Raw genomic sequence first — 47,246 nt, 5'->3', positions numbered from 1 at the left:
CCCGGCCCGAACCGGACCTGCGTTGCTCGCGCCCGCAAATGGGCGATGGGCCGGGAAAGGCAACGGTAGAAACGCCGGCGGGCGCGGACAACCGTGCCATATCATTAAACTTAGGAGGTACGGCCCGCGCCCGCTTCCCGACCTTTCACCCTTGAAAGGTCTGTTCTTTGAAATGGCCAGACGGCATTTGCCGGGCGTGGCAATGAATAAGTGCGACCTCAAGCCNGCGTGGCAATGAATAAGTGCGACCTCAAGCCGGCGTCTGGCCATACCGGGGTCCCCGCCAGCGACGAGCGCAGCGAGCGAGCTTAAGGGCGGGGCAAAAGACAATCAGGGCCGCAAGGCAGCGTGGCAACGGTGAAGTGCGCGAGCAATTAGCCCTCCCCTTGCGGGGAGGGTCACAATTAGTCGTTCAGCTTGCCAGCCGGTTCAGGCCCTCGTCCTGCGCATAGGCATGGCCGAAGCGGTTGGCGAGGAAGGTTTCCAGCGCAATCTCCTCCTGACGCACAAAGCCCTTTGCCGGCAAGGTTCCATCCGCCAGCATGTCGAGTACGGCGCAGATGCCGGAAGCGGTGGTGATCTGGATGGCGCTGCGCACATTGCTGCCGACACGGCGGCTGTAAACCTTGTTGGCGTAGGTTTCCTGCATCAGTCGGCCGTTCCTGCGGCCGGACACGGTGACGAAGATAATCACCACATCCTGCATCGTGACGGGAAGGGCGCTTTCGAAAATGTCCTTCAGCACGTCGCGGCGATGGCGCAGGCCGAGATCGTTGAGCAGCGCCTTCATGATCGCGGCATGGCCGGGATAGCGGATGGTGCGGTAGTTCAGCGTGCGTACCTTGCCCTTGAGCGTCTCGCACAGCGTGCCCAACCCGCCGGAGGTGTTGAAGGCCTCATAGGTGACGCCGTCGAGGGAAAACTCCTCGCGTTCCTCCAGCGGCGGCACTTCGATCAGTTCGCCCTCGACGATGGCTTCGCAGGGTTCGCAATATTCGTTGATGACGCCGTCGGTGCTCCAGGTGAGATTGTAGTTGAGCGCGTTGGACGGGTATTGCGGCAGCGCGCCGACGCGCATGCGCACGCTGTCCAGCTCATCGAAACGGCTGGCCAGATCGGCGGCGACGATGGAAATGAAGCCCGGCGCCAGACCGCATTGCGGAATGAAGGCGGTCTTGGCGCCCTTCGCCAGTTCCTTGACGCGGCGCGTGGAGGCCACGTCCTCGGTGAGATCGAGATAATGCACGCCGGCCGCCGCAGCCGCTTCGGCGATGCGGGTGGTGAGGTGGAAGGGGGCGGCGCTGAGCACCGCGAACTTGCCGGCAAGCGCTTCTTCCAGCTTTCCTTCGGCGGTGATGTCGAGTTCGAGCGCGGCAACGCCTGCCGGCAGGTCGAGCGCGGCGAACTGGCCGGCGGCGCGGTCGACCAGGGTGACGCGATAATCGCCGGTCTCGGCCAGCATGGCGGCGATGGTCGAGCCGATCTTCCCGGCGCCGACGACAACGATGTCTTTCATGATGGCGATCTCCTGTTGCCTGCTTCCTGTCTTGAAGATGGCATCTTGCCTGACGAAAGGAAGGATGCGATTGATCGGATCGACGTCGCTTTTTCGGCATTATGACGAAGGGAATCGTTGAAATGTTAAGTTCCGGCGATCAGGCGCTGATAGCCCTGCTGCATGAGAACGCGCGCGCCTCGACCGCCGAACTGGCGCGACGGCTCGGCGTTTCGCGCACCACGGTGCAAAGCCGCATCGAGCGGCTGGAGGCGCGCGGCGTAATCGCCGGCTATGGGGTGCGGCTATCGCGCGATTACGAGCAGGGGCTGGTGCGCGCGCATGTGCTTTTGACCGTGACGCCCAAGCGCGCCGACCGCGTGGTGCGCGATTTGCGGGCGCTGGCGCAGGTGCGCACATTGCATTCGGTAAGCGGCAGCTTCGACATGATCGTGATCGTCGAATCGCCGTCCATCGGCGATCTCGATACGCTGATCGACCGCATCGGCGCCATGGAAGGCGTGGAACGCACGCTGTCCTCGATCATTTTATCGACGCGCATCGAGAGGTGAAAAAGCCGTTTTCAACCCGATAAAGCAAAAACCCCGCCATGCGGCGGGGTTTTCGATGGGTAAGGCTGCCGAAAGCCGTTCTTGAGAATCAGAACGGCGAATCGGGGAAATAGAATTCCTTGGCGTTTTCCTTGGTGACGAGCGTGGCGTCGAGGATGAACGAGCCGCGCACCGGAACCTGGTCGTAGAAATTGGCGGCGGTCAGTTCCATCGCCGTGCCGATCATCGCCGGCGGATAGAGCACGTCGACCGGGATCATCTTGTCGCCGTCCATGACCTTCTTGATCATGTCCTTCGAGCCGGCACCGGCGATGACATACTGGATGTCGGTGCGCTTGGCCTGCTCGATGGCCTGCAGCACGCCGACCGCCATGTCGTCATCCTGGCACCAGACGACGTCGATCTTCGGATATTTGGTCAGGTAGTCCTGCATGACCTTGAAGGCGTCGTCGCGGTTCCAGTTGCCGAACTGCTTTTCCAGCACCTTGACGTTGGAGCCTTCGATCGCCTTGTCGAAGCCGTCCTGGCGCTGCTGGTCGATCGGGATCGGCAGGCCGCGGATGACCACGACCTGGGCGTCCGGCGTGTTGTCCTTGATGTACTGGCCGGCGACCGCGCCGAGCGCGGTGTTGTTGCCGGCGACATAAAGGTCGCGCACCGAATTGTCGTTGTTGGAGGGCGCCCGGTCGACGAGCGTGACGAACGCGCCCTTGTTCTTCACTTCCTTGATGGCGTTGACCAACGGGTCGGGGTCGGAGGGCAGGATGACCAGAGCGTCGATGCCCTGCACCGCCAGATCCTGCACGGCGTTGGCCTGCGAGGCCGCGTCCGGCGAGGTCTTGACGATGACGTTGAGGCCCGGATGCTCTTCCATCATCAGCTTGGCGACGCGCTCGGCGTGGTAGACGACACCGGCCGTCCAGCCATGGTCGGCGGCGGGGATGGAGACGCCGATCGTCACCTTCTTGTCTTCGGCGTGCGAGACGCTCATCAAGGCCGCCATGGCGACGGCAGCCAGGCCCAGTATTCGTTTGCGCATGTTCTTCTCCCTTGGTGAACAGACAGGGGGCTGGTGAATGAAGGCCGGGTGCCCCGCTGCCCGGCCTCGTTGCTATCTGCGCGCCAGCGATCGCTGGACGAGCATGGCAATGATGATGATGGCTCCCTGGATGGCGCCGAGCAGGTACTCGCTGACGAAGTTCGACAAAAGCATGATGTTGCCGACGATCTCGAGGATGAAAGCGCCGCAGATGGTGCCCCAGATCCAGCCCACGCCGCCGCGCAGCGCCGTGCCGCCGACAACGACGGCGGTGATGGCCTGCAATTCCCACATCAGGCCGGTGGTGGCGGAGGTGGAACCCAGACGCGGAATATAGAGCAGGCAGGCAACCGCCACGCACAGACCCTGGATGACATAGGTGATGGTGCGTACGCGGTCGACCGGAATGCCGGAATAGCGCGCGACATCCTCATTGGAGCCGACAGCCAGAACATGGCGGCCATAGCGCGTGCGGTAAAGCACGAAGGCGCCGATGGCGGCGATCACGAAGATGACGATGATCGGCACGGGCACGCCGAGCACCGTGCCGAAATAGGCCGGCCGGTAAAGCGTCTGGATTTCCGACGAGCGCAGCGTGATGGCGCCGCCCTGTGACAGCCAGGTGGTCAGGCCGCGGAAGATGCCCATCGTGCCCAGCGTGGCGATGAACGGTTCGATCCTGCCCATGGTGGTGATCAGGCCGTTCGCCAGCCCGCAGGCCGCGCCGATCAGCAGGGCGAGTGCAACGCCGGCGGCAAGCATCATGGCAGGTGAGGCGATGACGCCGCTGTTCATGAACATGATGGTCAAGCTGGCGACGAAGGCGACCATGGAGCCGACCGAAAGATCGAGCCCGCCCGACGAGATCACGAAGGTGGCGCCGACCGCGATGATGGCGATGAAGGCGCTGCGCGTGATGACGTTGAGCAGATTGTCGATCGACAGGAAGTTCGAATTGGCGAAGGCGCCCAGGACCAGAAGCAGCGCCAGCGCCACGAAGGGGGCGACGGCGGTCAGGTCGATATTGCGCCAGGAGCGGCGCGCGCGGGGTTTGTCTGCTGCGAGGTCGGTCATGGTCTCTCCGCTATGCGGCCTCTTGCGTCTTGACGCCTGTGGCGAGCACGACGATCTTGTCTTCGCTCATCTCGTCGCCGGTCACTTCGCCGACGATACTGCCGGACCGCATGACCAGGATGCGGTCGCAGATGCCGATCAGTTCCGGCATTTCCGACGATACGACAATGACCGAGCGGCCTTCGCCGGCCAGTTTGACGATGAATTTGTAAATCTGTTCCTTGGTGCCGATGTCGATGCCGCGAGTCGGTTCGTCGATGATGACAATGCCGGGATCGAGCATCATCATCTTGGCAAGCAGGAGTTTCTGCTGGTTGCCGCCGGAAAGCTGGCCGGCAAGCAGGTCCTTGCGGCCGGTGCGGATGTCGAATTCACCGATGGCCTTGTCGAGCGCGGCCGCTTCCCTGTCCCGGTCGATTTGCAGGCCGCGCACAAAACGGCCGAGCGCGGCGAGCGTCAGATTGGTGCCAAGGTCCTTGGCGAGCAGCAGGCCCTTTCCCTTGCGGTCTTCGCTCAGATAGACGATGCCGGCCTTCAAACTGGCATCGACATTGGGAAAACGCACCGGCTCGCCGTTCAGGCGGATCGTGCCGCGGCCGGGCCGCAGGCCGACAATGCCTTCCATGAGTTCCGTGCGGCCAGCGCCGACAAGCCCGGCAAAGCCCAGGATTTCGCCCTTGCCGAGCTTGAAGGATGCATTTCGGGCATAGAAGGGCACGGAAAAATCCTCGACCTCGAGAATGGTTTCGCGGTCAGCCGGGGCCTGGTGATCGGGATAGAGCTTGGCGACGTCGCGGCCGACCATCAGCTTGGCCATATCGAGGGGCTGCAAGTCCGCGGCCTGCCGTGTGGCGACGAGCTTGCCGTCGCGCAGCACCGTCACCCGGTCGGCGATCTCCTTCACCTCCTGAAGACGGTGCGAGATGTAAAGCACCGCAGCGCCCTTGGCGCGGATGTCGGCAATGACCTTGAGCAGCGCCTCCGTCTCTATGGGGGTGAGCGAAGCCGTGGGCTCGTCGAAGATGACGACCCGGTGCGGAACCAGCAGCACGCGGGCGATCTGGACAAGCTGGCGCCGGGCGATGGAAAGGCGGCCGACCACCGCCTTCGGGTCTATGTCGGCGCCAAGATCGCGCACGGCCTTGCGGGCGCCTTCGTTCATGGCGCGATCGTCGACCGTCAGTCCATTGCCGATCTCGCGCCCGAGATAGACGTTTTGCGCGACGGTAAGGTCGGGCGCCAGCAATATTTCCTGATGCACGAGCACGATGCCGCGCTGTTCGGCATCGACCGGACCGGTGAGCGCAACCGTCTCGCCATCGATACGCAATTCGCCCCGGCTCGGCTGCAGATGGCCGGCGAGCAGTTTCATCAGCGTCGATTTGCCGGCGCCGTTTTCTCCGATGATGGCGTGCACCTCGCCGGCCCTGACATCGAAGCCGATATCCTTCAGCACCTCGACCGGGCCGAAGGATTTCGACAGCCCGACCGTTTCGAGCAACGGCGCGTCGGATGCGGTCGGGGCAGGGGTGGCGGGATTGCTCATCTGAGCCTGGTCCAGACGTTGCCGCCCTTCGACGAGGCCACGGCGGCCTCGATAAAGCGCATGCCTTCCAGCCCGTCCTCGACGGTGGGATAGATCACGTCGGCGTCGGGTGCCGCACCGGAGCGCGCCGCGCGGATGGCGCGTGCCGCCTCGGCATAGATGGTGGCGAAACCCTCCAGATAGCCTTCGGGATGGCCGGCCGGGACACGGCTGACGCGTGCTGCCTGCGGCCCGGCGCCGGCACCGGCGCGGGTCAGCAACTGCCTGGGCTCGCCGAAGCGGGTGAACCAGAGATAGTTCGGATCGGCCTGCGTCCATTCCAGTCCGCCCTTGGTGCCGTAGACGCGCAGCTTCAGACCGTTCTCATTGCCGACCGCCACCTGGCTCGCCCACAGCATGCCGCGGGCGCCGCCATGATAGCGCAGCAGGATCTGAACGTCGTCGTCGAGAAGCCGGCCGGGCACGAAGGTGGTGAGTTGCGCCAGCAACGCCTCCGTCTCCAGCCCGGAGACGAAAGCGGCGAGATTATAGGCGTGGGTGCCGATATCGCCGATCGAGCCGCCGGCGCCGGAACGTTTGGGATCGGTGCGCCATTCGGCCTGCTTGGAGCCGGAAAGCTCGGCGCGCTCGGTCAGCCAGTCCTGCGGATATTCCACCTGCACGACGCGAATGTCGCCGAGTTCACCGGCGGCGACCATGGCGCGCGCCTGCCGGATCATCGGATAGCCGGTATAATTGTGCGTGAGCACGAAGACCTTGCCGGTCTTTTTCACCAGATCGACCAGCCCCTCGGCTTCCGCCACGGTGGTGGTCATCGGCTTGTCGCAAATGACATGAATGCCGGCCTCGAGAAAGGCGCGTGCAGCCGGTGCATGCACATTGTTGGGCGTGACGATGGAAACGGCTTCGATGCCGTCGGGCCGTGCGGATTCCGCCTTGGCCATCTCTTCATAAGAGCCATAGGAGCGGTCGGGCGCGATGCCGATCTCCGCTGCCGAAGCCTTGGCGCGGGCCGGGTCGGACGACAGCGCGCCCGCCACCAGCGCAAACTGGTCGTCGAGGCGTGCGGCAATGCGATGCACCGCGCCGATGAATGCGCCCTGGCCGCCGCCGACCATGCCGAGCCGGATGCGGTCGCTCTGTGCCTCCTGCCTGCTTCCTTCGATGCCCATGGCATTCTCCCCCTTGTTCTTCAGGCCAGGCCGAGCATTCTGCGGTTGGCTTCTTCATCCGTGCCGGCATCGGCAAAGTCATCGAAAGCGTGCTCGGTCACGCGGATGATGTGGTGCTTGATGAATTCCGCCCCTTCGCGCGCTCCGTCTTCGGGATGCTTGAGCGCGCATTCCCATTCCAGCACCGCCCAGCTATCGAAATCATAGGCGGTGAGCTTGGAAAAGATACCGCCGAAATCGACCTGGCCATCGCCCAGCGAACGAAACCGCGCGGCGCGGTTAACCCAGCTCTGGAAGCCGCTATAGACGCCCTGCCGGCCGGTCGGGTTGAACTCGGCGTCCTTGACGTGGAACGCCTTGATGCGCTCGTGATAGATGTCGATGTAGTCGAGATAGTCGAGCTGCTGCAAAAGCAGATGCGAGGGATCGTAGAGCAGATTGGCGCGGCTGTGGTTCTTCACCCGTTCGAGGAACATCTCGTAGGTGACGCCGTCATGCAGATCTTCGCCCGGATGGATCTCGTAGCAGATATCGACGCCATGCTCGTCGGCATGGTCGAGCAGCGGCGTCCAGCGTCTGGCAAGCTCGTCGAAGGCGGTCTCCACCAGGCCCGCCGGCCGCTGCGGCCACGGATAGATATAGGGCCAGGCAAGGGCGCCCGAGAAGGTGGCGTGCGCGTTCAGGCCGAGATGCTTCGAGGCCTTGATGGCGCGCCGGACCTGATCGATCGCCCATTCGGTGCGCGCCGCCGGATTGCCGCGCACTTCCGGTGCGGCAAAGCCGTCAAAGGCGGTATCGTAGGCGGGATGCACGGCGACGAGCTGGCCCTGCAAATGGGTCGAAAGCTCGGTGATCTCAAGCCCGTGGCTGGCGGCAACGCCCTTGATCTCGTCGCAATAGGTTTTCGAGTCGGACGCTTTCTTCAGGTCGAACAGACGGCCATCCCATGTCGGAATCTGCACGCCCTTGTAGCCCAGCGAGGCCGCCCATTCGCAGATCGCGTCGAAGGAATTGAAAGGCGCCGCATCACCGGCGAACTGCGCCAGAAAAATGGCCGGACCCTTGATCGTTTTCATTCGTTCCTCCCTGCATATGCACTTTCAACCGGCACGGAATTCAAGCCGCTCCGTCGATCACGGCTTGGCAAGCCGGAATGTAATCGATTACAACAGCCATTGTCTACAGCGAAGCACCAGCGTTTGCCCGCGTTGCGAGAATCGCGCACAAGGGCGAAAACCCAGTCGGTAAATGTATGGACGACCGCTTTCCAGAGGCCAGGGCCGCAGGCAATCCCAACATCGGCGATGTGGCGCGCGCCGCCGGTGTTTCCACGGCCACGGTCAGCCGCGCGCTTTCGCAACCCGACCTGGTTTCGGCCAAGGCCCGCGATGCCGTGCTGAAGGCCGTGGCCGAGACCGGCTACAAGATGAATCTTGCCGCCCGCAACCTGCGCCTTCGCCAGACCGGCGGCATTGTCGTTCTGGTGCCGCACCTCTCCAACCCGTTCTTCTCGGCGATCCTTTCGGGCATCGCCGGGATCGCCTCGCAAGCGGGGCTGAACATGCTGGTCGCCGATACGCGCGAGGCGGCCGGCGCCGACCGCCGGATCGCCGGCTATCTTCATAACAACAGCGCCGACGGGCTGATCGTGCTCGACGGCAACCTTCCGGACAATTTCGACGGTGGCGGCCGAAATCGGCCTCCGGTGGTGTTTGCCTGCGAGTGGGTGGAGGGGCACGACCAGCTTTCCGTCACCGTCGACAATCGCCATGGCGCGGTGCTGGCGGTCAATCATTTGATCGGGCTTGGCCATCGCCGGATCGGCCACGTCATGGGTCCGCCCGACAACATCCTGACGCAAAGGCGTCTTGCCGGCGCGCGAGACGCCATGGCGGCCGCTGGGCTTAATGCCGATCCGCGCTGGTTTTTCAATGCCAACTTCACGCTGGCCTCGGGCATTGCCGCCGCGCGTAGCTGGCTGGCGCTCGACGAGCGGCCATCGGGCATTTTCTGTTCGAGCGACGCCATGGCCTGCGGTTTCATGTCGGAGTTGAACCGCCACGGTGTGCGGGTGCCCGACGACGTGTCCGTCGTCGGCTTCGACGACATCGACATTGCCGAGCATTTCATCCCGGCGCTCACCACGATCCGCCAGCCGCGCCACAGGATCGGCGAGACGGCGGCCGAAATGCTGTTGGCGCTGATGCGCGGCGACGCCACGAAAAGCGCCGCGCGCGACGGCGGCGAAAAAAGCACCGTCCTGCCGGTGGAACTGATCGTGCGCGGCAGCACCGCCGCGCCCCCGATCGCCTGATGTCCCCCACACGGCCCGCATTCGCCTCTCCCGGCCTCAGACGTAGCGATTGACGATGTTTTCCAGATATTCCTGACGGCCTGAACGCGGTTGCGGATCGAGACCATGCGATTCCACATGGCGGGCGATCTCTTCCAGCGTGGCGCCGCCGGTAAGCGCGTTCTGCGCGTCCTTGCCATTCCAGCCGGCATAACGTTCTTTCAGCGGTCCGGACAGCGCCTTGTCTTCGACCATCCTCGCAGCCGCCTTCAGCCCGCGTGCGCAGCAATCCATCGCTCCGATATGGGCAATCAGCAGATCCTGCGGATCGAGTGACTGACGGCGCAGCTTGGCGTCGAAATTGGTGCCGCCGGTGGTGAAGCCGCCTGCCTGCAACACCTGATAATAGGCCAGCGCCATTTCCGGCACATTGTTGGGGAACTGGTCGGTATCCCATCCCGACTGGTAGTCGTTACGGTTCATGTCGATCGAGCCGAATATGCCGAGCGCATCGGCCAGCGCCAGTTCATGCTCGAAGGAATGGCCAGCAAGGATGGCATGGCCCTGCTCGATATTGACCTTCACTTCCTTTTCCAGTCCGAATTGCTTGAGGAAACCGTAGACGGTGGCGACATCGTAATCGTACTGGTGCTTGGTCGGCTCCTGCGGCTTCGGCTCGATCAGGATCGTACCCTTGAAGCCGATGCGATGCTTGTAGTCCACCACCATGGACAGGAAGCGCCGGGCCTGCTCGCGCTCGCGCCTGAGGTCGGTGTTGAGCAGTGTCTCGTAACCCTCGCGACCGCCCCACAGCACGTAATTCTCACCGCCGAGACGCATGGTCACGTCCATGCACTTCTTCACCGTGGCGGCGGCATAATAGAAAACATCCGGATCGGGGTTGGTGGCCGCCCCCGCCATGTAGCGGCGGTGCGAGAACAGATTGGCGGTGCCCCACAGGAGCCTGACGCCGGTTTCCGCCTGCTTTTTCTCGAAAATGCCGGCGATCTCGTCCAGCCGTGCGGCGCTTTCAGCGAAACTTTTGCCTTCCGGCCGCACATCGGCATCGTGGAAGCAGTAGAAAGGCACGTCGAGCGCCGAAAACATCTCGAAGGCGACATCGGCCTTGAGCCTGGCCAGTTCCATCGTGTCGGTGCCGCCCGCCTTGGGGAACCACGGCCGCTCGAACGTCTGGCCGCCGAACGGGTCGCCGCCGGGCCATGCGAAGGAATGCCAGTAGGCGACGGCAAAGCGCAGATGATCCTCCAGTCGCTTGCCGGCGACCATTTCGTCCTTGTTGTAATGGCGGTAGGCGAGCGGATTGGTCGAATCCGCGCCCTCATATTTTATTTTGCCGATGTCGCCGAAGAAACCTGTGCTCATCATTCGAAATCCGTCATTGCTTCCACATTGATAGATGTACGTACCTCAAAACAGGGCGCCGTGCATCATGGTAAATTGTCCCGGAGGTAAATCTCGATACGAATCCGCTCCTGCCCGCCGATAAGGGGCGTGCCGTCGATACGGGCCTTGAGCCACCTGATGGCGCTGCGCGCCTCGTGACCGGCATCCTGGTTGATGACCGCATCGAAAATGCCTTCATGCAGGGCCTTGCGGGCGTGATCGGTCAATTCATGCGCGACAACCGCCAGATCGCGATAGTCGGGCCGGCCGGACAACACGTCGATGACGCCACGGTTGCCGGCGCCCATATTGTAAACGCCGATAACGCCGCTTTCACGGGCGAGGCACCCGGCCAGCATGTCGCGCGTCATGTCCGCGTCGTCACGCCCTTCGAGGACCGGCAGGCATTCAAGCGCCGGAAACTCCGAGCGGATCACCTGGTCGAAACCCATGCGCCGTTCGACATGGTCGCGCACCAGCATGGACCCCGCGATGAGGGCGATCCTGCCGGACCGGCCGCCGACGAAGCGCCCGAGCAGGCTGGCGGCGGTGCGGCCCGCCGCGACATTATCGATGCCGACATAGTGGTCCCGCCGGGAACCCGGCATGTCGGAAACCAGCGTCACCACGGGAATGCCGGCGTCGGTCAGGCGCCCGAGGGCGTCGCGCACCAGGGCGGATTCGGTCGCGACCAGGGCGAGGCCCGAAACGGCGTCGAGATCAAGGTTGTCGATGGCCGAGGCAAGAGCGTCGGCATCGAATGCGGGGACCTGCACGATGCGGATATCGATGCGCTGCAAGGCGGAAGGCTGGCGCAATTGTTCAAGCTGCTGCTCGAGGCCGCGCATGAAACTGTTCGGCCCTTCGGGAATGATGAAGACAAGGCGGTAGGTGCGCTGCTTGGCGAGGTTGGCGGCGGAAATGTCGCGCACATAACCCAGCCTGGCGACGGCGGCCTCGACCCGCTCCACCGTGGCGCGCTTTACGCCCGCGCGCTTGTTCAGGACCCGGTCGACGGTCGCCAGGCTGACCCCGGCCGCGCTGGCAATATCGTGAACTGTCGGACGCAAACCATTCCTCCCGCTAGAGCATCGGACCGAAAAGTGGAATCCGGTTTTCGGGTTGTTCCCATGCTCCATCAAAGTGTTAGAGCGTCCTTTGTGCGTTCAATTGAACGCACGGCGCTCTAGTGTTCCGAATCCGAAATTCGCATCATTTCCGGGAGACGCCTTACGAATTTCGGATTCGAAAGGAACACTAGCAAGCTATTTCAACTTATGAGGTACGTAAAGCAGAATACCGGCATGTGAGCTCGGTTCGTGCTTGTCCTCGCGCGGATTTCCGCCGGCGGCCGGGCCTCGGCAGCAAAAGCGGCGACGGTCGGAACCGGGAAATTCGCGACGTGATTTTGCCGGTCGCGCGCTGTCTTTCGCCAAAAGGTCTTGATCGGGAATCCGGTAAAGTCCATATTGGCGATGCGTCTCTCCCCGCTTGAGATGATCGCGTTTTTTCGATGCCGGCCTTTTCGAGGTGTTCCGCATCGGTTTTATATCGGCCGGTGTTCGTTTCTCGAAGCTGCTGCCGTTCCATTGTTTGGAGAAGAAGATGTCTACTGCAACGCCCTTTGCGCTGCCCGAGGCAGTGTTGAACGCAATCTCGCAAGGAACAAACCTTATTCGGGCCTATCGGGAATATCTCGGCTATTCGATCGATCATATCGCGATCACGAGCGGTCTGACCGTTGAGGAAGTCGAATGTGTCGAAGCCGGGCACCGCTTCGACAAGGGCTACAGAAGCAGGTTGGCGCATGCACTGGGCCTGCCTGAAACGGCTCTGGACGATGCATCGGGCATCGCCGAGGCAGCCTGAAAACATTTCCGGCCTGAAAACATTCCCGGATTGCGTCTGCAATCCGGCTCGCCCGCCGCCGCATGATGGCGGCTCCGGGCGCCGGTATCAATGGATCTAGACTATTCCTTCGCCTCTTATGTCGTGGTGCCGACGCGCCGGGCAGGGGCGGCATTGTCAGAACGAGCAGTGGGAGATACGCTCGGGCCAGAGGATGCGATACCAGCGGACATTTTGAATGATCGCTGGAGCGCGCGACCGCGCGCCGCGCCCGTTGGCGCGAAGCCAAGTGGCCCAGATGGTCCGCGCCGGCGATTGAGGCGGCCTGGATGCGTCAACATCCAGGACCTCTCGTATGAATTGGCGTGGCGCGCCGGCTTCAGCTTTATTTCGCCATGCAGACCGAGCGGCTGGAGAAAATCCAGATACGAAAAGGGGGGGACGATGCCTGGCCAAGCTTTGAGTCGCAGATTTTTCCTGCACGGGTCGGTAATCTCAGGTGCGGCGCTTGTCACCGGAGGGACCGTTTCGGGGGCTGACGCCGCCACACCCGATCCGGTGACGGCCGGGCCGGTGCGGGGCATCCGCCTGTTCGAACAGCCGGACCTGAATTTCCAGGCGCTCTTTGCACTCGGCGGTGCGTCCTATGGCGCCGGTGAAGCCGGCGAGATTTTCGCCACCGTGGACGGGATCAACGAGGCCGGCGCCGGTTATCAAAGCTTCTGCGATCACTTTACCGCCCTTGCCGAGCGGCTCGCGGCGAACGCCGCCAAGGCCGGGAAAGCCGGCCATAAGATCAGCGCGCGTTCCGCCCATATGCGGGCGGCGCAATATTACAACCAGTCCCTGTATTTCATTTTGGGAACGGACAAGCCGGAAGCCGAACCTGCATTGTATCGCAAGATGCAGGAACAATGGCATGCCGCCAGCCAGCTCTTCCAGCCGGCCTTGGAGCAGGTGCGGATCCCTTATGAGGACACCCATCTGCCCGGCTACTTCCTCAGCGGCGGCACCGGTTCGCGCCCGACCGTCATCGTCCTGAACGGCAGCGATGCGCAGTTCGTCGATGTCTTTGCGTTCGGCGCCGCCGCCGCAGTGGAACGAGGCTGGAATGCCTTGATCTTCGAGGGGCCGGGCCAGGGATCGATGCTGTTCGAGCGCAAAATGCCCTTCCGGCCCGACTGGGAAAAGGTGATCGCGCCGGTGGTCGATTTTCTCGAAGCGCGCCCCGATGTCGATGCCAGGCGGATCGCCCTGACCGGCTGGAGCTTCGGCGGGCTTTTGGCCACGCGCGCCGCCGCCTTCGAGACGCGGCTTGCCGCGGTCGTCGCCGATCCGGGCTCGGTGGACAGTTGGCTGGCCTACCCGCCGCAACTGCGCGATCTGATCGCCAAGGGCGGCAGCCGGGAAAAGGTCGACCAGATCTGGCAAAAGGAGGTCGTTCCCCATTTGCCGCCGCCGGCGCGCTTTACGCTGTCGAAACGCTCGGAAATCTACGGCGCGCAATTTCTGGAGGCGGCGCGCGCCGGCAAGATGTTCGACAGCCTGTGGACTTTCGCGCATACGGTCCAGCAGTATCAGGTCGCCGATGTCGCGCCCAAGGTGAAGATTCCGATGCTGGTGACCCAGTATGAAGGCGAGCAATATTTCCCCGACGGCGGCGAAAGGCTTCTTGACTTGCTGACCGGTCCCAAGGCGCTGGTGAAATTCACCGCCGCCGAGGGCGCGGGCCTGCATGACGGGCCGCTGGCGCCGCGCACACGCAATGCGACAGTGTTCGACTGGCTGGAGGAGGCGCTCGGCGACAGTTAGGGCATTTTCAGCGAAATGCGTGCGGCGGTTCTGCGCCCGAAAACGCCAACAAATTGCCGCCAACAATAGGGCCGTCGGGAAATTTTTCATCTTCGCGCGGTTGCGTCGGCGCCAAGGCATTGGCAATGTTGGATATTTCGTAAGTCGCCGGCCGCGGAACCGTCTCGAAACCCGACATTGCAATCAACAATGCGGGTTCGGCGATTTCGAGCGGTAGGCGCGGCAAGGGGGCGGGCATGAGAGGCATGATTTCCAAGGCTTGGCAGGCCATGGCGCTCGGCGCGGGGCTCGCCATATCCGGTTGCGGGACCATCGACACGACGCCCATCAATGTGGTGACCACGCGGCCCGAGGCCCCTTCGCCGGACTATATTCCCGATGCCGGCGATGACGGCTCGACCGTTGTGGCGCTGGCGTTTTCGGGCGGCGGCATGCGCGCGGCGGCATGGGCCTATGGCGCACTTCTGGAACTCGATTCCATGGTCATCGACACGGTTCCCTACCGCCGAACGCTGATCGATGATGTGCGTACCGTCGCCGGAACGTCGGGCGGCGCGGTCACGGCGGCATATCTCGGCTACAAGGGCAAGGATGACTACAGGGATTTCCGCGAACGGTTCCTGTACCGGAATGCCGAAGCCTATATGTCGACCAGCATCGGGCCGGGGACATTACTCACGGCGGCCTTTGACGGTGGCGCCAACGATCGCAGCAGCTTCGCCCGCTGGCTGGACGAAAAGCTTTTCGAGCGGGCGACTTTTTCAGCCTTCAGGAAACCGGACAGGCCGATCGTCTGGCTGACAGCCTCGGATATATACAACAGCGCGCCTTTCCTCTTCACGCGCGACACCTTTGCCGCGCTTTGCAGCGACATCGACGAACTCAAGATCGCTGACGCGGTTGGCGCCTCCGCCGCCTTTCCGGTGGTGTTTGCACCGATGATCCTGCAGACGCCCAAGGTGGACTGCCACTATCAACGTCCGCGCTGGATGAAGCGGGCCCTGGAGGCGAAGAATCCTTCCATTCGCTTGCAGGCCTATGCGAGAGCGCTTGATTCGTATCAGTCCAACACCGATCTCAACTTTGTACGTCTTCTTGACGGCGGTCTTACCGACAATCTCGGTATCACCGGCCTTACGCTGGAGCGCGCCAAAGCAGATAAGCCTTATGCGCCGCTTTCTCCTCGCCAGGCGGTTCGGTTGCGAAATTTTCTGTTCGTCGTCACCGATGCGGGGGTGCACACGCAGTACAGATGGGGCCTTTCGCCTGTCACGACACGGCTCGACAAGGTGATTGTCGCCGCATCCGACACCGCGCTGGCATGGGCGACACGCACCGGCTTCGACGCCGTCGATCTCGCGCTCAAACAGTGGCAGGATAGGCTTGTGCGTTATCGGTGCGGACTGGGGCGCGAGGAGGTTCTCAAACTTCGCGGCACGCTCGAGCAGTGGGATTGCCGGGATGTGAACGTGACGACGGAGCATATCTCCTTTCGCGAGGCAGCCCCGGAATTGTTCGCGCGCTTGAACGGCGTTCCGACACGCCTTAAGCTGCCGCGGGCACAGGTGGACCTGGTCATAAGCGCTGCCAGGGGCGCCGTTAGACGTAACGCCAACATCAATGCCGTGGCAGATCAAGCGCGCAAGCACGCGCCGATCTTCGACAACACAGATGGGTCGTTGGTTGCAAGCCGTTGAATTTGCCGCCTCAGGAACCTTGCGGAAACATCCATGGTTGGCGGGCTTCACTCGACCGTTTTCATTCAGGTTTCCATTAGATTGCCGGGCGTATCGGGGTTGGTTGACCAGTAAATTCTGCAAGCGGGAAGGCAACTCAGCATGATCTTTCCTGACCGGGATCGGACGGCAGGCAACGCGAGATCCTCGCCGGCTGCCGACCCAGCGCAATACTCGGTCAAAAATGAATGGTTCCTCGCTGCCGCCCTTGGGACAGGCCTGATCTTTCTTGGTTTTCATGACCATCTTTTTACCCGGTTGAACAATCCGGCATGGCTGGCGGCTCTGCTCTTATGGCTCTTTGCCATCGTGCTCGGATCGGCGCTGAACGTCGTGCGGCATGCGGAAAAGATCGCTGAACGTCTCGGCGAGCCGTTCGGGACACTGGTCCTGACGCTTTCGATAACCGGCATAGAAGTTATGAGCATTACAGCCGTCATGCTGCACGGAGAGCCCAATCCCACGCTGGTGCGCGACACGCTCTATTCGGTCGTCATGATTGTGCTTGGTGGCATGGTAGGCCTGTCCTTGCTTCTCGGCGCGCTTCGACATCGGGAGCAGCAATACAATCTACAGGGAGCGAATGCCTATTTTGGTGTCATCGTTCCGCTGGCCGTTTTCAGCCTTGTGCTTCCTGATTTTACCGTAGCGGCGAACGGCCCGACCTTGTCGGGACTCCAGCAAATCGCTGTCGGCCTCATGGCGGCCGGCCTTTACGTGGCTTTTCTGCTTCTGCAGATGGGTCGCCACCGGGGATACTTCGCCTTGCCGGAACAATCCGTCGAGCATGCACGAATAGCGGGCCAAACGACATCGGTATGGCCGCATGTGTGGTTGCTGTTAGCCTATATGGTTCCGATCGTTTTTCTCGTCGACCAGTTGGCGCGCCCGATAGACTACATAACTGAAACTTTGGGGGCGCCCGATGCAATAAGCGGAGTAATAATTGCGATTCTGGTAGCCGCCCCGGAAGGCATCGGGGCGGTGCAGGCAGCACGGCGCAACCATCTGCAACGGTCCGTCAATATCTTCCTTGGCTCCGTCCTTTCGACAATCGGCCTCACTGTGCCGATCATGCTGACGGTCGCATGGATCACCGGGCATAACCTCATTCTTGGCCTTGAGCACGTCGATCTCGTGCTGCTTGTCCTTACGCTGGCTGTCAGTCTGATCACCTTCGGAAGCGGCCGCACGCATGTCCTCCAAGGCCTTGTTCACGTCCTGCTGTTCCTCTCGTTTTTGCTATTTGTCTTCCAGGATTGACGGGCGCTTCGCGGCTCCATAGCGATGCGGCGACATCATTGGATTTTCGTCAGACGAAGCGCGCCCGCTGCTTGACGCTCATGCCTCTTCTGGAATAAATGTTTCATAAGTTGAGTATACGGATAGTCCATTCCATTTGCGGAAGAGGTTCGTCATGGCGGTTCGTTTCGGTCTGTTGGGCGCCGGGCGTATCGGCAAGGTGCATGCGCGTGCCGTCGCCTCCAATCCGCAAGCGACGCTGGTTGCTGTTGCCGATGCCTTCTACGAGGCTGCAACGCGGATTTCCACTGCATATGGCGCCGAAGTCCGTTCCATTGAGGCAATCGAGGCGGCGAAGGACATCGACGCAGTCGTGATCTGCACGCCGACCGACACCCATGCCGATCTGATCGAGCGGTTCGCTGCGGCCGGCAAGGCGATTTTCTGCGAAAAGCCGATCGATCTCGATATTGGGCGCGTGAGCGAGTGTCTCGCTGCAGTCGATGAGGCTGGAGCAACACTGATGGTTGGCTTCAACCGCCGTTTCGATCCGCATTTTATCGCCGTGAAGAAAGCCATTCTGGATGGCGACATCGGCAAGGTCGAGATGGCGACGATCACATCACGTGATCCCGGTGCGCCGCCGGTTGATTATATCAATCGCTCGGGCGGTATTTTTCGCGACATGACCATCCACGATTTCGACATGGCGCGCTTCCTGCTTGGTGAGGAGCCGGTTTCGGTTTCCGCGCATGCCTCTGTCCTTGTGGACGAAAAGATCGGCGAGGCAGGCGACTATGACTCCGTCTCCGTCATTCTGGAGACAGGGAGCGGCAGGCAGGCGCTCATATCCAATTCGCGCCGCGCCACTTACGGTTATGACCAACGTATCGAGGTGCATGGCTCGAAGGGTATGGTGTCGGCGGAAAACCAGCGACCGGTGTCGATCGAACTGGCCAATGACAAGGGCTACACCCGCCCGCCGCTGCACGACTTCTTCATGACACGTTATATCGATGCTTACGCCAACGAAATTTCCGCCTTCATCGAAGCCTTGGCCAAGGGCCAGAAGCCGTCACCGAGCGGCGCGGACGGGCTGGCCGCTCTGAAGCTGGCGGATGCGGCGCTGGAGTCCGTCAAGACCGGCAGGACGGTGCGTATCGAGGTCTGAAGCGGCAATATTCCGAGCAAGAAATCGTCATCGCACGTTCACCCAACCGCCCTCCTGGAAGGAGAGCGCCATGGCATGCACCGTGCGTTCAATCTCCAACCCCTCGTCGAAGCCAATCAGCCGCGTGCCTGCCTCGCCGCGTATGCGAGCGATCAGTTCGCGGCATTCGATGATTTTCAGTTCGTTGAAGCCGAGCCCATGGCCGGGTGCCGGAATGAAGGCAGCGTATGGCTCGTGCTGCGGCCCGGTCAATACGGTGCGGAAACCCTGTTCGGCCGGGCGGTCTGCGGTAAGGTAAAGCTGGAACTCGTTGAAACGCTCCTGATCGAACAGGATCGTGCCTTTCGACCCAAAAATCTGGGCCGAGATGCGCCCCTTGCGGCCCCAGGCTGAGCGATTGACCTGCAAGGTGGCCGAGAGGCCGCTTTCCAGCCTCATCAGCACGTTGGCGATGTCCCAGGTCTCGACTGCCCGGCGCTGGCCGTCGGCGGTGGTACGCTCGGCATGAGGTTTTGCCATGTCACAGACGACGCGCGCGACGCGGCCGAACAGCACCGAGACCAGCGACAGCGGATGGACAGCGAAATCGTCGAGCGCGCCATAGCCCGACTTTGCGTCGTGCTTCCAGTTGAACGGTATTTCGGGATCGGCCATGAAATCCTCATCCATCTCGATCCTGAGATGGTTGACGACACCGATCCGGTTCTCCGTCAATAAAGCGCCGATCTGGCGGATCGCCGGACTCTGTATGTAGTTGTAGCCAAGGGCGACAACCTTGCCGGAATTTTTGGCCGCTTCAGCCATCGCCTCGGCTTCGGCAAAGCTCGGCGCCATTGGCTTTTCGCACCATAAATGCTTGCCCGCAGCAAGTGCGGCAAGCGCTATTTCGGCATGGAACTGGTTGGGGGCGGTCAGCGACACAACATCGACTTTCGGGTCGGCAATGACCGCGCGCCAATCGCCTGAGCCTTTTTCAAAGCCGAACTCGGTGGCGCGATCCTGCGCAAACTCGGCGTTGACTTCCGCCAGATGGGCCAGTTTCGGGCGACCGGCAGCGGCAAAGACGCCGCCGACGGAGCGCCAGGCCATGGCGTGACATTTGCCCATGAAGCCTGAGCCTATGAGACCAACGCCAATGTCTTTCATGCCGGCAACGTCTTCGGTGCGAGCGACACGGCGCTCACACCGTTCCGCCAAGATCGTTCGACAGGAACTGCAATTCCTTGTCGCCGGCCATCAGGTTCTGCAATTCTTCGATGCTGATCCCGGCCTTCTCGAAGGTGCCGAGCGTGCGGCCGCGATTTAGAACGGTAAAGCTGTTGCCCACCGCATAGGCGTGGCGGACATTGTGGGTGATGAAGATGACGCCCAATCCGCGCGCCCGCACCTGGTTGACATATTTCAGCACCATGGAGGTTTGCGCCACGCCGAGCGCCGAGGTTGGCTCGTCGAGGATCAACACCTTGGCACCGAAATAGACCGCCCGCGCAATCGCCACGCATTGCCGCTCCCCGCCGGAAAGCGTGCCCACCGCCTGACTGGAGTCACGCAAATCAATGCCGATCTTCTTCATCTCCTCGCGCGCCACTTTCTCCGCAAAGGCGAGGTCGAGGAATTTGAATGGCCCGACGCGCCGCAGCGGTTCGCGACCCATGAAGAAATTGCGGGCGATGGAACTCAGCGGCACCATCGCCAGATCCTGGTACACGGTGGCGATGCCGGCGTCGAGCGCGTCTCGCGGTGTGTGAAAAGCAATCGGCTTGCCGTCAACCAGGAAACTGCCGCTGGTCGGCTTGTGCACGCCCGACAGCGTCTTGATCAGTGTGGACTTGCCCGCGCCATTGTCGCCCAGAAGGCACAAAACCTCACCGCTGCGTACCTTCATCGATACGCCGTTGAGCGCCACGACAGGGCCGAAATGCTTGACCAGATCGCGAACTTCGATCAGCGCGGGCTTGGCCGAGACGGATTCGCTCATGATTGCCCCCTCAACGTTCGCCCGTGGCGCGGCGGCGGATGTAGTTGTTGAACAGAACGGCAGTAAGCAGCATCAGGCCGAGAAACACCTGGAACCAGTCGTTCGGCGCACCGGTAAACAATATGCCCATTTGCACCACGCCGAAAATCAGCGCGCCGAAGAAGGCACCGACTACCGAGCCGTAGCCGCCAGTCAGCAGGCAGCCGCCGATAACGGCTGCGATGATGGCTTCGAATTCCTTGAGCACGCCGCGATCGGCGGCGGCCGAGCCGAACTCCATCACCTGGCAGGTGGCATAGACGGTGGCGCAGAATGCGGTGACCATGAACAGGACGATCTTCACCCGCGCCACCGGTACGCCGACATTGCGGGCGGCGTTGGCATCGCCGCCGGCCGCGAAAATCCAGTTGCCGAAGCGGGTACGCGACAAGACGATATGGCCGATCAGTGCGATGGCAAAAGCCCAGATCACCATCGCCGGTACGCCCTGCACGGACGGTTGGCCGTTTGGCAGCTTACCGATGATCCCGGCATCGGCCAGCCAGATGAACAGGCCGGGAAACGCCTTGCCTGAAAACAGCGGCACCACAAACGAGTCGCCGGCAAAATTCTTGACGCCAGAGACGATGGTGCGATTGGCAAACAGGATGGACAGCGCAATCGTCATGCCACGCAGGATGTAAAGTGAGGCCAGCGTGACGATGAAGGATGGCAGGCGGGTGCGCACCACAACCAGCCCGTTGAGAAACCCGATCAACAATGCGCCGCAGAAGGCGAAGATGACGCTGATTTCGATAGGCCATCCGAAATAGACGGTTGGGATGGCGATCATCATGCCGGCGAAGCCGATCATGGAGCCGACCGACAGATCGAATTCACCGCCAACCATGAGGAGCGCCGCGCCGGTGGCGATGATGGTCAGTTGCGCGGTGACAGTCATCCAGTTCAGGATGCCGTCGGCGGCGAACATGCCGGTGCCGTGCGCGGTCGCGCCAAAGAACAGGAAGACCAGAACGGTGCCGGCTATAGCTCCCAGTTCGGGGCGGGATAAAAGCCTGCGAAGGCCGGATTGCCTTTGCAGCCGCTCATCCAACGGCTGTGCGACAGTCGCGACGGTTGGGTCTTCTGCCATCTCGCTTCTCATCCAGAGCGGAAATGAAGCACGCGGATGCCGGCTTCCTGATGAAGCGGACCGCGTGCTCCTTGCAGCCGTTTAGCGGTATTCGCCGGCCAGCTTCTCGACCATTTCGATATTGTCCTTGGTAACGAAGCCAGGTCCGGTATTGATGTTGTTGGCGGGCATGACGCCGTACCGCACATACTGGGTCAAAAGGACGACCGGCAGGTAGCCTTGCAGGTAAGGCTGCTGGTCTATGGCCGACTCGACGATCCCGTCCTTGATGCCCTTTGAAATACTGGCGGACAGGTCGAAGGTGATGAAGTTGTATTTCGAGGTTTCACCGGTGTCACGCAGCAGCTTTATCGTCGGTTCCGCCGAATTCGGCCCCAATGTCAGGATGCCGTTGGTACCCGTATGACTGGTCAGATAGGCCTTCACCTTGTTGTAAACCTGCGTCGGATCCTGCGTGGAGTCGACCATATGATCGCCGAGCGGCACGCCGAGGCCGTCGGCATAGCCCTGGCAACGCTCCACCGAGGCGGCGTTGGTGATGTAATGGTTGACGCAGACGAAGTCGGTGACGCCCGCCGCCTTGGCCCGCTCGCCGGCGCCCTTGCCGGCATCGTATTCCGGCTGGCCGATATGCATCAGCGCGCCAAGCTGTTTGGATTGTTCGGCCGTGCCTGAATTCACGGTAATGACGGGAATGCCCTTGGCGATGGCACCCTGGATCGCGCTCTGCAATACGTTGAAGTCGGCGATTGTGGTGATGATGCCGTCGGGATTCGTGGCCGTGGCCTGCTGGATGATGCGCGCCATGTCGGCAATGTCGCCGCTCGGCGGATTGCGGTAATCGACGGTGGTCTTGGTGTCGGCCGCAGCATTTTTCAGCGCGTTCTTGATGACATTCCACCAGGAATCGGTGTCCGGTGCATGGCTGACGAAGACGAAATGCTCGCCCTCGGCATGTGCGATAGTGCCATAGCCTGCTATCAGCGGCAGCGTCGCGATAGCGGCTGCCAGAAGTTTCTTCAGTTGAGTTCCCATGTTCTCCTCCCGAGAGACGCTTGCTTGGAATTTATCTACCAAAGTGATACTTTTTGGATTATATATTCCATTTCAGGTGAACGCGTCAAGCGGCCGTAGGGAATGAAACCGGGCGGGCATTTCGCGCTTGCACTTATCCTGTCGTTGCTGAATTTCGACGGGCGCAAAAAATCCCGGCATTGTCTCGCGGAAGGGGAAAAGAATGAGCGATAGCGATACCATGGGGATGGCGGCGCCCCGCGATTTCGAGTCTCTGCGCGCCGCAATTCTGGAGCGGCGCGAAAGTCTGCCCAAACGCATCGCCCAGGTCGCCGCTTATGCGCTCGACAATCCCGATGACATTGCTTTTGGCACCGCTGCCAGCATCGCGACCCTGGCCGGCGTGCAACCCTCGACCCTCGTGCGTTTTGCCCAGCAGTTTGGCTTCGACGGCTTCACGGCCTTGCAGTCGGTGTTCCGTGAGCGCTTGCGCGAGCGCACATCCTCCTATGACGAGCGGCTTTCGACGTTGCGTGCCAAGGCGGATTCCGGTGCGGGCCATCGCGCCGTTTTCGACAGCTTCGTAACGGCGGCGTCAACGTCGCTGGCCGATATCGCACGCAGCATCGACGAAGTGCATCTGGGACGGGCTATCGATCTGCTGGCCGATGCCAACACCGTCTATATCCTCGCCAAGCGGCGCTCTTATCCCGTCGCCTCTTACCTTGCCTACGCTCTGGGCAAGCTGAAGATCCGAAGCCAACTCATCGAATCGGCTGGCGGTCTGGATGCCGAGATGATCGGCTTCGCCACGCCGCGGGACGCCGCCATCGCCATTTCGTTCTCGCCCTATGCGTCTGCCACCGTCGATGAGGCTCGCGCGATGGCAAAGCAGGACGTGCCGGTCGTTGCAATCACGGACAGCGCCTTCTCCCCATTGGCGCAGGTCGCGAAGGTCTGGTTTGAGGTGGCGGAGGCGGATTTTGCTGGTTTCCGATCGCTTTCGGCAACCATGGCGTTGGCCATGGCGCTTGCTGTCTCCGTGGCGGAAAAGCGCCGCGAACGCGGCATCGACGCATAGCATAGATTGCGACGACACGTCCTGAACGGTTTGAGAACGTACGTTCTATATTGACCACGGAATGGAATTGATATTTCATTAAAGAAGTGCCGGCGTGGCTGGCTGTTGAGACGCGGAAAGCCGGGAGGTGCGGGTGAGTGAAGCTGTCGATACCGCGCTTGACGTTATCACCATCGGGCGTGCTTCAGTCGATCTCTACGGCCAGCAGATAGGCTCGCGGCTTGAGGATATTGCCTCCTTTGCCAAGTCGGTCGGCGGCTGCCCGGCCAACATCGCCGTCGGTACCGCGCGGCTCGGCCTGAAGTCGGCATTGCTGACGCGGGTCGGCGACGAGCAGATGGGCCGCTTCATCCGTGAGCAACTCATACGCGAAGGCATCTCGGTCTCCGCACTCAAGACCGATCCCGACCGCTTGACCGCGCTGGTGCTTTTGTCGGTCGAGGACGAGGGCGTGTCGCCGATGATCTTCGTGCGCACCGATTGTGCCGACATGGCGCTGGAGCCCGACGATGTGAACGAGGCTTTCGTCGCTTCGGCCCGTTCGGTTGTGGTGACGGGCACGCATTTTTCGCGAAAAAACACTGCCGAGGCGCAGCGCAAGGCGATGCGCATCGTCAAGGCAGGCGGTGGCAAGGTCGTCTTCGACATCGATTATCGACCGAACCTGTGGGGGCTTGGCGGGCACGCGGAAGGCTTCGGCCGCTATGTGAAGTCGGACCGCGTTTCGGCCGAAATGAAGGCGGTGCTGCCGGAGTGCGACCTGATAGTCGGCACCGAGGAAGAAGTGCTGATTGCCTCAGGCGAGGGCGATCTGCTGGCGGCGCTGAAGACGATCCGTGCGTTGTCGCAGGCCACCATTGTGCTCAAGCGTGGCGCCATGGGCTGCATCGTTTATGATGGTCCGATCCCCGACGATCTCGAAGACGGCATTGTCGGAAAGGGCTTTCCGATCGAGGTTTACAATGTCCTTGGTGCCGGTGACGCGTTCATGTCGGGCTTCCTGCGCGGCTGGCTGGGTGGCGAGAGCCTTGAGACGGCGGCCACCTGGGCCAATGCCTGCGGTGCTTTTGCGGTGTCGCGCCTGCTGTGCGCGCCGGAATATCCGACCTTCGAGGAACTGACCTTCTTCCTAGAGCATGGCAGCAAGCACCATGCGCTGCGCAAGGATGAGGCGATAGCCCACATCCATTGGGCGACCACGCGGCGGCGGGAAACTCCTTCGCTGATGGCCTTCGCCTGTGACCATCGCGTCCAACTCGAAGCGGTGGCGCAAAAGGCCGGCGCCGAGTTTTCCCGCATCAATGCGTTCAAGGTGCTGGCAGTGAAGGCGGCGGCGAGAATTGCTGCTGGCCGTGAAGGCTACGGCATGCTGATCGACGAGAAACATGGACGTGAGGCGCTGTTCGAATTCGCCCGACATCCTTTCACCTGGCTGGGGCGGCCTGTGGAATTGCCGGGTTCGCGGCCGTTGCGTTTCGAGTTTTCCCAGGACATCGGTTCGCAACTGATCGATTGGCCGGTCACCCACTGCATCAAGTGCCTGTGCTTTTACCACCCGGACGATCCACCCGCATTGAAACAGGAGCAGCAGGAGAAATTACGCGCCCTGTTCGATGCCGCCCGCAAGGTGAAGCGGGAATTGCTCATCGAGATCATTGCTTCGAAGAGTGGGCCGGTGAATGAGGAGACCGTTCCGCGCGTTCTGGAGGAACTCTATGCACTCGGCATCAGGCCGGATTGGTGGAAGCTGGAGCCGCAGAACTCACCCAATGCGTGGAAAGCCATAGAGGCAATCATTGTGAAGCACGATCCGTGGTGTCGCGGTGTCGTCCTGCTGGGGCTGGAGGCGCCGCAGGACGAATTGGAACTGGCCTTCGCCGCAACTGCGGACGTGTCGCTCGTCAAGGGTTTCGCCGTCGGTCGCACCCTGTTCATCGATGCTGCCGAAAAGTGGTTCTCTGGCACGATATCGGACGAGGAGGCGATTGCCGACATGGCAGCCCGTTTCGACAGGCTAACCCGCGCGTGGCTTGCGGCGCGTGGCCGTGCGGCGGCATAAAGGGTAGGGAGGAAGGCGATGACGAAAACCATTCGTCTCACCATGGCACAGGCGCTCACCCGTTTTCTGAGCCGGCAGATGACTGCGATTGACGGCACGACTGTGCCGATCTTCGGCGGCGTTTGGGCGATCTTCGGGCACGGCAATGTCGCCGGGCTGGGCGAGGCGCTTTACGGCGAGCGCGAGACGCTGCCCACCTTCCGCGCCCACAACGAGCAGGCGATGGCGCATGCGGCCATCGCTTATGCCAAGGCCAATTTTCGCCGCCGCTTCATGGCCGCCACCAGTTCCATCGGCCCCGGCGCGCTCAATATGGTGACGGCCGCCGCCGTTGCGCACGTCAACCGGCTGCCGGTGCTGCTCCTGCCCGGCGACGTCTTCGCCAATCGCATTCCCGATCCCGTCTTGCAGCAGGCCGAGGACTTTTCCGACGGTACCGTCACCGTCAACGACTGCTTTAAGCCCGTATCGCGTTATTTCGACCGCATCACCCGGCCCGAGCAGATCGTGCCGGCACTGAACCGCGCCATGCAGGTGCTGACCGATCCGGCAGACTGCGGCCCGGTGACGCTGGCGCTGTGCCAGGACGTGCAGGCGGAAGCCTACGACTATCCCGAGAGCTTCTTCGACGAGCGTTTGTGGGCACCACGCCGGGTGCGGCCGGACCGTGACGAACTGGCTGCTGCGGTGGCCGCGCTGAAAACAGCCAGAAAGCCGCTGATCGTCGCTGGCGGCGGCGTGCTCTATTCAGGCGCTTGCGCTGCGCTGGCAGGCTTCGTCGAGGCAACCGGCATCCCGATCTGCGAGACGCAGGGCGGGAAGTCGTCATTGCCGGACGATCACCGTCTCAACATGGCCGCCATCGGTGTCACCGGCACTTCGGCCGCCAATCGGCTGGCCGAGGAAGCCGACGTCGTGCTGGCGGTGGGAACGCGGTTGCAGGATTTCACCACCGGTTCGTGGGCCTTGTTCAAGGGTGAGGGGAAGACCCTCATCGGACTCAATGTCCAGCCCTTCGACGCAGGCAAGCACCAGGCGCTGCCGCTGGTGGCGGATGCGAAGGAAGGGCTGATGGAATTGACGGACGCCTTGCAAGGCTGGGCGGCGTCCGCTGCCTGGACCGACGGCGCCGTCAGGGGCAAGGCCGAATGGCAAGCCGAAGCCGGCAAAGCGACTGCGCCGGCCAATGCCGCTCTGCCATCGGATGCGCAGGTGATCGGCGCCGTGCAACGTGCCATGGGTTTCGACGTCATCGCACTGCATGCTGCCGGCGGGCTGCCGGGCGAAATGCATAAATTGTGGCAGGCCGGAACGCCCGGCTCCTACCATGCCGAATACGGTTTTTCGACCATGGGCTACGAGATCGCCGGCGCGCTCGGCGCGAAGATGGCGCGGCCGGACAAGGAGGTCGTCGTCATGATCGGTGACGGCTCCTACCTGATGCTCAATTCCGAGATTGCCACCTCGGTCATGCTTGGGCTGAAACTCACCGTCGTGCTCCTCGACAATCGTGGCTTCGGCTGCATCAACCGGCTGCAGATGGCTACCGGCGGCGCCAATTTCAACAATCTGCTCAAAGACGCGCGCCACGAGACGCTGCCCGACATCGACTTTGCGGCGCACGCTGCCAGCCTCGGTGCGATTGCGCAGAAGGTGTCGTCCATCTCCGAGTTGGAAACGGCGCTGGCGGCGGCAAAGGCGAACGAGCGCACAACCGTTATCGTCATTGACACGGACCCGCTGATTTCGACCGAGGCCGGCGGCCATTGGTGGGATGTCGCCGTGCCGGAAGTCTCGTCGCGCCCGCAAGTCGTTGCCGCGCGCAAAGAGTATGAGGAAAAGCGCAAGGCGCAGCACGTCGGCGATTGAGCCGGATCAGGCGGAAAGAGAGTACGGGAGATCATCTTGAAGGCAAAACTGGGCATGTCGCCCATCGCGTGGTGGAACGACGACCTTGTCGAACTCTCCGACGACGTGTCGCTGGAGGAATGCCTGCGGCAATCCCGCTCGGCCGGCTTCACCGGCATGGAGAAGGGCCGCCGCTTTCCGGACGATCCGGATGTCATGCTGCCGATCTTAAAAAAAGCGGACGTGACGCTGTGCGGCGGCTGGTTCTCCGGCACGCTGACGGTCGAGGACCTGTCGGCGAACAAGGACCGCATCGCGCCGATGATCGCGCTGTTCAAGGCGGTCGGTGCCCCCTGCATTGTCTACGGCGAGGTCGGCCGCTCGATCCAGGGCGACCGGACGAAGCCGCTGGCACAAAAGGCGGTGCTCTCCGACGCAGAGATGAAAGCCTATGCCCGCAAGGTGACGGAATTCGGCGAATGGTGCGCGGGAGAGGGCATGCCGCTTGCCTATCATCACCATATGGCCGCCGTCGTGCAGTTCGAGCATGAACTGGATAGCTTCATGAAGAACTCCGGCGAAGGCATCCCGCTGCTGCTCGATGCCGGACATCTCGCCTTCGCCGGCGGCGACGTGCTGCGCGCCATCGACAGGCATCACAAGCGCATCGGCCACGTCCATGTGAAGGATATCCGCCAGCCGGTTATCGACGCACTGGACTGGGAAAGGCAATCCTTCCTCGATGCCGTCGCGCTCGGCGCCTTTACCGTGCCGGGCGACGGTTCGCTCGATTTTGCCGCAATCGTGCGGAAACTGGCCGAACACGGTTATGAGGGCTGGTTCGTGGTCGAGGCGGAGCAGGATCCGAAAAAGAACCCGCCGCTGAAGATGGCTCAGATCGGTCACAAGGAACTGATGCGGGTGATGGCTGCAGCCGGTTACACCGTGGAAATCCAAGGGTTTCCCGACAAATGATGGAGGCAACTATGACGAACCTGCTCGTCAAGGCAAATCGCGGCCACGGCCGTATCGCGCATGTCACTCCGCAAAGCGCCGGCTGGACCTATGTCGGGTTCGATCTGCACAGATTGAAGGCCGGTGAGGCGGTCTCGGCCGAAACCGGGTCGCGCGAAGTTTGCCTGGTATTCATCACCGGCAGGGGCAGAACTGACGCGGCCGGGAGGGAATTCGGCATTCTCGGCCAACGCATGTCGCCCTTCGACGGCAAGCCGTGGTCGATCTATGTGCCGCAAGGCTCCAACTGGTCGGTAACCGCAGAAACGGAACTGGAGCTTGCCGTCTGTTCCGCGCCCGGCCTCGGCGGCAACTTGCCGGCGCGCGTCATCGCGCCCGACACGCTGGGGCAGGAGGTGCGCGGAAAAGGCACCAACACCCGTTATGTCACCAATATACTTCCCGAGGACGAGCCTGCGGATTCGCTGCTGGTGGTCGAGGTTATCACGCCAGGCGGCCACACCTCCTCCTATCCACCGCACAAGCATGACCGCGATAATTTGCCGGTCGAATCCTATCTGGAAGAGACCTATTATCACCGCCTCGACCCGGCTCAGGGCTTTGCTTTCCAGCGTGTCTATACCGACGCGGAGGCCAATGGCGTACGCGGTCTGGACGAGGTGATGGCGGTGGAGGATGGCGACGTGGTGCTGGTGCCCAAGGGCTATCACCCCTGTGCCGCCTGCCACGGCTACGATCTGTATTATCTCAATGTCATGGCGGGGCCGAAGCGGACGTGGAAGTTCCACAACGCGCCTGAGCATGAATGGCTCTTGAACGCGCCGGCCGATGAAAGCCCGGCTGACAGGTGATGACAGAAGGTGTCCGCGCGTTGCCCAATTGCGAAGGACCTCCGCCACATGAAGTCTTTGTGGAAACGCCTGACGATACTTCCTTGGTGCTGCGGTCTACAGCCACGAAGAACTGAGGCTCAACTGCTTCATCTATCGATGCAGGCCAAAAGTTCGGCGTGCAGCAGACTGTTGGATGCGATCTTGACGGTGTCGCCGTCCGCAGCGTCATGTCCGTCGAGCGTGGTCACCCGTCCGCCGGCGGCCCGCAGAAGCGGCATGGCGGCGGCGTAGGAAACGATGTCGGCCTTGATGGAGACGGTAGCGTCGAGCCGTCCCGACGCGATCGTGGAGAATTCGTATGCGCCCGAGACGATGATGCGTACGCCGCGCGCAACATTGCCGAGTCGGCGGATGATCTCGGCGGTGCGGCGAACCTCGTCCTCTGAAAAATGCGAAGTCAGCACGACCCCGATGACGGCATCCGCCAAGCGGCTCGTCGAGGACACCTTCGCCTGCCGACCGTCAACCGTCGCCAACTCACCTTCGCAAAAGCGCGCCTTCAGGCCCGCCGCCGGTGACAGCGTGAGGCCGAGGCGCGTCACGCCGCCTTCCTGGTAGGCCATGGTGACTGAGAACCACGGCAGGCCGGCGGCATAGTTCACTGTTCCGTCCAGCGGATCGACGATCCAGCGCGAACCGCCGGCGGGGCCGCTTTCGCCCGCCTCTTCGGACAGAATGGCGGCATCCGGCGTCAGTGACCTGAGGCCGTCCAGAATGATACGTTCGGAGGCAAGATCGGCTGTGGTAACGATGTCGAGGCCTTCCTTGCGGGTCACGTCAAGCTGGTGATCGCGCATGGCTACAAGCGTATTTGCTGCCCGCTGCGCGACGGTTTCGGCGGCATCCAGAAGATCGGTATAGCGGCTCATTGGTCGTTCTTTCCAGGATAGGCGGTGTCGAGCACGAAATCGCGACTCGGCCCGAAATTTCCGATTGGTGCGATGTGGGTGATCAGGCCGGTTTCCGGCGCCCAGGCGTGGAGCGCAAAACCGGGCGGCTCCATGATGAAGCGATTGGGTTCGCCTGGACGCAGGTCGAGCGCCACCTGATGCGCGATGCCGGGCGCGACCAAACCGATCGTGCCTGCATAGCGCGTGGTGATCGGGCGATGATAATGCCCGCATGTCACACGCTCGATCTCAGCATGCTTGCGGATCAGGTCGGAAAAACCAGCGCCGACATCGCACATCATTATGTCCATGCCGGATACGCCGACGCGGAAGGGAGGATGATGCATGAAAACCAGCGTCGGCTGGCCGTCGCCTTCGGCAAGCCGGGCGGCAAACCAAGCTTCGCGCGCCGCGCAGATGGCGCCGCCATCCTCGCCCGCAAGCACCGTGTCGAGGCCGATCAGGCGGACGGGGAAATCCTCGATTGCATAATGAAGGAAATCGTCGGCCTGGCGCAGATAGGGGAAGGTCGGCGCCAGCACGTCGCGCATGGTTTCCCGGCGATCATGATTACCGGGAATGACGAAGACGGGCATCGGCAGAGTGGAAAGAATGTCCGCGACGATCTCGTATTCCTCCGCGCGTCCGCAATCGGCGAGGTCGCCGGTCACCAGCACGCAGTCAGGCGCGGGGTCGAGCGCCGTAATCGTCGCCACGGCGCGGCGCGCCATGGCGTTGGTGTCTAGCCCGGCATAGGCCATCTGGCCTTCGGGGCGGATATGGAAGTCGCTGATCTGGGCAATAAGCATGGAACATCCGGCTGGCAGAGGAAGGGCGCTGCACGATAAGCAGCGCCCCGATTGTTGGATTGCGGCGTCCCTCAGCGGGGCGCTGATGGTTATTTCATCAGCGCCTGCGTTTCCGAAACGAGACGATCCAGCCCATCCTTAGGCGAGATATCGCCGCGCATGACCCCGGCGATGATCTCACGTTGCGTACGCCAGATGCGCACCGTGTTGCCGGCGGAATAGCCCGGCCATGGCATCGACTTGTCCATTTCCTTGGCGACGGTGCTGAAGTTCGGATTGGCTTCGTAGAAGGGACCGAGATAGTCCGGACCGGTCGCGGCCTTGTTCGTCGGCAGGTAGCCGCTCATCTTGACGACCATCTCCTGCGCCTTGGGGCTGGTGACGAATTTCAGGAATTCCCACGCCGCCTTCTGCTTGGCAGGGTCCTTGGCCGTGATGACCGCCGCGTTGCCACCCGTCGGCAGGCCGCCGTTTTCCTTGTCGTCGATCGGAAATACAGCCGTGCGCAGTTCGAAACGGTCGCCGATCAGTTCCGTGTCCTGGTTGAGACGCGCCGGCGTGTCGAAGAACAGGCCGATCTGCCCGGCAATGAAGGATTGCCGCGACTGATCCCAATCGATGAGCGGCATGCCCGCATCGGTAACGAAGCTGCGGAAATATTCGAGCGCCTCCAGGCCGTGCTCGTCGCCGAAAGCCACCTTGCCGTCCTTTGTCAGAGCACCGCCGCTCTGCATCAGCATGGCGTCCCACAACCACTCGTCCGGCCAGTCGTGGATGTTGTAGGCGAGGCCTGCAATATTCGGGCCGGTCGCCTTGATCTTCTTGGCGAGATCCATGATCCCCGGCCAATCGGTAGGCATATTGTCCGGGTCGCCGCCGGCTTTCTTCACCAGATCGGCGTTGTAGTACATGATCGGCATCGAAGCGTTGAAGGGCAACCCGTAGAGCGTACCGTCTTCCTTGCCGAGCGCCAGAATGTTGTCGGCATAATTGGCGCTGCGCCACTCCGCGGGCTCGGCATCCATCAGCGGGCCGAGGTCAACGATCTGGCTGCGGGCTTTTAGCTTGCCGACCAGTTCGCTGAGCAGGTGATAGCCGGAATAATAGACGTCGGGCAAATTGTTGGTAATGGCCGCGCGCAGCATGGCCTGGTGGCCTTCATCGTAGCTGGCTGCGGGCGCCCTGAATTCGATCTTGATGTCGGGATGCTCCTTCATGAACTCCCCGGCAATCGGCTCATGGAATTTCGCGAAAGAGGGAAAGGCGTAGAAGACGTCGAGCGTAACCGGCGATTGGGCAAATGCGGACGACATGCCCGCAAACCCAAGAGCGGCGGCGGCTCCGATGAGTTTCGAAAGAAATTTCATTGGTTTTCTCCGTTGGTCTCTTGTCGGACACCGGACGCCGGATGGCGCCGCCACCCGATCACTATTTCACGCCGGTCATAGTGATTCCTTCGATGAAGCGTCGCCTGGCGAACAGGAAGACGATCAGCAGCGGTGCAGTAAGGATCGTTGCGGCAGCGGTAAGCGCGCCGTAATTCGTGCCGGCCTCGGCATCGGAAAAGAACATCATGCCGAGCGGCGGTGGCGCCAGGTTGACGTCGGATATAACGATCAGCGGCCAGTAAAGATCGTTCCAGTGCGCAACGAATGAGAACACGGCGAATGCCGCGATGGCCGGCATCGCGCTCGGCGTGACGATTCGCCAGACGATCTCGAATTCGCTCATGCCGTCGAGGCGTGCGGCGTGAATGATGTCATCGGGAAAGCTGCGAAAGAACTGCCTGAACAGGAAGATCGCGAACACCGACAGGAAGAACGGCACCATCATGGCGAAATAGGTGTTCAGCAGGTCAACCTTGGCCAGCCCGATATAGATCGGCAGTGCCGGAACCTGTTCGGGAACACAAAGTCCAAGCAGGACGAGAACGAACAGCGCATTGCGGCCGGGAAATTTCAGCTTGGCGAGCGCGTAGGCGCAAGGGATCGCCACCAGCAACTGGACGATCAGGATACCGCCGCAAACGATGAGGCCGTTCAAGGCGAACCGCAGCAGCGGCGCGCTGGTCAGCGCCATCGTGTAATTCTCGATGCCGTAGAACTGCTTCGGCCAGAGCCTGAGTTGAGCGTTGAAAACCTCGTCGGGCGGCTTGATCGAGGTGATGAGCATCCAGATGAACGGCAACAGGATGAAGGCCACGCCGGTGAGCAGGATGGCGTGCGTGATGAAGAGCGACGCAAAGCGCCTGCCTGCCGAATTGATCCTGCTCGGCTGATTTGCTGCCTGCGAGGCGATATAGGACTGGGCGTTCATCAGTAGTGCACCTTGCGATCCATCACGACGGTCTGAAGTATGGAAAACACCAGGATGAAGATGAGGAAGATGAAGGTGAGGACCGCGGCGTAGGCCATGCGGAAATATTGGAAGCCTTCCAGATATATGTCATAGAGCAGGACTTCCGTGGAACCGCCGGGGCCGCCATGAGTCAGCACGGCCACGGTATCGAAGACCTTGAAAGCGGTGATCGAACTGGTGACGATGACGAACATCGTCGTCGGGCCGAGCAGCGGCCAGGTGATGGTCATAAAACGGTCGATCTCGCCGCCACAGCCGTCGATTTCCGCAGCCTCGTAAAGGTCTTTCGGGATTGTCGAAAGACCGGCTAGGAAGAGGACCATGTTGAAGCCGATCAACTGCCAGATGCCGATTACGGCAAGAGTGGGCAGGGCCAGTGAGGGATCGCTGAGGAATGCAATTTCGCCAATCCCGAGCCAGCGCAGGGCCGCGCTGATCGGCCCGAGGCTCGGATGCAGCACAAATTGCCAGACGGTCGCCATGGCGATGAAGGTAGAAGTAACCGGCAGGAAGTAGATGATCTCGTAAAGCGACCTCGTGCGCTTGCGTCGATGCACCAGCACCGCGACCAGCAACGACAGGATCACTGATCCGGGCAGGACGATCGCCACGTAGATCAGCGTATTGGTCAGCGCGCGACGAAAAGTGGGGTCTGTCAGGGCCGAGGTGATGTTGCTCAAGCCGACATAATTTACATCGACCGCACCAAGCTCGTAATCGGTGAAACTGAGATAGGCGAGCACGCCGAGCGGGACGAGAATGGTAAGGAGGAGCAGCAGTAGAGCCGGCAGAGCAAATCCGGCCGCCATGATCCGCTCCATGACAGCTTGGCGGCGACCCGGAGGGGCGCTCATCATCGGTACGGCAACGGTGCTCATGAGACATGGCTCCCCGTTGGAAGGAAGCGCTTGTCGATATTTGCGCTCTGCCTGCCGCTGGCCACGGCTGCAACCTCGATCCGCTCGCCGTTACCATCGAAGAGATGGCAGGCGGATGGATCGAAGGCCAGATTTGTGATCTTGAGGCTCGCGTCAGGCACGCTGGCCGCCACGCGTGATGTGACCGTAAGGTCTTCCACATCCGGGACGCCGAAATAAAGGATTTTTTCCGATCCGAGATGTTCGCTTCGGCGCAGATGAACCGGCAGCGATGCCTGATGCGGCAGGGTATGGGTCACGATCTCCGGCTGCAATGCTTCTGGCCGGATGCCGATGGTGATGTTGCTGCCCTCAGTGAGGTTGGCACGGATCGGCAGCGGCTTTCCAGACAGTTCCACTTGTCCGTCTTGGCCAACTCGTGCCGGCAGCAGGTTGATGGTGGGGCTGCCGATGAATTGCGCGACCTTTATATTGGCCGGTCGGGCATAAAGCTCATCGGGTGTGCCCAGTTGCAGGATCTTGCCTGCGTCCATCATCGCCACCCGGTCCGACATGGTCATGGCCTCGACCTGATCGTGGGTGACGTAGATAAATGTGGAGCCTAGGCGCTGGTGCAGTTCGGCAAGCTCGCTGCGCATGTGCACGCGCAGTTTCGCATCAAGATTCGATAGTGGCTCGTCCATCAGGAACGCCGCCGGATGGCGCACCATGGCCCGCCCGAGCGCGACACGCTGGCGCTGGCCTCCGGAAAGCTGAGCCGGTTTGCGGCCCAACAGCGGTTCGATCTGCAATTGCGCCGCGATCGCTTTCACCTCTTCGCCGATCTGCTTCATGATCTTGCGGCGGCGCGGCGACAGCAGCTTGATCAGTGGCAGGCGCTCGTAAAGATTGAGTGCGGTCATCGTCAGCGGCAGGGCAATATTGGAAAAGACCGACATGTGCGGGTAGAGGGCGTAGCTCTGGAACACCATCGCGACGCGCCGTTCGTGCGGGCGCAGATGATCTATCGACTGATCATCGATGCTGATGCTGCCACTTGTCTGCGGCTCCAGCCCGGCGATGATACGAATGAGCGTCGATTTTCCGCATCCCGACGGCCCGACCAAGGTCAGGAACTCGCCATCCTTGATGGAAAGATTGATATCGGAAAGAACTTCGGCCGACCCAAACGACTTCCTCAGATTGTGCAGTTCAACCTTGGCCATGTTGTCTCCCGTCGTCGCATGCGGTTGGCTGCCTGCGATCAGGCTGTTTCGTGGGGCGGATAGACCTCGTGCAGCACGTCATCGATGCGAAATGGTGCGAGGCCGGGAATATCGGCGAATTCCACGGTGAACCCAGACCCCTTGAATTCATAAACAACCGCGCCAAGCCGTGCCTCGCCTGCCATGTTGGCCGGTTGCAGCGTGGCACCGACGACAAAGCCTGATGACGGACCCCAGATCAGCCGCACCTCACCCAAGCTCACGTCGCGAGCCTTGTGCAGATGGCCGCTGGCGATCAGCGAGACGTTGTGATCGTGCACAGTCTCCAGAAGCCGGGCGCGCGGGGCCGGCGGCGGAGCCCAGTAGCCGACGTCACCCTCGTCGGGACGTTCGATGAAAAGCGGTCGGTGTGTGAACCAGGCGATGCGTCGCCCATCTGCGTCGTGCATCGTTTGTTCAAGCCATTCGAATTGTTCCGCCTCGGCGGGCTCGTCGCTACCGAAAAGCATGGAATCCAAACCGATGAGACGCCAGTTCTCGACGTCATGAAACCAGTGATCGGGGCCGAAATGCCGGCGCCAGCGCTCCAGCCGTTTCGTGTTGACCGGTTGGTGGCGATGCTTTGGTTCGCCGACATCGTGATTGCCCGGTACGCACAGGACCGGCACGTCGAGGGTCCGCAGCAACGCCGAGCAATAGCGCATGTCCTCCTCGACGTCGGCGCCGTCCACCGTCACATCGCCTGTATGGATAATGAGGTCGGCGTTCTGCCGTGCGATCCAGTCGCATAAGGGGCGCCAGTTGTCATGGAAGTGGCGCTTGGTCGGGCTAAGATGCGTGTCGGATATCTGGAGAATGCGAGTCATCGGCGCCGTGCCTCAAACATGAAAACTGTTCGGTGAAAGACGTCGCAGACGCAGGAAGCCGACTGTTCCGGCCGTGCTCGATACAGGAAGCGGCACATGTTTATGCCAGTGTCCATGTCATCCTCCCAGGGTCGGGCCGTTTTTTCGTTATCTGCCCTGACGCTGCCGGCCATCCTCATTCCAGCGTGAAAATAATTTCACAACACGATAAAACTATCAAGCGAAAGTGACAGGCAAATGACATTCGGCCGAGATAAAGAAAGCACCTATTCAAAAAAGTATCAGTTTTACATGAAAATAGTATAAGTGAATATCAGAATCGGATATTTGTGCGCAACCTTTAGAGGCTTGGGATAGTTGCACTGGCGCTTTCAAGCATTTTTTTACGCTGGAGGGTTGCATGATATTCATCGTGCTGCGTCGTACTTGACGACCGCTGTCTAGTCTAAATCCGGCGGGTTTCGGTGAGTTCGCCGCCCCGATTTATGCTGCGTCAATTTCCGAACTGGTGACCCGCGTGTAACCGCGGCCTTCTGAACTGCTTCCGCGCCCTGCGATTTCAACTACCCGAAAAACACGAAAGCCGCGGAGAAACCGCGGCTTTTCGACGTGGGGAAACTGGAGCGGGTGAAGCGATTCGAACGCTCGACCCCAACCTTGGCAAGGTTGTGCTCTACCCCTGAGCTACACCCGCTCGCGCGGCCTCGCGACCGCAAGCCGCGCTTATATGGCCGAAGAGCCTGGCGATTGCAACAGGGAAATCACGCGTTTTTTCCTTGTTCGATATTCCGGCGACGCGGCTGTTCACCCATGGGTCTCACCGCCACCCTATTGCGCATCAAAGAAGCGTCGCCCGGCGGATCGGCCGGACACTGTCGGTGCTCGATACTGCAACGGCCTTGCCCGCGCACGCGTTTTGGCCGTAAACGAACGGCATCGTAGCGAAAGGTGATATTCATGCCGGCAACCGAAGACGACCTTTTCGCCTTTCTCAAAGAGCTTGGGATCGTCACCTCGACAGTTCGGCACCCAGCCTTGTTCACGGTTGCCGATTCGCAAGCCTTGCGTGGCGACATTGATGGCGGTCACACCAAGAATCTTTTTCTCAAGGACAAGAAGGACAACGTCTTTCTCGTCACGGTGGGTGAGGAAGCAAGCGTTGATCTCAAGCAGATTCATCATCGGATCGGGGCATCCGGGCGGGTGTCATTCGGCAATCCCGAACTGCTGATGGAGTTGCTCGGTGTCGTACCGGGTTCCGTTACCGTTTTCGGGCTGATCAACGATACGGCCGGACGGGTGAAGCTTGTGCTCGACGCCGCCTTGATGGAACACGAGGTCATCAACGTGCATCCTTTGACCAATGAGGCGACGACGTCGATCTCAAGGAAAGATCTGATTGAATTCATCCATGCGACCGGCCATCAGCCGACCATCTTGAAAGTCTCGGCATGATCGCCACATTGGTTGGCAGCGTGCCTGAACGAAGCGCCTCGCATTGGCAAACCGAAAGACGATACAATGAGCGATGACAATCCGTTCGCCATGGGCAACCAATATTCGGCCTCAGTTCACTATGGCGGGGCCGGCTCCGCACCAACGAACGCGGCACCGGCCAGTATGCCGGGCGATCTGATCAAGGACACCACGACGGCCGGTTTTGCCGCCGATGTGATTCAGGAATCGCGGCGGCAACCGGTCCTCGTTGATTTTTGGGCGCCCTGGTGTGGTCCCTGCCGGCAGTTGACGCCCCTGCTCGAAAAAGCAGTTCTGGCGGCTGGCGGCAAGGTCAAGTTGGTCAAGATGAACATCGACGAACATCCGTCAATCGCCGGCCAACTCGGCGTGCAGTCGATACCGGCAGTCTTCGCCTTCAAAGACGGCCAACCCGTCGATGGCTTCATGGGGGCTGTTCCGGAAAGCCAGATCACGGAGTTCATTGGCAAGCTGGGCGGCGACGATGCCGGTCAGCAGATCGCCGAAGCGCTCACCGCTGCCGCGCAAGCGAGCGAGGCGGGTGACAGCAGCACGGCAGCCAATATCTATGGCTCCATCCTGCAGCAGGCGCCCGAGACGGTGGAGGCCATTGCCGGCCTGGCTGGCGTTCTGTTCGACGGCGGCGATATGGCGCAGGCCGAGGCGGTGTTGGCGACAGTGCCGGAAGCCAGCAAGGACGCCGTGCCGGTCGCCGCGATACGGGCCCGGATGGCGCTGGCTGCTCAGGCCGCAGCGCTGGGTGATCCAGCAGAATTCGAACGACGCCTGATGCAGGATCCCAAAGATCACGATGCGCGCTTCGGTCTCGCCATGATTCAGAATTCGGCCGGTGAGCGCGGTAAGGCGGCCGACAATCTGCTCGAAATCGTCAAAGTCGATCGTGGCTGGCGAGACGATGGCGCGAGAACGCAACTGCTCCAATTCTTCGAGTCCTGGGGGGCAGGCGACGAGGCGACGCTTGCGGCACGGCGTAAACTGTCGTCGCTGCTGTTCTCATGAGGTCCGCCGCGCCGACTGCAGCCGGCGGTTTCCGGTAGGTGTGCGGAGGTAATGATGCAGGCAGGAAATGCGCATTATCGACGCGAGATGGATTTGCCGGGCAAGGTCGCTGTACTTCCGCTTGCATCTGCATTGCTTCTACCCGGCGGACGCATGCCGCTGAACATTTTCGAGCCGCGATATCTCCAGATGATCGATGAGGGGATGGCTGGTTCACGCCTCATAGGCATGGTTCAGCCTAGTCTTGACGGCGCGATGCGCGAAGACGGCGAGCCGGAACTATGCGAGATCGGTTGCATCGGACGCATCATCTCGTTGGCGGAAACCGGCGACGGCCGTTATCTGATCTCGCTGCAAGGGGTGTGTCGATTCCGCCTGATACACGAACTGCATTCAAAGGCGCCATTCAGGCAATGCCGCATCGCACCATTCCTGGCCGATCTTGAAGATGATCGCACGGGGGCGGAGATCGACCGACCGTCACTGCTGAAGACGTTTCGCGCCTATCTGCGCGCTAATGAACTGGAGGCCGATTGGGAGAGTGTCAGCCGGGCCGACAATGCCATGCTGGTCAATGCCCTTTCGATGATGGCGCCTTATGGACCAGCCGAAAAGCAGGCTTTATTGGAGGCGGCAGATTTGCGGGCGCGAGCCGAGACGCTGATCGCGATCACCGAAATGGCGCTGGCGCGCGAAGATGAGGATTTCGGCTCGAGTCTGCAATAGAAGATGTCAGTTGGCGCAGGTGACGACATGACAAACAAGCGTGGTGACAAGAAGCGCGATGTCGATCCGAAGCTTCTGGAACTTCTCGCCTGCCCGTTGACCAGGGGGCCATTAAGCTGGAAGCCCGAACGCGGAGAACTGATTTCCCGAATTGCCCGCCTGGCCTATCCGGTTCGGGATGGTATTCCGGTTATGCTGCCCTCGGAGGCACGCAGCCTGGCGGACGAGGAGGAATGACCAAAGCTCCGGCTTTCAACTCGCATGCCGATTGCACGCATGTTGCTGTCGTCATTGAAAGTTGCGCCCCTTCGGCATGACGCTTTGGGTATTATAGGCATGCTGCCGCAATTTTTCTCGGGTAGCGTGGTCAGCCACAGATGTCGGGCTTTGTCGCGCATAAGAAGAAGGCGTCGGCTCTTCCAGCAGCGCGGCCAGCCACGCGCTCAAATCCTCGATTCGGTCGGCGACGATATGGATCACGCCCGATTCGGTTTGAAGCTTGCCGGTGATGCGGATGAATTTCGCACCCATCACGATCGCGCGATGTCGATCGAAAATGCGCGGCCAAATGATGACGTTGGCAATGGCTTCCTCATCCTCCAGTGTCAGGAAGATGGCATTGCCCTTGCCGGGCCTTTGCCGCACCAGGACGAGACCGGCGACGCTGACGCGACGGCCATCGGCAATTCGCGACAAGCTTGCATTTGGTGTGATGCCAGCCCGATTGAGCCGCGTGCGCAGGAACGATACCGGATGCGCCTTCAGCGACAGGCCAAGTGCGCGATAATCGTGAACGACATGCTCGCCGGGTGGCATAATCGGGAGTTGCGTTTCGGGCTCTAGATCGCGCAGCGGTGCAGCCAGCCCCGCGAAAAGCAATGGTGCTTCGGCCGTTTTCTTGCTGTCGAGTGCTCGCACGGCCCAAAGCGCCGCGCGTCGATCGAGGCCGAGCGAACGGAAGGCGTCGGCTTCGGCCAGCTTCTCGATTTCATCGGCATCGAGGCCCGAACGCAGCCACATGTCGCGCACCGACTCATAACCTGTGCCACGGCAGGCGACAAAGGCTTCCATCTTCTCCTTGGCCAAACCCTTGATCTGGCGAAAGCCGAGCCGTACGGCATGGCGGGTGAGAATGACGCCGCGCATTTCGGCATGGCGCTCGAGGATGCGGTTCGGGTCGAACGGAGCGTCTTCGAGTTGGCAATCCCAACCCGAATGATTGACATCGATGGCGCGGATTTCGACGCCGTGGTCCTGGGCATCGCGGACAAGCTGCGCCGGGGCGTAGAAGCCCATCGGCTGGGAGTTGAGGATCGCTGCGCAGAAGACGTCGGGATAGAAGGTCTTGAACCAGCAGGAGGCGTAGACGAGAATAGCGAAGGAAGCTGCGTGGCTTTCAGGAAAGCCATAATCGCCGAAGTCTTTTATCTGGTTGAAGCAGCGCTCGGCGAAGTCCTGTGAATAGCCATTGCCGGTCATGCCCTTTATCATCTGGTCTTCATAGAGCTTGATCGTGCCATTACGCCTGAAGGTAGCCATGGCGCGACGCAATTTGTCCGCCTCGCCCGGTTTGAAGCCGGCAGCGACTATCGCGATCTTCATCGCCTGTTCCTGGAACAGCGGCACGCCATAAGTCTTGCCAAGAATTTCCCGCAATTCCTCCTTGGGATAATCGACTTTTTCCTTGCCCATGCGCCGGCGCAGATAGGGATGCACCATGTCGCCCTGGATCGGGCCGGGGCGCACGATCGCCACCTCGATGACGAGATCGTAGAATTTCTGCGGCTTCAGACGCGGCAGCATGGACATCTGCGCGCGCGACTCGATCTGGAACACGCCGAGTGTGTCTGCCCGGCAGATCATGGCATAGACGTGGCCGTCTTCCTTGGGCATTGTGGCGATATCGACGATGGGGCGGCCATCGTCCTTCCGCACGGGCCGATAATGGGTGGTGAGGAGGTCGAAAGCCCGTCTCAGGCATGAGAGCATGCCGAGTGCCAGCACATCGACCTTGAGCAGGCCGACCGCATCGAGGTCGTCCTTGTCCCATTCGACCATCTTGCGCTCGTCCATCGCCGTTTTCATGATCGGCACGATCTCGTCCAGCCGATCCTTGGTGATGACGAAACCGCCGACATGCTGGGTAAGGTGGCGTGGAAAGCCCATGATTTCGTTGGCGCGGGCGATGACATGCCGGGCGGCTGGGTCCGATTTGTCGAGCCCGGCGGCCTTTGCTTCCTTCTTGCCCAACCGGCCCGACGAGCGGCCCCAGATCGAGTCCGAAAGCGCGCTGCGCACATCGTCCGAAAGACCCATCGCCTTGGCCACTTCGCGGAGCGCGGAACGGCCACGATAAGTGATCACGGCGGCAGCCAGCGCGGTGTGCTTTGCCTGGTACTTTTCATAGATATAAGCCATGACCTCGTTGCGACGCTCATGCTCGAAATCGACGTCGATGTCGGGCGGTTCGTTGCGCTCCTCGGAAATGAAGCGTTCGAACAGCGCATCGATCTGATCCGGGCCGACGGAGGTGATGCCTACGCAGTAGCAGACGACCGAGTTGGCGGCAGATCCCCGGCCTTGGCACAATATGCCTTTGCTGCGAGCGAAGCGGACAATGTCATGGACGGTAAGAAAGTAGCGGGCATAACGCATCTTTTCGATCAAGGCCAATTCCTCGCCGATGCGGTTCAGGACTATGTCCGGAACGCCACCGGGATAGCGATCCACGGCGCCTTCGCGAGCGAGACGTTCCAGTTCCTGCTGCGGCGTTGCGCCATCGCGGGTCGGTTCGTCGGGATAATTGTGACTGAGTTCGCCGAGCGAGAAGGAGAGCGATTCGGCGAAGCGCAGCGTCTCGACCAGCGCCTGCGGACAGGCTCGGAAAAGCCGGGCCATCTCGGCGGGATGCTTCATGTGACGCTCGGCATTGGCTTCCAATTCATGGCCTGCCTCAGCGACGGGTACATTGAGCCGGATCGCGGTGAGCACGTCCTGGAGCGGTCGCCGCTCCGCGCTGTGATAAAGCGCGTCGCTGGTGGCCATCAGCGGCAGGCTGGCGGCTTCAGCCATCGCCGCCGCCTGCTCGATCCTGAATCGGTCATTGCCGTGATAATCGGGTGCGACCGCCAGCCACAGATTGCAGCCGAAACGATCTTTAAGGCGGCTGATAAGAGGCAGTTCCTGCCGCTTCAGAGCCGGAAACATGGCGAGCGCCATGTGGTCGCCCCAGTCGAACAGGTCGTCGCGCTCAAGGAGCGTCGCGCCCTTTTCGGTCTCCTCGCGCAAATTGGCTTCGGTGAGCATGCGGCATAGATGACCCCAGCCCTCGCGATCCTGCGGATAGGCAAGAATGTCCGGTGTGCCATCGCCGAATACCAATCGGCAGCCGGGATAATAAGGAAGATAGCACGGTCCGACGGATTTTTCCGGCTCTGCTTTGTTCTCGATGTGAATGAATTTCGACTGACCCCAGGCGCGCACCACGCCGGCAACCGTATTGCGGTCGGCAAGGCCGATGCCGGCATGACCGAAAAGCGCAGCGCTCACGACCAATTCTTCCGGCCGTGAGGCCCCGCGCAGGAAGGAGAAATTCGACTGAACGCCGAATTCCACATAGGCCGGTTCGGCGACCAGCGCGGGCGAGATAACGGGCGCGTTCATGCGAAAATTCCTTGCATGAACCAGCGCGGCGCCGGCTTGCCTGTCTCATAGAGGCCTTGGCGGTAGAGCCAGTAACGTCGTCCATCCGCATCCTCGACGCGATAATAGTCGCGTGTCGGTTCGTCTTTGATGCTGCGCCACCACTCCGGCGCGATGCGCTCCGGCCCCTCCGAGCGCGCCACCCGATAAAAGGTGCGGCGCCAGCGAAAATTGAGCGGTGGGCCGTCCGGTATCTCGGTTGCCGGCACATGGACCGGCTCCGGCGGCCTTAATAGCCGGATTGGTCGTTCCCTTTGTGATCGATATTCCGCGTTATCTGCCTGCGCTTTGTTCGGCTCGTACCCGATATCGAAAGGAAAGTGAGTGATGGCACGTTCCGGAACATGGCTTTTAACAGCAATGGGTTTCAGTATCGCGTCATGACCGAGGCGGGCGCGGAGTCTGTCTATGAAAAGGCAAAGATCAGGCTCATTCTGCTCTGATTTCTCAGCAAGATCAGTCTGTTCGACTTCGAAGGGCTCGCTCGACGGAACGCTGAGACGCGCGAGATCGAAACCGTAACCGGCGTCGAAATCCTGCGTGAGCGCGGCAAGCCGCTCATGAAACAGTTTTTGGATCATCAACGGTTCGCGCAGCGGGTGCGAGGTGCCAACACAGATGCGGCTGACGGCGCCGTCGACCCGAAACAGAGTAAGAGCGAGCGCCCTCGCGCCCTCGCCGCGACGCTCGAGATCAGCCTTCAACGTGATTGAGAGCGCGGCCACAAGCCGTTCGATATCATCTAGCTGCGTGACTGGTTCGGCAAGATGCCTGTCGACCGAAAGAGGCGCGACCGGCAGGCGTGGCGAAACCGCTTCATCAAGATGCCCGAGTGTCTGATCGAGACGCCACAGCAGGGCCGCGCCAAAACGGCGTGCCAATGGCGCGCGTGGCGTGGCCATGATCGCACCTGTCGTGCGCAGACCGACACTTTCGAGACGGTTTCGTATAGCCGCCCCGATCCGCAGCGCGGCCAGCGGCAGCGGCGCAAGGAAGGCAGCTTCCTCTCCCGGATCGATTATGGCGCGGCCGGTGATGTGCGCCGCTGCCCAGGCTGCTCCGACGGTCGAGGCGATGCCGATGCGGGCATCGAATCCCTGATGCAAGAAGCGGGTCGTCATGTCGTCGATCAGCCGCTTTTCACCGCTGAACAGATGCGTACAGCCGGTGATGTCGAGGAACAGGCCGATGGAATCGTCGTTGTCGTCGTCGAGCGCGACCAGCGGCGTGTAACGGTCGCACCAGTCGGCAAGGCTTTCGAGAAGCCTGCGGTCGGCTTTCCCGTCGGCTTCGACAATATCGATAAAGGGATGCATGGCGCGGGCATCGGCGACGCCCATGCCGCGCCTCAGCCCCAGCGCCTCAGCCTGTTCGTCGAGAGCCGCGATGCGCTGGGCGTTGTCCTCGCGCCGGCTGACGACCAGAGGTGAATGGCTGGTCGGGCGGGAACGCCAGGACCGTCCCAGACGCTGGCGCAGGATGCGTTCCGTCGCCAGGTAAGGGAACCACAGAGAGAGGAATCTTTGCCCGGATTTCCGGGGTTTCGCGGTCTGTGAAGGCGCATTCATCGGCGTTCCACTCCAATATGAATCGGCCGGGCCGGGCGGCCGGGCTCTTGTCGATGGCGACGGTAAAGGCGGGGCGACCGATCGAGCTCTTCAGCGGTCCGGCAAGCGTGTGTCGAAGCGCGGAGGGCGCCGGCGCGACGCTCATGCGAAGGGGTGCCGCCGTCGGCTCGACCGGCCCGGCATGGCGTAGCAGAAACACCGGCCGCCCGGCTTCGCGCGCGCGCATATGCAGACGGCGCGTGGCCAGCAGGGCGGATGGCAGCGCGCCCCTTATCTCGAGGATGACGGCCGAGAATCCGGCAAGCCGGATAGCCTCCTCGGCTACCCACAATGCATTGTTGAGTTTCGATGTTGCACAAAAGAGCAGCGATTGCGGCGCGATGCCGAAAAAAGTCTCGATGCCGGCCGCATAAGGGAAGCCAGCCTCATGCAGGGCCTCATGCGTTCCTATCCAGAGCACCGGCCCGACTTTATCTGAAGCGGCTTTCAGCAGACGGCTTGCCAGCGACAGGGTAAAGCCCGCTATCGCGCCGCAATTGCGGGTTTCGGCGCCATGGATTTCGGTCAGCGCCGCCAGCGGCAGGCCGCCGCCGAGCGCCCGGTCCAGCCCGGTGGCCCCTGTCGGCAGCAGGATATCCGCGGGCCTGCCATCACGGCGGATGAGCGTTTGTAATGTTGGCTGTATTGTTGCATTCGTTGTTGCATCGCCGGTCGGGTTTTCCGCCGGACATGCATCATCCGCCGCCGGCGTCTCCAGGCGCTCGGCCAGCCTTCCCTCGATTTTCGCGATCTTGTGGCGCAGGGCAAAAACAGTTTCCCGCGCCGCGGCGTTCCTCGCCATGACGGTACAGCTTCCGGCTCTTTGTTCCTGTTATGTTCTTAGAGATTCCAGAGCCCGATGCCAGAGTCAAGCGCATTTGCAAAGAATTTATTCCTCTTGCGCTTCCATGGCGGTCAGAGCGCCGGCCGCTTCATTTGCCGATCGACACGCGAAAGCCTATATGGCGCGCAACGAAGGAAGACGAATGGCCCGCATCTACCAGACCCGCACCTGGCACGCAGAGCTTTCCCCCTCGATGGAGGAAATGGAATTCCTGGCGCTGGAAGCCTATGCGCATCTGCCGGAGGAGTTCCGCAAGCTGACGGGCGAGATCGTCATCCAGATTGCCGAATTCCCCACCGAAGAGATCATGGACGATCTTTCGCTGGAAACGCCATTCGACCTGCTGGGCCTGTTCGAGGGGCGCGGCATCGCCGAGCGCTGGAACCCGCAGACCGGCGAAGGGCCGAACCGCATCACGCTCTACCGTCGCGCCATACTCGACTACTGGGCGGAGAACGAGGAGACGATGGGCGACATCGTCACCCATGTGCTGATTCATGAGATCGGCCACCATTTCGGCCTGTCGGACGACGATATGGAGCGCATCGAGGAAGCGGCCGAATAGCCCGCCGCAGCTCTCACCAGTCGCTCAGCCTGGTGTCGGGGCCATAGTCCTGCCCTTCGATATCCTTCACCACCGCCTGGCCGCAACGCATGGTCTTGCCGTCCTCGTCATAGGCGTAGGTAGGCGAGCCGTAGAGATGCCAGCCCTTATTAAGCGCCGCCGTTACCTTGTGGCAGAAGGTGGCGTCATCGACGGCGGTGAGAAAGCGATAAAGGCGCATGGCGGACCGGCTCATATGCGGATGAACGTCAGGCGATCAAGGTAAACCGACACGCCTTTGCGGGCAAGATGAGGACGCGTTACGCCTCGACCTTTCCGGCCTCCCCATAATCGGGCAGTTCGATGTCGTCGCGCAGGTCGCGGCCGATAATGGCGTCGGCCAGCAGCGGGATCGCCATCAGCCGCGTGGTCAGGTCGCGCACGAAGATGCCGAAGCGCGTTTCGGGCGCAAAGGAGGCGGCAAGGCTCTTCGCGGTTTCCTGCTTGCGCTGGATGAAGCCGGCGAGCCGCTCATGATAGCGCGCGAAGGCGGCATTATGGTTGCCGTCGGCTGCGGCCAGTTCACCGGCCAGGATATAGGCTTCGGCCATCGCCAGCCCGGTGCCTTCGCCGGCCAGCAGCGACACGCAGGCCGCCGCATCGCCAAGCAGGGCGGTTCGGCCGTGCGTCCAGCGTCCCATGCGGATTTGGCTGACGCGGTCGAAATAGATGCCCTGCACGTCCTCCATGGCATCGAGAATGCGCGGCGTCTCCCAGCCCATATCGCCGAAGACCTCGCGCAGCACAGCCTTGCGTTCGGCATCGTCGGCGGGCATCTGCTTCTGGCCTTCATCGGCGTGGAAGACGAACAGGAACAGCGTCTTGTCGCCGCGCATGGAAAAGCGCGAAATCTGCCGGCCGGGTTCCGTATGGCTGA

The 47,246-nt window shown here is 61.5% G+C and carries 42 protein-coding genes and 1 tRNA gene (1 of these 43 only partly in view); 17 read left to right on the top strand and 26 right to left on the bottom strand.

Going from position 1 to position 47,246, the window contains the following annotated elements; genetic code table 11:
* Nucleotides 1-412: 412 nt before the first annotated feature.
* The gene (locus tag BFN67_RS02865; protein ID WP_080918083.1) at nucleotides 413-1,516 is read right to left on the bottom strand and encodes a saccharopine dehydrogenase family protein; all 1,104 of its coding nucleotides are present in this window, start codon (nucleotides 1,514-1,516) and stop codon (nucleotides 413-415) included.
* 122 nt (nucleotides 1,517-1,638) lie between these two features.
* Between BFN67_RS02865 and BFN67_RS02860 the strand changes: the two genes are divergently transcribed.
* The gene (locus BFN67_RS02860; protein ID WP_080918109.1) at nucleotides 1,639-2,067 is read left to right on the top strand and encodes an Lrp/AsnC family transcriptional regulator; all 429 of its coding nucleotides are present in this window, start codon (nucleotides 1,639-1,641) and stop codon (nucleotides 2,065-2,067) included.
* 88 nt (nucleotides 2,068-2,155) lie between these two features.
* Here the strand turns inward: BFN67_RS02860 and BFN67_RS02855 are convergent, their stop codons facing one another.
* From BFN67_RS02855 to BFN67_RS02835, 5 genes are all read right to left on the bottom strand, one after another.
* Entirely contained in the window at nucleotides 2,156-3,106 is a 951-nt protein-coding gene (locus BFN67_RS02855) for a substrate-binding domain-containing protein (protein ID WP_080918082.1), read from the bottom strand.
* A gap of 72 nt (nucleotides 3,107-3,178) precedes the next feature.
* Nucleotides 3,179-4,180, bottom strand: a complete 1,002-nt coding sequence (locus tag BFN67_RS02850) for an ABC transporter permease (protein WP_080918081.1) — start codon at nucleotides 4,178-4,180, stop codon at nucleotides 3,179-3,181.
* A 10-nt stretch (nucleotides 4,181-4,190) separates the two neighbouring features.
* Entirely contained in the window at nucleotides 4,191-5,726 is a 1,536-nt protein-coding gene (locus tag BFN67_RS02845; protein WP_080918080.1) for a sugar ABC transporter ATP-binding protein, read from the bottom strand.
* Nucleotides 5,723-6,898: a Gfo/Idh/MocA family protein gene (locus tag BFN67_RS02840; protein ID WP_080918079.1), complete on the bottom strand. Its 1,176-nt coding sequence runs from the start codon at nucleotides 6,896-6,898 to the stop codon at nucleotides 5,723-5,725. Before BFN67_RS02840 ends, BFN67_RS02845 begins: the two co-directional genes overlap by 4 nt.
* A 20-nt stretch (nucleotides 6,899-6,918) precedes the next feature.
* Nucleotides 6,919-7,974 (bottom strand): sugar phosphate isomerase/epimerase family protein, encoded by a 1,056-nt coding sequence (locus tag BFN67_RS02835; protein WP_080918078.1) that lies wholly within the window; start codon nucleotides 7,972-7,974, stop codon nucleotides 6,919-6,921.
* A gap of 176 nt (nucleotides 7,975-8,150) precedes the next feature.
* Here BFN67_RS02835 and BFN67_RS02830 point away from each other — a divergent pair, with 176 nt between their 5' ends.
* A complete protein-coding gene (locus BFN67_RS02830; RefSeq protein WP_080918077.1) occupies nucleotides 8,151-9,212 on the top strand; it encodes a LacI family DNA-binding transcriptional regulator in 1,062 nt (353 codons plus the stop codon).
* A gap of 36 nt (nucleotides 9,213-9,248) precedes the next feature.
* Here the strand turns inward: BFN67_RS02830 and xylA are convergent, their stop codons facing one another.
* Both xylA and BFN67_RS02820 read right to left on the bottom strand, forming a co-directional pair.
* Nucleotides 9,249-10,574, bottom strand: coding sequence for a xylose isomerase (xylA, locus tag BFN67_RS02825; protein ID WP_080918108.1), 1,326 nt, complete (start codon nucleotides 10,572-10,574; stop codon nucleotides 9,249-9,251).
* Nucleotides 10,575-10,639: 65 nt separating this feature from the next.
* Nucleotides 10,640-11,665 carry a LacI family DNA-binding transcriptional regulator gene (locus BFN67_RS02820; RefSeq protein ID WP_080918076.1) on the bottom strand — a complete coding sequence of 342 codons (1,026 nt, stop codon included), beginning with the start codon at nucleotides 11,663-11,665 and terminating at the stop codon, nucleotides 10,640-10,642.
* Between the two features lie 460 nt (nucleotides 11,666-12,125).
* Here BFN67_RS02820 and BFN67_RS02810 point away from each other — a divergent pair, with 460 nt between their 5' ends.
* Nucleotides 12,126-12,464: a helix-turn-helix domain-containing protein gene (locus BFN67_RS02810; RefSeq protein WP_080918074.1), complete on the top strand. Its 339-nt coding sequence runs from the start codon at nucleotides 12,126-12,128 to the stop codon at nucleotides 12,462-12,464.
* A gap of 438 nt (nucleotides 12,465-12,902) precedes the next feature.
* Nucleotides 12,903-14,255: an alpha/beta hydrolase family protein gene (locus tag BFN67_RS02805; RefSeq protein ID WP_158083462.1), complete on the top strand. Its 1,353-nt coding sequence runs from the start codon at nucleotides 12,903-12,905 to the stop codon at nucleotides 14,253-14,255.
* 7 nt (nucleotides 14,256-14,262) lie between these two features.
* Here BFN67_RS02805 and BFN67_RS02800 read toward each other — a convergent pair whose 3' ends face one another.
* On the bottom strand, nucleotides 14,263-14,526 hold the full coding sequence (locus BFN67_RS02800; RefSeq protein WP_139789001.1) for a hypothetical protein: 264 nt from the start codon (nucleotides 14,524-14,526) through the stop codon (nucleotides 14,263-14,265).
* Between BFN67_RS02800 and BFN67_RS02795 the strand changes: the two genes are divergently transcribed.
* The 3 genes from BFN67_RS02795 to iolG all read left to right on the top strand — a co-directional run bounded on the left by BFN67_RS02795 (nucleotide 14,501) and on the right by iolG (nucleotide 18,404).
* On the top strand, nucleotides 14,501-15,952 hold the full coding sequence (locus tag BFN67_RS02795) for a patatin-like phospholipase family protein (protein WP_245295136.1): 1,452 nt from the start codon (nucleotides 14,501-14,503) through the stop codon (nucleotides 15,950-15,952). The genes BFN67_RS02800 and BFN67_RS02795 overlap by 26 nt on opposite strands.
* A 141-nt stretch (nucleotides 15,953-16,093) precedes the next feature.
* Nucleotides 16,094-17,254, top strand: a complete 1,161-nt coding sequence (locus BFN67_RS02790; protein ID WP_080918070.1) for a calcium:cation antiporter — start codon at nucleotides 16,094-16,096, stop codon at nucleotides 17,252-17,254.
* Nucleotides 17,255-17,408: 154 nt separating this feature from the next.
* The gene (gene iolG, locus BFN67_RS02785) at nucleotides 17,409-18,404 is read left to right on the top strand and encodes an inositol 2-dehydrogenase (protein ID WP_080918069.1); all 996 of its coding nucleotides are present in this window, start codon (nucleotides 17,409-17,411) and stop codon (nucleotides 18,402-18,404) included.
* Nucleotides 18,405-18,431: 27 nt separating this feature from the next.
* Here iolG and BFN67_RS02780 read toward each other — a convergent pair whose 3' ends face one another.
* The 4 genes from BFN67_RS02780 to BFN67_RS02765 form a co-directional block, all read right to left on the bottom strand.
* Complete coding sequence (locus tag BFN67_RS02780) at nucleotides 18,432-19,550, bottom strand: Gfo/Idh/MocA family protein (RefSeq protein ID WP_080918107.1); 1,119 nt, start codon at nucleotides 19,548-19,550, stop codon at nucleotides 18,432-18,434.
* Nucleotides 19,551-19,584: 34 nt separating this feature from the next.
* Nucleotides 19,585-20,382, bottom strand: a complete 798-nt coding sequence (locus BFN67_RS02775) for an ATP-binding cassette domain-containing protein (RefSeq protein ID WP_080918068.1) — start codon at nucleotides 20,380-20,382, stop codon at nucleotides 19,585-19,587.
* A 10-nt stretch (nucleotides 20,383-20,392) separates the two neighbouring features.
* Entirely contained in the window at nucleotides 20,393-21,514 is a 1,122-nt protein-coding gene (locus tag BFN67_RS02770; protein WP_204842115.1) for an ABC transporter permease, read from the bottom strand.
* A gap of 81 nt (nucleotides 21,515-21,595) precedes the next feature.
* Nucleotides 21,596-22,549: a sugar ABC transporter substrate-binding protein gene (locus BFN67_RS02765; protein ID WP_139789000.1), complete on the bottom strand. Its 954-nt coding sequence runs from the start codon at nucleotides 22,547-22,549 to the stop codon at nucleotides 21,596-21,598.
* A 220-nt stretch (nucleotides 22,550-22,769) separates the two neighbouring features.
* Between BFN67_RS02765 and BFN67_RS02760 the strand changes: the two genes are divergently transcribed.
* From BFN67_RS02760 to iolB, 5 genes are all read left to right on the top strand, one after another.
* Nucleotides 22,770-23,609: a MurR/RpiR family transcriptional regulator gene (locus BFN67_RS02760; RefSeq protein ID WP_080918105.1), complete on the top strand. Its 840-nt coding sequence runs from the start codon at nucleotides 22,770-22,772 to the stop codon at nucleotides 23,607-23,609.
* A gap of 133 nt (nucleotides 23,610-23,742) precedes the next feature.
* On the top strand, nucleotides 23,743-25,668 hold the full coding sequence (locus BFN67_RS02755) for a bifunctional 5-dehydro-2-deoxygluconokinase/5-dehydro-2-deoxyphosphogluconate aldolase (protein ID WP_080918066.1): 1,926 nt from the start codon (nucleotides 23,743-23,745) through the stop codon (nucleotides 25,666-25,668).
* An 18-nt stretch (nucleotides 25,669-25,686) separates the two neighbouring features.
* On the top strand, nucleotides 25,687-27,537 hold the full coding sequence (gene iolD, locus BFN67_RS02750; protein ID WP_080918065.1) for a 3D-(3,5/4)-trihydroxycyclohexane-1,2-dione acylhydrolase (decyclizing): 1,851 nt from the start codon (nucleotides 25,687-25,689) through the stop codon (nucleotides 27,535-27,537).
* A 36-nt stretch (nucleotides 27,538-27,573) separates the two neighbouring features.
* Nucleotides 27,574-28,491, top strand: a complete 918-nt coding sequence (iolE, locus tag BFN67_RS02745; protein WP_080918064.1) for a myo-inosose-2 dehydratase — start codon at nucleotides 27,574-27,576, stop codon at nucleotides 28,489-28,491.
* A gap of 11 nt (nucleotides 28,492-28,502) precedes the next feature.
* Nucleotides 28,503-29,342, top strand: coding sequence for a 5-deoxy-glucuronate isomerase (gene iolB / locus BFN67_RS02740; protein ID WP_080918104.1), 840 nt, complete (start codon nucleotides 28,503-28,505; stop codon nucleotides 29,340-29,342).
* Between the two features lie 128 nt (nucleotides 29,343-29,470).
* On the opposite strand, the gene BFN67_RS02735 is transcribed toward iolB, so the two are convergent.
* The 8 genes from BFN67_RS02735 to BFN67_RS02700 form a co-directional block, all read right to left on the bottom strand.
* Nucleotides 29,471-30,253, bottom strand: coding sequence for an inositol monophosphatase family protein (locus BFN67_RS02735; RefSeq protein WP_080918063.1), 783 nt, complete (start codon nucleotides 30,251-30,253; stop codon nucleotides 29,471-29,473).
* Nucleotides 30,250-31,083, bottom strand: coding sequence for a phosphodiesterase (locus tag BFN67_RS02730; protein ID WP_080918062.1), 834 nt, complete (start codon nucleotides 31,081-31,083; stop codon nucleotides 30,250-30,252). The genes BFN67_RS02735 and BFN67_RS02730 overlap by 4 nt, the downstream gene beginning before the upstream one ends.
* Nucleotides 31,084-31,172: 89 nt before the next feature.
* On the bottom strand, nucleotides 31,173-32,450 hold the full coding sequence (locus BFN67_RS02725; protein WP_080918061.1) for an ABC transporter substrate-binding protein: 1,278 nt from the start codon (nucleotides 32,448-32,450) through the stop codon (nucleotides 31,173-31,175).
* Between the two features lie 61 nt (nucleotides 32,451-32,511).
* Complete coding sequence (locus BFN67_RS02720; RefSeq protein WP_080918060.1) at nucleotides 32,512-33,399, bottom strand: carbohydrate ABC transporter permease; 888 nt, start codon at nucleotides 33,397-33,399, stop codon at nucleotides 32,512-32,514.
* Entirely contained in the window at nucleotides 33,399-34,298 is a 900-nt protein-coding gene (locus tag BFN67_RS02715) for a carbohydrate ABC transporter permease (RefSeq protein WP_245295139.1), read from the bottom strand. Before BFN67_RS02715 ends, BFN67_RS02720 begins: the two co-directional genes overlap by 1 nt.
* Nucleotides 34,299-34,315: 17 nt before the next feature.
* Nucleotides 34,316-35,524, bottom strand: a complete 1,209-nt coding sequence (locus tag BFN67_RS02710; RefSeq protein WP_080918058.1) for an ABC transporter ATP-binding protein — start codon at nucleotides 35,522-35,524, stop codon at nucleotides 34,316-34,318.
* Nucleotides 35,525-35,562: 38 nt separating this feature from the next.
* Nucleotides 35,563-36,390, bottom strand: a complete 828-nt coding sequence (locus BFN67_RS02705; protein ID WP_080918057.1) for a metallophosphoesterase family protein — start codon at nucleotides 36,388-36,390, stop codon at nucleotides 35,563-35,565.
* A 619-nt stretch (nucleotides 36,391-37,009) separates the two neighbouring features.
* Nucleotides 37,010-37,084 (bottom strand) — tRNA-Gly (locus BFN67_RS02700).
* A gap of 263 nt (nucleotides 37,085-37,347) precedes the next feature.
* Here BFN67_RS02700 and BFN67_RS02695 point away from each other — a divergent pair.
* From BFN67_RS02695 to BFN67_RS02680, 4 genes are all read left to right on the top strand, one after another.
* Nucleotides 37,348-37,845 (top strand): prolyl-tRNA synthetase associated domain-containing protein, encoded by a 498-nt coding sequence (locus BFN67_RS02695; protein ID WP_080918056.1) that lies wholly within the window; start codon nucleotides 37,348-37,350, stop codon nucleotides 37,843-37,845.
* Between the two features lie 66 nt (nucleotides 37,846-37,911).
* Nucleotides 37,912-38,886 (top strand): thioredoxin, encoded by a 975-nt coding sequence (gene trxA / locus BFN67_RS02690; RefSeq protein WP_080918055.1) that lies wholly within the window; start codon nucleotides 37,912-37,914, stop codon nucleotides 38,884-38,886.
* 54 nt (nucleotides 38,887-38,940) lie between these two features.
* Nucleotides 38,941-39,612, top strand: coding sequence for an LON peptidase substrate-binding domain-containing protein (locus BFN67_RS02685; protein WP_080918103.1), 672 nt, complete (start codon nucleotides 38,941-38,943; stop codon nucleotides 39,610-39,612).
* A gap of 27 nt (nucleotides 39,613-39,639) precedes the next feature.
* Nucleotides 39,640-39,849 (top strand): Trm112 family protein, encoded by a 210-nt coding sequence (locus BFN67_RS02680; protein ID WP_080918102.1) that lies wholly within the window; start codon nucleotides 39,640-39,642, stop codon nucleotides 39,847-39,849.
* Between the two features lie 51 nt (nucleotides 39,850-39,900).
* On the opposite strand, the gene BFN67_RS02675 is transcribed toward BFN67_RS02680, so the two are convergent.
* The 3 genes from BFN67_RS02675 to BFN67_RS24685 are packed head-to-tail and all read right to left on the bottom strand — an operon-like array spanning nucleotide 39,901 to nucleotide 45,723.
* Nucleotides 39,901-43,275 carry an error-prone DNA polymerase gene (locus BFN67_RS02675; RefSeq protein WP_080918054.1) on the bottom strand — a complete coding sequence of 1,125 codons (3,375 nt, stop codon included), beginning with the start codon at nucleotides 43,273-43,275 and terminating at the stop codon, nucleotides 39,901-39,903.
* Nucleotides 43,272-44,702 carry a DNA polymerase Y family protein gene (locus tag BFN67_RS02670; RefSeq protein ID WP_245295138.1) on the bottom strand — a complete coding sequence of 477 codons (1,431 nt, stop codon included), beginning with the start codon at nucleotides 44,700-44,702 and terminating at the stop codon, nucleotides 43,272-43,274. Before BFN67_RS02670 ends, BFN67_RS02675 begins: the two co-directional genes overlap by 4 nt.
* Nucleotides 44,677-45,723 (bottom strand): ImuA family protein, encoded by a 1,047-nt coding sequence (locus BFN67_RS24685; RefSeq protein ID WP_139788998.1) that lies wholly within the window; start codon nucleotides 45,721-45,723, stop codon nucleotides 44,677-44,679. Before BFN67_RS24685 ends, BFN67_RS02670 begins: the two co-directional genes overlap by 26 nt.
* A gap of 184 nt (nucleotides 45,724-45,907) precedes the next feature.
* Here BFN67_RS24685 and BFN67_RS02660 point away from each other — a divergent pair, with 184 nt between their 5' ends.
* The gene (locus BFN67_RS02660; RefSeq protein WP_080918101.1) at nucleotides 45,908-46,330 is read left to right on the top strand and encodes a metallopeptidase family protein; all 423 of its coding nucleotides are present in this window, start codon (nucleotides 45,908-45,910) and stop codon (nucleotides 46,328-46,330) included.
* A gap of 13 nt (nucleotides 46,331-46,343) precedes the next feature.
* Here BFN67_RS02660 and BFN67_RS02655 read toward each other — a convergent pair whose 3' ends face one another.
* Both BFN67_RS02655 and BFN67_RS02650 read right to left on the bottom strand, forming a co-directional pair.
* Complete coding sequence (locus tag BFN67_RS02655; RefSeq protein ID WP_080918100.1) at nucleotides 46,344-46,550, bottom strand: DUF1737 domain-containing protein; 207 nt, start codon at nucleotides 46,548-46,550, stop codon at nucleotides 46,344-46,346.
* A 79-nt stretch (nucleotides 46,551-46,629) separates the two neighbouring features.
* A protein-coding gene (locus tag BFN67_RS02650; RefSeq protein WP_080918051.1) for an FAD-binding domain crosses the window boundary here: on the bottom strand, nucleotides 46,630-47,246 show its 3' portion. It continues 586 nt past the right edge of the window; only the last 617 of its 1,203 coding nucleotides appear in the window; its start codon lies off the right edge, out of view — the gene reads right to left on this strand; it ends in the stop codon at nucleotides 46,630-46,632.

This window comes from Manganibacter manganicus, from assembly GCF_002075885.1.
GTDB lineage: Bacteria > Pseudomonadota > Alphaproteobacteria > Rhizobiales > Rhizobiaceae > Mesorhizobium > Mesorhizobium manganicum.
Note: the sequence above shows the minus strand (reverse complement) of the source record. Positions and strands in the feature narration are given on the sequence as shown.

What these genes read in the sequence shown, in the direction of transcription:
- BFN67_RS02865 (WP_080918083.1), bottom strand. Translation starts at nt 1,516, where the DNA reads ATGAAAGACATCGTTGTCGTCGGCGCCGGGAAGATCGGCTCGACCATC.
- BFN67_RS02860 (WP_080918109.1), top strand. Translation starts at nt 1,639, where the DNA reads ATGTTAAGTTCCGGCGATCAGGCGCTGATAGCCCTGCTGCATGAGAAC.
- BFN67_RS02855 (WP_080918082.1), bottom strand. Translation starts at nt 3,106, where the DNA reads ATGCGCAAACGAATACTGGGCCTGGCTGCCGTCGCCATGGCGGCCTTG.
- BFN67_RS02850 (WP_080918081.1), bottom strand. Translation starts at nt 4,180, where the DNA reads ATGACCGACCTCGCAGCAGACAAACCCCGCGCGCGCCGCTCCTGGCGC.
- BFN67_RS02845 (WP_080918080.1), bottom strand. Translation starts at nt 5,726, where the DNA reads ATGAGCAATCCCGCCACCCCTGCCCCGACCGCATCCGACGCGCCGTTG.
- BFN67_RS02840 (WP_080918079.1), bottom strand. Translation starts at nt 6,898, where the DNA reads ATGGGCATCGAAGGAAGCAGGCAGGAGGCACAGAGCGACCGCATCCGG.
- BFN67_RS02835 (WP_080918078.1), bottom strand. Translation starts at nt 7,974, where the DNA reads ATGAAAACGATCAAGGGTCCGGCCATTTTTCTGGCGCAGTTCGCCGGT.
- BFN67_RS02830 (WP_080918077.1), top strand. Translation starts at nt 8,151, where the DNA reads ATGGACGACCGCTTTCCAGAGGCCAGGGCCGCAGGCAATCCCAACATC.
- xylA (WP_080918108.1), bottom strand. Translation starts at nt 10,574, where the DNA reads ATGAGCACAGGTTTCTTCGGCGACATCGGCAAAATAAAATATGAGGGC.
- BFN67_RS02795 (WP_245295136.1), top strand. Translation starts at nt 14,501, where the DNA reads ATGATTTCCAAGGCTTGGCAGGCCATGGCGCTCGGCGCGGGGCTCGCC.
- BFN67_RS02800 (WP_139789001.1), bottom strand. Translation starts at nt 14,526, where the DNA reads ATGGCCTGCCAAGCCTTGGAAATCATGCCTCTCATGCCCGCCCCCTTG.
- BFN67_RS02790 (WP_080918070.1), top strand. Translation starts at nt 16,094, where the DNA reads ATGATCTTTCCTGACCGGGATCGGACGGCAGGCAACGCGAGATCCTCG.
- iolG (WP_080918069.1), top strand. Translation starts at nt 17,409, where the DNA reads ATGGCGGTTCGTTTCGGTCTGTTGGGCGCCGGGCGTATCGGCAAGGTG.
- BFN67_RS02780 (WP_080918107.1), bottom strand. Translation starts at nt 19,550, where the DNA reads ATGAAAGACATTGGCGTTGGTCTCATAGGCTCAGGCTTCATGGGCAAA.
- BFN67_RS02775 (WP_080918068.1), bottom strand. Translation starts at nt 20,382, where the DNA reads ATGAGCGAATCCGTCTCGGCCAAGCCCGCGCTGATCGAAGTTCGCGAT.
- BFN67_RS02770 (WP_204842115.1), bottom strand. Translation starts at nt 21,514, where the DNA reads ATGGCAGAAGACCCAACCGTCGCGACTGTCGCACAGCCGTTGGATGAG.
- BFN67_RS02765 (WP_139789000.1), bottom strand. Translation starts at nt 22,549, where the DNA reads ATGGGAACTCAACTGAAGAAACTTCTGGCAGCCGCTATCGCGACGCTG.
- BFN67_RS02760 (WP_080918105.1), top strand. Translation starts at nt 22,770, where the DNA reads ATGGGGATGGCGGCGCCCCGCGATTTCGAGTCTCTGCGCGCCGCAATT.
- iolD (WP_080918065.1), top strand. Translation starts at nt 25,687, where the DNA reads ATGACGAAAACCATTCGTCTCACCATGGCACAGGCGCTCACCCGTTTT.
- iolB (WP_080918104.1), top strand. Translation starts at nt 28,503, where the DNA reads ATGACGAACCTGCTCGTCAAGGCAAATCGCGGCCACGGCCGTATCGCG.
- BFN67_RS02735 (WP_080918063.1), bottom strand. Translation starts at nt 30,253, where the DNA reads ATGAGCCGCTATACCGATCTTCTGGATGCCGCCGAAACCGTCGCGCAG.
- BFN67_RS02730 (WP_080918062.1), bottom strand. Translation starts at nt 31,083, where the DNA reads ATGCTTATTGCCCAGATCAGCGACTTCCATATCCGCCCCGAAGGCCAG.
- BFN67_RS02725 (WP_080918061.1), bottom strand. Translation starts at nt 32,450, where the DNA reads ATGAAATTTCTTTCGAAACTCATCGGAGCCGCCGCCGCTCTTGGGTTT.
- BFN67_RS02720 (WP_080918060.1), bottom strand. Translation starts at nt 33,399, where the DNA reads ATGAACGCCCAGTCCTATATCGCCTCGCAGGCAGCAAATCAGCCGAGC.
- BFN67_RS02715 (WP_245295139.1), bottom strand. Translation starts at nt 34,298, where the DNA reads ATGATGAGCGCCCCTCCGGGTCGCCGCCAAGCTGTCATGGAGCGGATC.
- BFN67_RS02710 (WP_080918058.1), bottom strand. Translation starts at nt 35,524, where the DNA reads ATGGCCAAGGTTGAACTGCACAATCTGAGGAAGTCGTTTGGGTCGGCC.
- BFN67_RS02705 (WP_080918057.1), bottom strand. Translation starts at nt 36,390, where the DNA reads ATGACTCGCATTCTCCAGATATCCGACACGCATCTTAGCCCGACCAAG.
- BFN67_RS02695 (WP_080918056.1), top strand. Translation starts at nt 37,348, where the DNA reads ATGCCGGCAACCGAAGACGACCTTTTCGCCTTTCTCAAAGAGCTTGGG.
- trxA (WP_080918055.1), top strand. Translation starts at nt 37,912, where the DNA reads ATGAGCGATGACAATCCGTTCGCCATGGGCAACCAATATTCGGCCTCA.
- BFN67_RS02685 (WP_080918103.1), top strand. Translation starts at nt 38,941, where the DNA reads ATGCAGGCAGGAAATGCGCATTATCGACGCGAGATGGATTTGCCGGGC.
- BFN67_RS02680 (WP_080918102.1), top strand. Translation starts at nt 39,640, where the DNA reads ATGACAAACAAGCGTGGTGACAAGAAGCGCGATGTCGATCCGAAGCTT.
- BFN67_RS02675 (WP_080918054.1), bottom strand. Translation starts at nt 43,275, where the DNA reads ATGAACGCGCCCGTTATCTCGCCCGCGCTGGTCGCCGAACCGGCCTAT.
- BFN67_RS24685 (WP_139788998.1), bottom strand. Translation starts at nt 45,723, where the DNA reads ATGGCGAGGAACGCCGCGGCGCGGGAAACTGTTTTTGCCCTGCGCCAC.
- BFN67_RS02660 (WP_080918101.1), top strand. Translation starts at nt 45,908, where the DNA reads ATGGCCCGCATCTACCAGACCCGCACCTGGCACGCAGAGCTTTCCCCC.
- BFN67_RS02655 (WP_080918100.1), bottom strand. Translation starts at nt 46,550, where the DNA reads ATGCGCCTTTATCGCTTTCTCACCGCCGTCGATGACGCCACCTTCTGC.